The organism is Pedobacter frigidisoli (genome assembly GCF_004331675.1).
Lineage (GTDB): Bacteria > Bacteroidota > Bacteroidia > Sphingobacteriales > Sphingobacteriaceae > Pedobacter > Pedobacter frigidisoli.
Window position 1 is genome coordinate 288,358 of record NZ_SJSN01000002.1, and the last position, 57,671, is coordinate 346,028.

General features: G+C 38.5%; 35 protein-coding genes (2 of these 35 only partly in view). 33 read left to right on the forward strand and 2 right to left on the reverse strand.

The features are described 5' to 3' along the window. The 17 genes from EZ449_RS04010 to EZ449_RS04090 form a co-directional block, all read left to right on the forward strand. Positions 1–762, forward strand: partial view of a polysaccharide lyase domain-containing protein gene (locus tag EZ449_RS04010; RefSeq protein WP_131556664.1) — the 3' portion only. 870 nt of this gene lie to the left of the window's left edge; the window shows 762 of its 1,632 coding nt (coding positions 871–1,632); its start codon lies off the left edge, out of view; its stop codon occupies positions 760–762. A 66-nt stretch (positions 763–828) separates the two neighbouring features. After that, positions 829–1,131, forward strand: a complete 303-nt coding sequence (locus EZ449_RS04015; RefSeq protein WP_131556665.1) for a GIY-YIG nuclease family protein — start codon at positions 829–831, stop codon at positions 1,129–1,131. Between the two features lie 200 nt (positions 1,132–1,331). Next, on the forward strand, positions 1,332–4,439 hold the full coding sequence (locus EZ449_RS04020) for a DUF6298 domain-containing protein (RefSeq protein WP_225872221.1): 3,108 nt from the start codon (positions 1,332–1,334) through the stop codon (positions 4,437–4,439). A 3-nt stretch (positions 4,440–4,442) separates the two neighbouring features. Next, positions 4,443–5,843, forward strand: a complete 1,401-nt coding sequence (locus tag EZ449_RS04025) for a glycoside hydrolase family 140 protein (protein WP_131556667.1) — start codon at positions 4,443–4,445, stop codon at positions 5,841–5,843. Between the two features lie 397 nt (positions 5,844–6,240). Continuing rightward, entirely contained in the window at positions 6,241–7,167 is a 927-nt protein-coding gene (locus EZ449_RS04030) for a glycoside hydrolase family 43 protein (protein ID WP_131556668.1), read from the forward strand. A 104-nt stretch (positions 7,168–7,271) separates the two neighbouring features. Next, positions 7,272–9,104: a sialidase family protein gene (locus EZ449_RS04035; protein ID WP_131556669.1), complete on the forward strand. Its 1,833-nt coding sequence runs from the start codon at positions 7,272–7,274 to the stop codon at positions 9,102–9,104. 1 nt (position 9,105) lies between these two features. Next, a complete protein-coding gene (locus tag EZ449_RS04040) occupies positions 9,106–10,542 on the forward strand; it encodes a sialate O-acetylesterase (RefSeq protein ID WP_225872222.1) in 1,437 nt (478 codons plus the stop codon). Then, a complete protein-coding gene (locus EZ449_RS04045; RefSeq protein ID WP_225872223.1) occupies positions 10,542–13,436 on the forward strand; it encodes a glycoside hydrolase family 2 protein in 2,895 nt (964 codons plus the stop codon). Before EZ449_RS04040 ends, EZ449_RS04045 begins: the two co-directional genes overlap by 1 nt. A gap of 274 nt (positions 13,437–13,710) precedes the next feature. Then, entirely contained in the window at positions 13,711–16,446 is a 2,736-nt protein-coding gene (locus EZ449_RS04050) for an alpha-L-rhamnosidase (RefSeq protein WP_165499690.1), read from the forward strand. Between the two features lie 222 nt (positions 16,447–16,668). Further along, positions 16,669–17,334 carry a DUF3826 domain-containing protein gene (locus EZ449_RS04055; RefSeq protein ID WP_131556670.1) on the forward strand — a complete coding sequence of 222 codons (666 nt, stop codon included), beginning with the start codon at positions 16,669–16,671 and terminating at the stop codon, positions 17,332–17,334. A 166-nt stretch (positions 17,335–17,500) separates the two neighbouring features. After that, positions 17,501–18,628, forward strand: coding sequence for a sialidase family protein (locus EZ449_RS04060; RefSeq protein ID WP_131556671.1), 1,128 nt, complete (start codon positions 17,501–17,503; stop codon positions 18,626–18,628). Positions 18,629–18,750: 122 nt separating this feature from the next. Beyond that, on the forward strand, positions 18,751–20,136 hold the full coding sequence (locus EZ449_RS04065; RefSeq protein ID WP_165499691.1) for an acetylxylan esterase: 1,386 nt from the start codon (positions 18,751–18,753) through the stop codon (positions 20,134–20,136). Positions 20,137–20,139: 3 nt separating this feature from the next. After that, on the forward strand, positions 20,140–21,033 hold the full coding sequence (locus EZ449_RS04070) for a sugar phosphate isomerase/epimerase family protein (RefSeq protein WP_131556673.1): 894 nt from the start codon (positions 20,140–20,142) through the stop codon (positions 21,031–21,033). 1 nt (position 21,034) lies between these two features. Beyond that, positions 21,035–23,668 (forward strand): right-handed parallel beta-helix repeat-containing protein, encoded by a 2,634-nt coding sequence (locus tag EZ449_RS04075; protein WP_225872224.1) that lies wholly within the window; start codon positions 21,035–21,037, stop codon positions 23,666–23,668. A 190-nt stretch (positions 23,669–23,858) separates the two neighbouring features. Beyond that, on the forward strand, positions 23,859–24,944 hold the full coding sequence (locus EZ449_RS04080) for a Gfo/Idh/MocA family protein (RefSeq protein WP_131556674.1): 1,086 nt from the start codon (positions 23,859–23,861) through the stop codon (positions 24,942–24,944). A gap of 256 nt (positions 24,945–25,200) precedes the next feature. Then, positions 25,201–26,790: a sodium:solute symporter family transporter gene (locus EZ449_RS04085; RefSeq protein WP_131556675.1), complete on the forward strand. Its 1,590-nt coding sequence runs from the start codon at positions 25,201–25,203 to the stop codon at positions 26,788–26,790. 72 nt (positions 26,791–26,862) lie between these two features. Continuing rightward, entirely contained in the window at positions 26,863–29,028 is a 2,166-nt protein-coding gene (locus EZ449_RS04090; RefSeq protein WP_131556676.1) for an alpha-L-rhamnosidase-related protein, read from the forward strand. A gap of 369 nt (positions 29,029–29,397) precedes the next feature. On the opposite strand, the gene EZ449_RS04095 is transcribed toward EZ449_RS04090, so the two are convergent. Then, on the reverse strand, positions 29,398–30,171 hold the full coding sequence (locus EZ449_RS04095) for an IclR family transcriptional regulator (RefSeq protein WP_131556677.1): 774 nt from the start codon (positions 30,169–30,171) through the stop codon (positions 29,398–29,400). A gap of 274 nt (positions 30,172–30,445) precedes the next feature. Here EZ449_RS04095 and EZ449_RS04100 point away from each other — a divergent pair, with 274 nt between their 5' ends. The 16 genes from EZ449_RS04100 (at position 30,446) to EZ449_RS04175 (ending at position 57,028) form a co-directional block, all read left to right on the forward strand. Further along, positions 30,446–33,205: an alpha-L-rhamnosidase gene (locus tag EZ449_RS04100; protein WP_131556678.1), complete on the forward strand. Its 2,760-nt coding sequence runs from the start codon at positions 30,446–30,448 to the stop codon at positions 33,203–33,205. Further along, positions 33,202–34,308, forward strand: a complete 1,107-nt coding sequence (locus EZ449_RS04105; RefSeq protein ID WP_131556679.1) for a glycoside hydrolase family protein — start codon at positions 33,202–33,204, stop codon at positions 34,306–34,308. Before EZ449_RS04100 ends, EZ449_RS04105 begins: the two co-directional genes overlap by 4 nt. Before the next feature lie 7 nt (positions 34,309–34,315). Further along, positions 34,316–36,907 (forward strand): glycoside hydrolase family 2 TIM barrel-domain containing protein, encoded by a 2,592-nt coding sequence (locus EZ449_RS04110; RefSeq protein ID WP_225872225.1) that lies wholly within the window; start codon positions 34,316–34,318, stop codon positions 36,905–36,907. Between the two features lie 234 nt (positions 36,908–37,141). Next, complete coding sequence (locus tag EZ449_RS04115) at positions 37,142–38,302, forward strand: ABC transporter substrate-binding protein (RefSeq protein ID WP_131556680.1); 1,161 nt, start codon at positions 37,142–37,144, stop codon at positions 38,300–38,302. Beyond that, positions 38,299–39,459, forward strand: a complete 1,161-nt coding sequence (locus tag EZ449_RS04120) for a CaiB/BaiF CoA transferase family protein (RefSeq protein WP_131556681.1) — start codon at positions 38,299–38,301, stop codon at positions 39,457–39,459. The genes EZ449_RS04115 and EZ449_RS04120 overlap by 4 nt, the downstream gene beginning before the upstream one ends. A 166-nt stretch (positions 39,460–39,625) precedes the next feature. Next, entirely contained in the window at positions 39,626–40,789 is a 1,164-nt protein-coding gene (locus EZ449_RS04125; protein ID WP_131556682.1) for a CaiB/BaiF CoA transferase family protein, read from the forward strand. After that, positions 40,782–42,020 (forward strand): extracellular solute-binding protein, encoded by a 1,239-nt coding sequence (locus EZ449_RS04130; RefSeq protein ID WP_131556683.1) that lies wholly within the window; start codon positions 40,782–40,784, stop codon positions 42,018–42,020. Before EZ449_RS04125 ends, EZ449_RS04130 begins: the two co-directional genes overlap by 8 nt. After that, the gene (locus EZ449_RS04135; RefSeq protein ID WP_131556684.1) at positions 42,017–43,108 is read left to right on the forward strand and encodes a Gfo/Idh/MocA family protein; all 1,092 of its coding nucleotides are present in this window, start codon (positions 42,017–42,019) and stop codon (positions 43,106–43,108) included. The genes EZ449_RS04130 and EZ449_RS04135 overlap by 4 nt, the downstream gene beginning before the upstream one ends. Before the next feature lie 177 nt (positions 43,109–43,285). Further along, positions 43,286–43,726: a MaoC/PaaZ C-terminal domain-containing protein gene (locus EZ449_RS04140; protein ID WP_131556685.1), complete on the forward strand. Its 441-nt coding sequence runs from the start codon at positions 43,286–43,288 to the stop codon at positions 43,724–43,726. Between the two features lie 80 nt (positions 43,727–43,806). Continuing rightward, positions 43,807–45,105 carry an L-fucose:H+ symporter permease gene (gene fucP, locus EZ449_RS04145; RefSeq protein WP_131556686.1) on the forward strand — a complete coding sequence of 433 codons (1,299 nt, stop codon included), beginning with the start codon at positions 43,807–43,809 and terminating at the stop codon, positions 45,103–45,105. Positions 45,106–45,197: 92 nt separating this feature from the next. Continuing rightward, positions 45,198–48,617 (forward strand): glycosyl hydrolase, encoded by a 3,420-nt coding sequence (locus EZ449_RS04150; RefSeq protein WP_131556687.1) that lies wholly within the window; start codon positions 45,198–45,200, stop codon positions 48,615–48,617. Further along, complete coding sequence (locus EZ449_RS04155; RefSeq protein ID WP_225872226.1) at positions 48,614–50,803, forward strand: aceric acid hydrolase; 2,190 nt, start codon at positions 48,614–48,616, stop codon at positions 50,801–50,803. Before EZ449_RS04150 ends, EZ449_RS04155 begins: the two co-directional genes overlap by 4 nt. A gap of 84 nt (positions 50,804–50,887) precedes the next feature. Next, positions 50,888–52,315, forward strand: a complete 1,428-nt coding sequence (locus EZ449_RS04160) for a sialate O-acetylesterase (RefSeq protein WP_131556688.1) — start codon at positions 50,888–50,890, stop codon at positions 52,313–52,315. 271 nt (positions 52,316–52,586) lie between these two features. Then, a complete protein-coding gene (locus EZ449_RS04165) occupies positions 52,587–54,905 on the forward strand; it encodes a DUF5703 domain-containing protein (RefSeq protein WP_131556689.1) in 2,319 nt (772 codons plus the stop codon). A 183-nt stretch (positions 54,906–55,088) separates the two neighbouring features. Then, the gene (locus EZ449_RS04170) at positions 55,089–55,877 is read left to right on the forward strand and encodes an L-fucose dehydrogenase (protein WP_131556690.1); all 789 of its coding nucleotides are present in this window, start codon (positions 55,089–55,091) and stop codon (positions 55,875–55,877) included. Between the two features lie 134 nt (positions 55,878–56,011). Then, positions 56,012–57,028 (forward strand): zinc-binding alcohol dehydrogenase family protein, encoded by a 1,017-nt coding sequence (locus EZ449_RS04175; protein WP_131556691.1) that lies wholly within the window; start codon positions 56,012–56,014, stop codon positions 57,026–57,028. 473 nt (positions 57,029–57,501) lie between these two features. On the opposite strand, the gene araA is transcribed toward EZ449_RS04175, so the two are convergent. Then, positions 57,502–57,671: the final stretch of an L-arabinose isomerase gene (gene araA, locus EZ449_RS04180; protein ID WP_131556692.1), read on the reverse strand. The gene runs 1,321 nt beyond the window's last position; 170 of the gene's 1,491 nt are visible here — the last part of the coding sequence; the start codon falls outside the window, past its right edge — the gene reads right to left on this strand; the stop codon is at positions 57,502–57,504.

Genomic DNA, 57,671 nt, shown 5'->3' on the forward strand with positions numbered 1-57,671 from the left:
GGCGATTTTGGTTTTGCCAATAACGTCATTTTTAACTGGTGGAACAGAAGTGCTGATGGTGGCGACAATGCATCGTTTTACAGCTTCGTAAATAACTATTACAAACCCGGTCCAATTACACCTGCAGGAGAACCGATTTCTTATCGTATTCTGAAACCAGAATCGGGTAGAGATAAAAAGTTCACCAACGAATTTGGAAGAGCTTATGTTAACGGAAATATTGTTGAGGGGAATGAAAAAGTAACCAAAAACAATTGGGACGGCGGCGTACAACCTGAAAGTAAACGCGACAAACAGAAATTATTAGATTCGATTCGTACTGATAAACCTTTGCCTATGGCGAAAATTTCCATCATCGATACAAAAAAAGCTTACGATTATGTGTTGGCAAATGCAGGTGCAAGTTTACCTATTCGTGATGCAGTTGATAAACGGATTGTTGAGCAAGTGGCAACAGGAAAAATTCAACATGTTGAAGATGGGAAATTGCCAGCCTTTCAAAGTTACGTTAAGCGCCGCTTGGCAGCTGATTCGTATAAAAAAGGTATTATTTCGGATATTGCACAAGTTGGTGGTTACCCTGAATATAAAGGAAAACCTTATTTGGATTCGGATAATGATGGTATTCCTGATGCCTGGGAAACCAAAAATGGTTTAAACCCAAAAGATGCAAAAGATGCAGGAAAAATTTCGAAATCGGGTTATTCTAATATCGAAGTTTATTTGAATAGCTTAGTAGATGTGAGTAAAGTGAGGCCATAGGTTTCCAACTGTCATTCTGAGGCACGAAGAATCTGCAAGCGATGAAAGCAAAACTTTAATAAAGCAATGAACCATAATTATTTTGTTTACATTCTAACTAATAAAAACAAAACTGTTTTATATACAGGTGTAACAAATGATTTAGAAATTAGGCTCAGCCAACATATTGAGAATAAAGAAAAGAAATTTGCTTTCACTTACAAATATAATTGCCACTATTTGGTTTTTCATGAAAGACATCAGTTTATTGAACATGCAATTGAACGAGAAAAAGAAATTAAAGGCTGGACAAGGAAAAAGAAAAATGAACTCATTGAAATTGAAAATCCTAATTGGAGATTTTTGAATGATGAAGTAGTTGAAAGATAAAAACCTCATCAATTAGCTTTGTTATTCTGAGGTACGAAGAATCTCTAAGCGATGAAAATGAAATCATTAACACTACCAACAGAGTAAGAGCTTAAGCAAAGACAGTAATAAAATGTTGCAGATGCTTCGTGCCTCAGCATGACAAAAAGTATAAAATGCCAAAAACTAACCACATATATAAAACTAAAGTACTGCCTCTTATGGCTTTACTTTTTCTGGTTACAAACTTTTCTTTTGCTCAAAAAACAAAACCAGTTGAACCACCTAAACCTATCTTTAAAGGCAAAGATGGTAAATTGGCTTATACATCAGATGAGCAAGGAAATCGGATTCCTGATTTTTCTTATGCGGGTTACATGGCAGGCGAAAAAGCTATTCCAAATGCTACAATTAAGGTAATTGTTCCTGTTTCAAAAGGAGATGCGACTTTAAGAATTCAATCGGCCATCAATTACGTCTCAAAATTACCTGTTGGTAAAGATGGTTTACGTGGCGCTGTATTACTTGAAAAAGGATTATATGAAGTTGCTGGAACTTTAAAATTATCAGCTTCTGGAGTTGTACTTCGTGGTAGTGGAATGGGCGAAAACGGAACTACAATTTTCGCTACAGGTTTAGATAGAATAGGTGTTATCAGGATTTTAGGTAAAAAGAATAAAGTTGAAGAAACTCCAGTTGCCATCAGCGATGCTTATGTTCCGGTAAATTCAAATAAATTAACCTTATCAAATATCAATGGTTTTAAAGTTGGCGATAAAATCATCATCAATCGTCCATCAACCAAAGAGTGGATTGAAACCTTAAAAACAGTCGAGTTTGGTGGTGGCGAAAGTGCTTTAGGTTGGAAACCGGGAACAAGAGATATCCATTGGGATAGAAAAATAACTGCAATAAATGGTTCGACCATCACTTTTGATGCACCGATTACAACTGCTTTAGATTCAAAATACGGAGGTGCAACAGTTTCTAAATACCAATGGGATGGGAGAATTGGACAATCTGGTGTAGAAAATTTAAAAATTGAATCCGATTATAACAAAGAAAATATTAAAGATGAATACCATCGTTGGACGGCCATTTGTTTGGAAAACATTGAAGATGCATGGGTTCGTCAGGTGGTTTTTGAGCATTTCGCTGGCTCTGCTGTTAATGTTTTAGAAACGGCAAAAAGAATTACAGTGGAAGATTGTAAATCGTTGGCTCCAATTTCCGAAATCGGTGGCGAACGTCGTTATACATTTTTAACTACCGGTCAGCAAACGCTTTTCCAAAGATTGTATTCAGAATATGGTTACCACGATTTTGCAGTTGGTTTCTGTGCGCCAGGACCAAATGTTTTTGTTCAATGCCAGTCTTATTTGCCTTTCAGTTTTAGTGGCGCCATTGATAGCTGGTCATCTGGCGTTTTGTTTGATATCGTAAATATTGACGGACAAGCATTAAGTTATTTAAATCGCGGTCAGGATGGACAAGGTGCAGGTTGGAGTGCTGCAAACAGTGTTTTTTGGCAATGCAGTGCTGCTCGTGTTGATAATTTCCAACCGCCAACCGCTCAAAACTGGGCTTTTGGAACTTGGGCGCAATTTTCGGGAAATGGTTATTGGGATATGTCGAACGAGCAAATTCAACCTCGAAGTTTATATTACGCTCAGCTAAAAGACAGGATAGGAAACGATGCTGATGCAAGAACTTTTGTACTGCCTGTAGAAACCGAGGCATCAAGTTCACCACCTGTTGATGTTGCCCAAAAACTTACCAAATTAGCTTACAAACCTGCATTAACGGTTTCAGAATATATTGATTCTGCGACGGAAAGAAATAAAATTTCAACAGATGCAAATCAAGCTAAAAGCATCGATAAAATTGGTTTGGATAAAATTGTTCAACCAATTCTTGCTGATGCAATGACCATCAAAAATGGTTGGTTGGTGCGTGGCAATGAAATCGTTGTCGGCAACCGTCAGGATGTACCCTGGTGGAACGGAAGTGCTCGTCCGTATGGCTTAAAAAACACCAAATTTCATGTAACCCGTTTTGTTCCCGGTCGTGCAGGAAATGGCTTAACAGATGATTTGGACGAAATTACAGATTCTATGAAAAATGGCTCTGTAAAAGTGTTAGACCACAATTACGGCCTTTGGTACGATAGAAGAAGAGATGACCATGAACGGATTCGCCGTATGGATGGCGAAGTTTGGGCGCCTTTTTATGAATTGCCTTATGCCCGTAGCGGACAAGATAAAGCTTGGGATGGTTTAAGTAAGTACGACATCACAAAATATAATCTTTGGTATTGGGACAGGTTGAAGCAATTCGCAAACCTAGCCGACCAAAAAGGTTTGGTTTTAATCCACGAAAATTACTTTCAGCACAATATTATTGAGGCTGGTGCACATTATGCCGATTTCCCTTGGCGTACGGCAAACAATATAAACAATACTGGCTTCCCTGAACCGGTTCCTTACGCTGGCGATAAGCGAATTTTTATGGCGGAGCAATATTACGATGTCACTAATGAACATCGAAAAGCGATACATAAAGCTTACATCAGAAAATGCTTAGAAAATTTTGATGGAAATTCCGGTGTAATCCAGTTAATAGGTGCTGAATTTACTGGTCCACTGCATTTTGTTCAATTCTGGATTGACACGATTAAAGAATGGGAAAAGGAAACTGGTAAACACCCGATAATCGGTTTAAGTGTTACCAAAGATGTTCAGGATGCCATTTTAGCCGACCCGAATCGTGCCAATGTTGTCGATTTAATCGATATTAGATATTGGCATTATCAGGCCGATGGAACGGCTTATGCCTCACAAGGCGGTTTAAGTTTAGCGCCTCGTCAACACGCTCGTTTACTAAAACCAAAGAAAACATCTTTTGAAGAAGTTTATCATGCTGTGTCAGAATACAAAATTAAGTTTCCAGAAAAAGCAGTGATTTATTCAGGAGATAGCTTTGATAGTTTCGGTTGGGCTATTTTAATGGCTGGTGGTTCATTATCAAATGTTGATGAGCTTGATGCATCAGTTTTAAATCTCGCCTCAACTATGAAGCCGTTTCTTCCGGCAGGAAAATCGGCAAAACAATATGGCTTGGAAAATCCTGGCAAGGCTTACATCTTATACAATTCATCTAACGACGCCATCAATCTCGATTTAAGTAAATCAACGGGAAAATTTAATATAAAAGTATTGAATGCAAAAACAGGAAAGGCCATAAAAGAAGAAAAAATAAGTACTGGAGCCGTAGCAAAACTGAGTAAAGTTGCATCAGGAGACGAAGTTATCATCATCAATAAAATTTAAAGTATGAATTTTAAATCTAAAATATTTCTACTTGCTATAGTTTCTTTTCTTGCCTTTGGATGTAAGAAAAAACCTCATTTTGGGGATAAAAGTCTTCTGATTTCTGAGAATGCTAGATATTTTACAACTGGAGACGGCAAACCTTTCTTTTGGTTGGGCGATACAGCTTGGCTTTTGTTCGGAAGATTGAATAGAGAAGAGGCCAATACTTATCTCGAAGACCGTAAACAAAAGGGTTTCAATGTAATACAAGTGATGTTGTTACATGATGTTCCGTCAAGAAACATCTATTTGGATTCTTCAGTAGTTCATGCTGATGTTTCAAAACCAATGGTTACACCTGGTAATAATCCTAAAGATTCTTTGGCTTATGATTATTGGGACCACGTAGATTATATAGTTGATAAAGCAGCGGAAAAAGGCCTTTATATGGCTTTAGTTCCAGTTTGGGGAACAAATGTTAAACAAAAAAAGGTTAATAAGACACAAGCAAAAGCTTATGCAGAATTTTTAGCAAAACGTTATAAGGATAAATGGAATATCATTTGGTTAAATGGCGGCGATATTAAAGGCAGCGATGGGATGGATGTTTGGAAAACAATTGGCGAAACCTTAAGAGCGAACGACCCAAACCACTTAATTACTTTCCATCCGAGGGGAAGAACAGCCTCTTCGCAATGGTTCCAAAATGCGAGTTGGTGCGATTTTGATATGGTGCAATCGGGCCACCGTCGTTACGACCAGGATACTTCTAAAAATGAAAAACTTCATTATGGTGAGGATAACTGGAAATACATCGAAGCCGATTACAAGTTAAAACCTACTAAGCCAACGATTGACGGAGAACCATCTTATGAGGATATTCCGCAAGGTTTACACGATACTACGCAGCCCCGCTGGACCGATGCTGATGTAAGGAGATATGGTTATTGGTCGGTTTTTGCAGGTGCTTTCGGTTATACTTACGGGCACAACTCAGTGATGCAGATGTATAAAAAGACAGATTTAAATCCTGCTTACGGTCCGAAAGACCAATGGATAACGGCGATAAATGCGCCGGGAGCTAAACAGATGCAATACTTGAAAAATTTGTTGTTGGCGCATTCGTATTTTGACCGTGTACCTGACCAAACTTTGGTTGCAGGCAAGAACGGCGAAAAATATGAACGAGTTATTGCGACAAGAGGAGAAGAATTTGCACTCCTTTATACTTATACCGGAAAAAATTTCAGCGTACAATTAGGTAAAACGGATGGCGATGATGTAAAAGCATTATGGTTCGACCCGAGAACTGGAAAAGTTAAGACAATTGGTGATTTTGAAAATAAAGGTGTAAGAGAATTTAATCCGCCGGGAGAACCCGTAAATGGTAACGATTGGGTGTTGGTATTGGAGAAGATTTAAATGAACCAGTCGTTATTGCGAGGGACGAAGCAATCTCACAAGCCAGCAACCCTTAAAGTTGCTGTCATTCTGAGGTACGAAGAATCCGCAACCGATTAGCACTGCTGAAACCTAACCCACCATTTTGGTTCCGTGGTCTATTCGGCGGTAGTTTTCTGTGGCACGAGATTCTTCACTGTGTTCAGAATGACAAAGTTGGTGATTAGGTGGGCGTTCTATATAAACGGTCGTCACCCTGAACTTGTTTCAGGGTCTTAATAGCATGGGGGTTTTGCATGATAGATGCTGAAATAAATTCAGCATGACTAATCGGCTAAGCATGATTAATAACAAGTATATTTCTTTTGAAATATTAAGTTAATATAGAATACAATTTGAAGAAAAAAGAAATAATAAAATGTTAAAAGCAAAGTTCATATCGTCATTTCGCTTAGCCATCATTGGCCTGGCTTTCTGCGGATTAACATCTTGCTCAAAACAAGCTTATTTATTTACTTCTTTCCACGAACCGGCAACAGAGGGTTTGAGATTTTTGTACAGTTACGACGCCTACCATTGGATAGATTTGGTCAAAACATTTTTGAAACCAACTGTGGGTACACAGAAAGTCTTACGCGACCCATCGATTGTTCAAGGACCTGATGGGATATTTCATCTCGTTTGGACCTGCAGCTGGAAAGGCGATAAAGGTTTCGGTTACGCAAGTTCAAAAGATTTAATCACGTGGAGTGAGCAAAAATTTCTTCCTGTAATGGAAAGCGAACCTAAAACGGTAAACGTTTGGGCACCTGAAATTTTTTATGATGATGAGAAACAAGAATTTATAATCATATGGGCATCTACCATACCTTTTCGTTTTGCAAAAGGAATTGAAGATGAAGATAACAACCATCGCATGTACAGCATTACGACAAAGGACTTTGTGAGTTTTTCAAAACCTAATCTGTTTATGGACCCTGGTTTTAGCGTTATCGATGCGGTTATTGTAAAACGAGCAACGAAAGATTATGTGTTGGTTTTAAAAGATAATACCCGTCCGAATAGAAATCTAAAAGTGGCTTTTGGAAAGGATGCTTTAGGCCCGTATGAGAATGTTTCGGAAACTTTTAGTCCGAAATTAACAGAGGGGCCAACCGTTGTAAAAGTTGGAGAATATTGGTTGATTTATTTTGATGCTTACGGACAGAAGATTTATTCGGCTTATAAAACTTCAGATTTTAAAAGTTTTAAAGACGTAACATCCGAGGTTTCAATACCAGAGGGGCATAAACACGGAACGATAATAAAAGTGAGAAGGAAAGTGATTGAGCGGTTGAGGAAATAATAGTAACCGTCATTGCGAGGCACGAAGCAATCTTAATGCGAACGAAAATCTAACCATAGTTGTAAGATTGCTTCGTGCCTCGCAACGACGAAATTCATAATAAAATGAAAATATTTAAAATACTTTGTTTAGCATTACCATTTGCACTTGCGATTCAAACCTCGCAAGCGCAAGATACGGTGAGTTACACGGGGAAAACTTTGGTTAATGCAGATTACCATCACGGGCAGCTTTCGCCAGTAATGGGTGTGCATAATATCCAAACATTCAGAGCAAACAGAGAACATCCTGAATTGGCCGAAAACTTTGGCTGGACGTATAATCACGCCCCAATGTTGGCTTATTGGAACAATAAATTTTATATTGAATATTTAAGCGATAAGGTTGGAGAAAGCATTCCGCCGGGACAAACATTGGTTCAATCATCAGTAGATGGTTACACTTGGACAAAACCCGAAGTTGTTTTCCCGATTTATAGAATTCCCGATGGAACTACAAAAGAGGGTAGAACTGATGTGGCAAAAGATTTAGACGCCGTAATGCATCAACGTATGGGTTTCTATGTTTCTACCAAAAATCTATTTCTAGTTTTAGGTTTCTACGCCATCAGTTTCGATGCTAAAGACGACCCGAACGATGGTCATGGAATTGGCAGAGCCGTTCGTGAAATTCAGGCGGATGGAAAGTACGGACCGATTTATTTCATTCACTACAATCATGGTTATTCGGAGAAAAACACAAAATATCCTTTATATACAAAAAGCAAAAACAAAGCTTTTGTCCAAGCTTGTAAAGAATTGTTGGCGAATAAGTTAATGACGCAACAATGGAACGAGGAGGCTGATAGAAAAGATCCTTTAATCACATTACAGAAACAATATAAAGCGTTCAGTTACTATCATTTGCCCGATGGAAGAGTAGTTGGTTTGTGGAAAAATGCATTAACGGCAATCAGTAAGGACAATGGTAAAAGCTGGCCTGCAAGTGCCTTTCGTGCACCTGGTTTTGTTAACAGCAACGCTAAAATCTGGGGACAAAAAACTTCGGATGGAAATTATGCAACGGTTTACAATCCATCAGAATACAGATGGCCCTTAGCGATTTCAACTAGTAAAAATGGCTTGGAGTATACAAATTTATTATTGGTTAATGGTGAAATTACACCTATGCGTTATGGTGGTAATTACAAATCTTATGGTCCGCAGTATGTTCGAGGCATTATCGAAGGAAATGGTAAACCTGCAGATGGAAAGCTGTGGGTAGCCTATAGCATGAACAAAGAAGATATATGGGTTTCTTCGGTTCCTCTTCCTGTAAATGATAAAGCCACTCAACATGTAAACGATGATTTTGAGAAATTACCAAAAAGCAAAGAACTCGAGATGTGGAATATTTACAGTCCGCTTTGGGCGCCTGTAAAAGTTGAAAACGGTGCTTTGGTTTTAAGGGATAAAGACCCATTTGATTATGCAAAAGCAGAAAGATTATTTCCTGCATCAAAGAAGATAATCGCCTCATTTTCAGTTACACCAAAACAAAATGATTTCGGTTTGTTGGAAATCGAATTGCAGGATGCTAAAGGAATGGCAAGTGTTCGTTTGACTTTTGATACCGCCGGAAATTTAAGCGGAAAAGCCGGCGCCCGCTACAAAAACTTCATGAAATACGAATCCGGGAAAAGCTATGATATTAAACTTAAATTAGACGCTCACACGAGGTTTTATTCGCTCACAATTAACGGAAAAGAACTTTCGCTAAGTTTAGCTTTTCAGCCTGTGGCCGATGTTTCCAGAATTGTTTTCCGCACTGGAGATGTTCGTCGTTTCCCTAATGTGGATACGCCTGCAGACCAAACTTACGATTTGAAAAATGCAGGTGAGTTAGAGAAAAAAGAAGCTGTTTATTCGATTAAATATTTAAAAACGGAGGGATTTTAAGATGATTAGAAACATTAAGTTCCAACTTGTTATATTGTTATTGTCGATTGGCTTTTCAGCCAATGCAAAAATCCTTTTGCCTCAAATTTTATCGAGCAATATGGTTTTGCAGAGAGAAAAGCCCATCAACATTTGGGGTTTTGCCTCGCCTGATGAAAAAATTGAAGTCACTTTTGCCGGACAGAAAAAACAAGTTGTTACCGATAAAAACGGGAACTGGTTGGTGGTTTTAGCACCATTAAAAACTTCAGCGAAGCCACAAACTATGGCAATTTCCGGCTCTAACAAAATCGAACTAACCAATATTTTAGTTGGCGAAGTTTGGGTATGCTCCGGTCAATCGAACATGGAATACCAAATGCGCAAGCTGGCCAAAATTCCTAAACCTAAAAACGAAAAGTTAGGTTTTCCTGCTGATGAAGTTGAAAAAGCGAAAAATACACAAATCAGGATTTTCCTGGTTAACCGTAAACAATTATCGAAACCCGATTCAATTCATAAAAGTTGGGCGGTTGCGCAAGATTCGGCCTTACGTGCTTTTTCGGCGGTAGGCTATTTCTTCGCTAAAGAAATTCAGGAAAAACTTGGTATACCTGTCGGGATGATTTCTTCTTCTGTATCAGGTAGCGCAATAGAGCCTTGGGTTTCTCCTGATGCTTTTGCTCAAGAAGCCTATTTCAAAAACCAAAAAGTAAGCAACGACCCAGGCAAGTTTTATACGCCAATGATTGAGCCATTAACCAAATTTAAAATCCGCGGTTTTTTGTGGTATCAGGGAGAAACAAATTGCTTTTTGAATGAGACGATTAGCTATTCTTATAAACTGAAATCGCTGATTAATTTATGGAGAAAAGCTTGGGGAGAGCAAAATTTGCCTTTCTACTATGTTCAAATTGCACCTTTCGACTATAGTAAACAAAAGAGCGACAAAGTTGTACTTAAGCCCGATACTGAACCTAATTTTTGGGAAGCCCAACAACAGGTTTTGCGCATGCCAAATACAGGGATGATTTCAACTTCCGATTTAAACGATAACGGAGGAGATTTGCACCCAACTTATAAATGGGAAGTGGGCAGAAGATTGGCACTTTTGGCTTTGGGGAAAACCTACAACCAAAAAATAGATTTTTCAGGGCCGATTTTTAAATCTGTTTCTTTCAAAAAAAATGAAGCTATCCTTGATTTTGATTATTTGAAATCAATTAATTCAACTTCAATAACAGGATTTACGGTTGCCGGAAAAGACGGCAAGTTTGTAAATGCTGATGCTTTCTCAAAAGATGGCAAAATCATTGTTTCTTCTAAAGAAATTGCAGAGCCAACTTCCGTACGTTATAACTGGACGGAGAATCCGATTGGAAATTTTTACAGCAACGGCTTGCCTGCATTGCCTTTCCGTACCGATAATCCTCTAACTAATCAATTTAAAACCAATTAATGAAAATCAGATTTAGAAGTGGTTTAAAAATGAATTGTTGGTGTAACAGTTTAGTTGTACGTGAGGACACGTACCACGGCCTTATGCCTTGGTTCGTGTCTCCACGAACCAAACAATTTAGCCTTAAACAGCTAATACTCTTATTGTGTTTAACATCGATGTTTTTTGCTACAAAGGCACAAGAAACAGAACGATTAATGTTATCGGGAACCGGAAATGATAATACCGTAAATTGGGATTTCTTTTGTACAGACGGTGCAAATTCGGGTAAGTGGAGCACTATTCCAGTTCCATCAAACTGGGAATTACAAGGTTTCGGAAAATACAATTACGGTTTTAATAAGGAAGAAAATAAGGGAAAAGAGCAAGGACTTTACAAATACAAATTTGCAATTCCGGCAGATTGGAAAAACCGAAAAATCAATATTGTTTTTGAGGGTTCGATGACAGATACAGAAGTTAAAATCAACGGAAAATCAGCCGGAGAAATCCATCAAGGTTCATTTTATGTTTTTAGTTACGATATTTCAAAACTGATAAAGTTGGGTGGCGATAACTTATTGGAAGTAAAAGTTTCTAAGCATTCGGCCAATCAATCGGTTAATGAGGCGGAACGTAAAGCCGATTTTTGGATTTTTGGTGGCATTTTCAGACCGGTTTTTTTAGAGGCTTTACCACAAACGCATATTGATAGAATTCAGATTGATGCAAAAGCTGATGGTAATTTCAATGCTCAATTGGCTTACACAGGCGATGCTGATAAAGTAGAAGTGGAGCTTTTTGGTAAAGACGGAAAACGATTTGGCGATAGATTTACAAGTTCGATTAAAAAAGGAACTCAAAAATTGATGTTGAATCATCAGTTTTCTAAACCCGAATTATGGTCTTCGGAGTTTCCAAATCTTTACAAGGCTACTTTCACTTTAATCAAAAACGGAAAGGAAATTCATCAGGTTTCTAAGAAGATTGGCTTTAGAACTATTGAAGTAAAAGAGCGTGATGGTGTTTATGTAAATGGCGTAAAAATAAAATTCAAAGGTGTAAATCGTCATTCTTTTTATCCGTCGTCGGGCAGAACAACGAGCAAAAAAATCAGCGCAGCTGATGTATTGTTGATGAAAGAAATGAATATGAATGCGGTTCGCATGTCGCATTATCCACCTGATGGGCACTTTTTGGATGTTTGCGATTCGCTGGGGTTATTTGTGATGGATGAACTCGCCGGCTGGCATGGAACTTACGACACGCCGACTGGAACAAAGTTGATGAAAGAAATGATGCTGAATGATGAAAATCATCCGTCGATTATATTTTGGGCAAATGGAAATGAGGGTGGGCATAATCGCGAACTCGACCATCTTTTCCCTGAAGAAGATATTCAGAAACGTTCTGTAATTCATCCGTGGGAAGTTTTTGGCGGATTTGAAACCACACATTACCGCGAGTTTAATTATGGAATCGGCAATTACGACCATGGACACAACATTTTAATGCCGACTGAATTTCTGCATGGTATGTGGGATGGCGGTCATGGCGCAGGGATTGAAGATTACTGGAATGCGATGTGGAATAATACGCAATCCGCTGGTGGCTTTCTTTGGGATTTTGCGGACCAGGCTGTAGTCCGTACCGATAAAAATGGTGAATTGGATACCGACGGAAATCATGGTCCTGATGGGATTGTTGGTCCTTATCACGAAAAAGAGGGCAGTTTCTTTACCATTAAAGAAGTTTGGAGTCCTGTTTTTGTTGAGAAAAGAGAAATGACCGCTGGCTTCGATGGTTCGTTTTTATTGGAAAATCGTTATGCTTTTACCAACCTTAATCAATGCACTTTTGAATGGAAATTGAAGAAACTAAAATCAGGTGATGATTCTGATTTTAAAGCAGGAAAAGCAGATGCACCAAACATCAAACCTTTCGAAAAAGGGAAATTAAAAATCAATCTTCCGTCAGATTGGAGAAGTTTTGATGCACTTTATCTAACGATTAAGGATGTTTACGACAAAGAATTATTTACCTGGAGTTTCCCAATTGCTTTGCCTAAAGACGATGTGGAGAAAATTGTGGTAAAAACAGCTTCATCAAAAGTGATTTTAAAGGAAGATGCAAAGATGTATCAGGTAACTGCTAACGGCATCGATTTAACATTCGATAAAATAACCGGATTGTTGCAGCAGATTAAAAATGCTAAAGGCATAATTCCATTTTCGAATGGACCAATTTTACAAGAGGGCGTTAATAATTTTAAAAATTTTACAACGAAAATTGATGGCGAAAACTTAATTATTTCCTCCAAATTCGATAAAAAAGAAAGCTGGAATACTTTACAATGGACAATTTATCCATCGGGTTGGTTAAAAATGGAAGTGAAATATTTTCCATCGGCCTACTTTACCACTTTCGTGGGATTGAATTTTACTTATCCGGAAACTGAAATTAAAGCGGTAGAATATAAAGGAAACGGTCCTTACCGGGTTTGGAAAAACAGGATGAAAGGACAGCAGTTTGGCATCTGGAAAAAAGATTACAATAATTCTGCAACCGGTGAGCCGGCTTGGCAATATCCTGAATTTAAAGGTTATTATTCAAACATGTACTGGTGCGAATTTATCGGTAAGCAACAATCGTTTAAGGTCTTAACCGATAGAGAAGACGTTTTTTTAAGATTATTTACACCGAAAAAATCGAAAGATACGGAATACGATAACATGAGCCCGACTTTCCCGAACGGAGATATTTCGTTTATGAATGGAATTTCGGCCATCGGTACGAAAACCCAAAAACCTGAAACAACTGGGCCAATGGGAATGAAAAATATTTATTATGATTTTGATAAAGACCCAAGTAGGGCATTGGAAATGACATTGTATTTTGATTTTTCAGGGAAATAGGTTTAACCGCAAAGAACACTAAGTTTTCGCAAAGTAAAGAAGATAGAGTTTTCTCGCTTTGAGGGGTTTGTCATTCTGAACATAGTGAAGAATCTCTAAAGGATGGAAAACTAAGCGTTAATAAATTACTGCCAAAACTAATAATTAGGCAGGTAAGGGCAGTGAATAAAAACTATCAGATGCTTCGTGCCTCAGCATGACTGCAAATGGGAAAAATAAAAAATAAAAGTAATCAGTGTAATCACTTAATCGGTGTAATCAACCGCGAAGCGTAATGAACATTAAAATCTACATAGCGATAATCAGTATTTGGCTACTACCATTTTCAAAAGTGGTTGCCCAAGTTTCGTTGCAAAATACCACCTGCGAGATGCTTGAAAACCCTTTAGGAATTGATGTTCAAAAACCTCGCTTGGCATGGCATATTATTTCGAAAGAAAGGAACGTGATGCAAACCGCTTATCAGGTTTTGGTTGCTTCTTCTTTAGAGAAATTAAATGCCAATAATGGCGATTTCTGGGATTCAGGAAAAGTGAATTCTGCTGAATCTATTCACCTAGCTTATGACGGAAAAGCATTGACAAGTCGTGTGAAAGCTTATTGGAAAGTTAAAGTTTGGACAACTGCTGGTCAGAGCGAGTGGTCGGGCAATAATTACTTTTCTATGGGTTTATTGTATTACAAAGATTGGCCAAAAGGTTGGATAGGTTTCGATAGGGCTTTTCCATGGGATAATATTAAAACCGATTCCAGACTATCAGCAAGATATTTTAGAAAGGAATTTCAGAGTTCAAAAACCGTAATGTCTGCCACGGCAACTATTATCGGTTTGGGTTTATATGAGCTTTTTATTAATGGAAAAAAAGTTGGGGAGGATGTCTTGTCTCCATCGCCAACGGATTACACCAAGAATGTAAAATACAATACTTATGACGTAACCGACTACATCCAAAATGGTAAAAATGCGGTAGGTGCGATTTTGGGTAACGGACGGTTCTTCGCCATGCGCCAAAATGAAAAGCCCTATAAAATTAAAACATTTGGTTTTCCGAAAATGCTGATGAATATCAACATCGTTTATACAGATGGAACAACAGCAAATATAGATACCGATAACAGTTGGAAAGGCACTGCTGATGGGCCAATCAGAACCAATAACGAATACGATGGTGAAGAATACGACGCGACCAAAGAAGTTTTAGGCTGGAATAAAGTTGGTTTCGATGATAGTAAATGGGCTAAAGCAGAATTTGTTCAGGAGCCGACTGGCGTTATCGAGGCGCAAATGAATGAAAATATGCGTGTGATGAATACGCTTAAACCATTGTCGATTACCAAACTTTCAGGTGGAAGATTTATCTTGGATATGGGGCAAAACATGGTGGGTTGGTTGCAAATCAAAGTAAAAGGCTTAAAAGGAAAACAAATAAAAATGCGTTTTGCAGAATCTTTACAAGATAATGGAGAGCTTTTTACAGCCAATCTTCGAAACGCAAAATGTACTGATTTATACACTTTGAAAGGCGGAGAACAGGAAACTTGGGAACCTACTTTTGCCTATCGGGGATTTAGATATGTAGAACTTTCAGGTTACACGTATCAACCATCAGTTAATGATTTCTTAGGTAAAATGATTTACGACAATATTAAAACAGTTGGAACTTTCGAAACTTCGGATGCGCTAACCAATCAGATTTTTAAAAATGCCTGGTGGGGAATTGCGGGGAATTATAAAGGTATTCCGATTGATTGTCCGCAGAGAAATGAGCGTATGCCTTGGCTTGGCGATAGAGGCGCCGTAGCTTATGGCGAAAGTTTCGTTTTTGATAATGGCAGGTTTTATACAAAATGGTTGCAGGACATCAGAAATTCCCAAAAAGAAGATGGCGCTATACCTGATGTTGCCCCTGCTTTCTGGAGGTATTACAGCGATAACATGACCTGGCCTGGCGCAATGCTTTTGGTTACGGAAATGGTTTACAAACAAACCGGCGATGTTTCTGCAGTGCGTGATAATTATCCGGCGATGAAAAAATGGCTCGCTTACATGCAATACCGCTACATGAAAGATTACATTTTAACCAAAGATAGTTATGGTGATTGGTGCATGCCACCGATTACGATTGAGTTTGGAAGAGGAAAAAGTGCAGATAAAAAATATCCGTCAGAACTGATTTCAACAGCTTATTACTATCATTTCACGCAGTTGATGATTCAATTCGCACAAGCAATTGGTAATGAAGAGGATGTGAAAAATTATCAGGCTTTGGGAGATAAAATTAAGAACGCTTTCAACCAAAAATATTATAATGAGAAAGGTTGTTATGCCTCAAATGCCTTAACTGATAACATCATTCCGCTATATTTTGGCATAGTTCCGAAAGATAAGGTTGAGGGAGTTTTTAAAAATATTACTTACACCGTTGAGGTAACCAATAAAGGTCATTTAAGCAACGGTTTGGTGGGTATTCAGTGGTTGATGCGCTGCTTGAATGAGTATGGCAGACCGGATTTGGCTTACACCGTTGCAACTCAAAAAACATATCCGAGTTGGGGTTACATGGTGGATAACGGTGCAACAACGATTTGGGAACTTTGGAATGGCAACACCGCCGACCCGAAAATGAATTCGCAAAACCATGTAATGATGCTTGGTGATTTGTTAATCTGGTATTACGAAAATCTGGCAGGCATTAAATCAGAAAGTGCAGCTTTTAAGAAGATTATCATGAAACCTGAAATGATAAACAGATTGAATTCTGTAAATGCAAGCTACAATTCTGTTTACGGTTTGATAAAAAGCAGTTACACTAAAACTGTAAAAACATTCAACTGGAATGTAACCATTCCACCAAACACAACGGCTTTGGTTTACATACCTGCAAATAATAAAAATGAGGTTTCAGAGAAATTGAAATCAATAAAAAATTTAAAATTTATAAAAATGGAGAATAATAGAGTGATTTATGAAGTTGGTTCGGGTGATTATTCGTTTGTGGTGGAGAAATAAATGGTACGTGAGGACACGAACCACGGCGGGCTCTGGGTTTGTCATTCTGAACGCAGTGAAGAATCTCCAGGCGATGGAAAACCACTGTAAATATACCGCCGAATTAGAATTGGCAGATTAATTTTAGGACGTGCTAATCGGTTGCAGATTCTTCGTTGCTCTCAGAATGACAGCATTTTACCGACAGATTAAAAATGTTAAACCAATAATTAAAATACAATTATGAGAAAGATTTTAAAGCCATTTGTACTAATCACTTTACTGCTAACCACAGTAAATGTGTTCAGTCAAACAAAAGATGTTGTTGTAACTGAAGAAATTTTAACCAAAGCGAAAGAATTCGTTTCTGCATTAAATTTAACCGATGCCACGAGAAAAACTGTGGTCGAAAATGTCATTGCAGTTCATTTAACAACCGTTAGAGATTGGCATAACAACCATCCGGCATCAACAGTTCCTGATGGTATTAATCCGGTTACTGGAAATAAACTAAGCGATTTGGATAAACAAATCATCGCAGATTCGGCTATGCCTGCTACTGTTCATCAATCTTTAATGGATGGTTTGAGGAAAAATTTATCTCCTGAACAAGTAGAAACCATTTTAGATAAATACACTATTGGTAAAGTGGATTTTACAATGAAAGGTTATAAAGCCATTGTTCCAGATTTAACCGCTGATGAAGAGGCAAAGATTTTAGGATTTTTGAAACAAGCAAGAGAGCAGGCCGTAGATTATAAAAACATGAAACAAATTTCTGCCATTTTTGAGATTTACAAAACAAAATCAGAGCAAATGCTAAATAACAACGGTCGCAGTTGGAGAGCGCTTTATAGTGCCTACACTAAAAAGATAAAAGAAGAAAAGGCTAATAAAGGAAAAAATTAACTTCGCAATTTCCTCCCCCTGCCCCCTCCAAAGGGGGATAGCAAGGAGCAGGAAAATGCCTAATGTAAATTCGCTCTGTTGGGCACCTTGCTTTGTCCCCCTTTGGAGGGGGGAGCATAGAGATGTGTGTTGGGAGGGGGAGGATTAATAATAAAATTTAATAATTATGTTCAAAAATATTTTAACCATATCAATTGTCCTATTCGCTTTGAAAGCCAATGCACAAGTTGAAAAATGGCAAACGGGAGTCGTTAAGCAAGAATTTCTTTATGATAAGGCACCATTTCCATCGTGTCATTCTGCAACAATCGCCGAAACACCAACAGGTTTGGTGGCTTCGTATTTTGGTGGAACGAAAGAGCGTAATCCTGATGTAGAAATTTATATCAGTCGCTTTGTAGATGGAAAATGGTTGGCGCCAGTTTCTGTGGCAAATGGAATCCAATCCGATGGCAAAAGATTGCCAACCTGGAATCCTGTCTTATATCAGGTTCCAAGTGGAGATTTACTGTTATTTTACAAAATCGGGCCAAAACCATCTGAATGGTGGGGTTTGATGAAAACTTCGAAAGATGGCGGAATTACATGGTCTGACGCTACGAAACTGCCTGATGGTTACATTGGTCCCGTTAAAAACAAACCTGTTTTATTAAGCAATGGAAATCTTTTTGCTCCATCAAGCAAAGAGGGCGATGGTTGGAAAATTCATTTCGAGGTAACAAAAGATAACGGCAAAACTTGGAGAACGGTTGGACCTTTACCTGAAAATGGAATCAAAGCCATTCAACCCAGCATTTTACAACATGGAAACGGGAAACTTCAAATTTTAGCCAGAACTGCAAACAGAGCAATCGTAGAATCCTGGTCTGAAGATAATGGCGAAACGTGGTCAGCTTTAACGAAAACTTCTTTACCAAATAATAACTCCGGAACGGATGCAGTAACCATGAAAGACGGTCGCCAGGTTTTGGTTTACAATCATGTTTTACCTCCCGGCGATTTAGCAAAAGGACCAAGAACGCCTTTAAATGTTTCAGTTTCCAAAGATGGCAAAAATTGGTCTGCGGCAGTAATTTTAGAAGATTCGCCAATTAGCCAATACTCTTATCCTGCAGTGATACAAACTTCTGATGGTATGTTGCACTTCATTTACACCTGGAGAAGAGAAAAAATTAAACACGTAGTTGTCGACCCGTCTAAGTTGAAATTGAAGAAAATAAAAAATGGTGTTTGGCCAAAGTTAAAAGGTTATGCAGCTCCGATTGTTAAAGAAACTAAGAGCGAAGAGCCATGAGATTAATCAAGAATTTTTTCTGTTCCTCGTCATTGCGAGGTACGAAGCAATCTCATTCTGCAAATTCAGGGGGCTTCAGCTCGCTTAAGCCCGACTTCGCAGCGATGACTAAGTATTTTTCAATGCTATTTTTCGTTTACTTATCCTTAATTACCAACCTCTCCGCCCAAACCCAAAACACCGATAATCTCTACAAAAAGCCATTAACTGATGTTCTAAAAGAAATTCAAACCCGGTTTAAAGTCCAAATTAAATACTCTGAGCCGCAGGTGAAAGACAAGTGGGTAAACTGCGCAGATTGGCGTTTCAGAACTGATGTTGATGAAACACTTGCGAATGTACTCACACCTTTGGATATGAAAGTGAATAAAGAAAAGCCAGGAGTTTACAAGCTGAAAGAATACGAATATTATCGTTGGGAAGTTCAGGATGGCTGGGCTTACTTGGATACTTTGGCCACAAAATACCATGATAAAGCAAGTTGGGAAAAGCGCAAAGCAGAAATAAAACCCGAATTATATCAGGCTTTAATGTTATCGCCCTTGCCCGCAAAGCCAAACTCAAAACCAATTATTACAGCGAAAAGAGTTTTCGATGGCTATTCAGTTGAAAACATCGCCTTGGAAATTCTCCCGGGTGTTTGGATTAACGGCTCATTGTATAAACCGTTAAATGTAAAAGGTAAAATCCCAGTGGTTTTAAGTCCTGATGGACATTGGGAAAAGCAACGCTACAGGCCTGATTGCCAGCTTCGTTGCGCCACTATCGCCCGCATGGGTGCTATGGCTTTCAGTTACGATTTATTTGCCTGGGGCGAATCAATGCTTCAATTTAAATATGAAGACCATCGCCGCAGTTTAGCGCAAACTGTTCAAACATTAGGTGGAATTAGAATTTTGGATTATTTCTCCTCATTAAAAGAAACCGATACAAGTAGAATAGGCATCAGTGGTGGTTCAGGCGCAGGAAGTCATTCTATCTTAATGACCGCAATGGATGATAGAATCAAGCTAAGCGCACCGGTAGTTGCGATGTCCTCATACTTTTATGGAGGTTGCCCATGTGAAAGCGGAATGCCTATTCATCAATGCGGAGGTGGAACAGATAACGTAGAATTGGCGGCAATGGCTGCACCACGACCACAATTATTAGTTTCAGATGGAAGTGATTGGACAGCTCATACGCCGGAACATGATTTTACTTATCTGCAAAAAATGTACGGTTATTATGGAGTGCAAAATAAAGTCGAAAATGTTCATCTTCCTGAAGAAAAGCATGATTTTGGTATCAACAAACGCATTGCGCTTTACGATTTTTTGATTAAGAATTTCAAACTCAATAGCGCTGCCGTAAAGGATAAGTATGGTAAATACGATGAAAGTAAAGTAACCATCGAGAAAGAAAATGCCCTATATGTTTTCGGAGATAAAGGTGAAAAACTCCCGAAAAATGCAGTTATGGGATTTGAAAATCTGGAGAAATTATTTCCGATAAACGCAACAAAATAGATTATGGAGCTAAACAGGAGGACTTTTATTACCAATACTGCTTTACTTGCAGGTGCTTTACTCATTCCTAATCAACTGCTTTTTGCCTCTGAAAAAAAGAATCGATACAAAATTGCAGTAATTGATTTGATGATTTTGAAACGTCAGAAAATTAGCGCCTTACCACTTGCAAAAGAAATTGGTGCTGATGGATTGGAAATCGATATGGGTGGCTTGGGTGATAGAGAAACTTTTGATAACAAACTTGCAGACCCAAAAATCCGTCAGGAGTATTTAGACAAAGCAAAGGAATTAAATATAGAAATCTGCTCTTTAGCGATGACGGGTTTTTATGCGCAATCTTTCGCCAAGCGGCCGACTTATCAAAAGATGATTCAGGATTGTTTGGATACTGCAAAAGCAATGCATGTAAAAGTCGTTTTTCTTCCATTAGGTGTTCAAGGCGATTTGATTAAAAATCCAGAATTACGTGAGCCAATTGTAGAAAGATTAAAAGTAGCTGGCGAAATGGCTTCGAAAACAGGTGTTATCATTGGCATTGAGACTGCGCTTGATGCCACAGGAGAACTTGAATTGCTAAAAGACATTAGTTGCAAGCATGTAAAAAGCTATTTCAATTTCTCTAATGCCATAAAAAACGGAAGAGATTTACACCAGGAGTTAAGAATTTTAGGACGAAAAAATATCATTCAAATTCATGCAACCAATGAAGATGGCGTTTGGTTACAAAATGACCGGAAAATAGATTTGAATAAAGTGAAACAAACACTTCACGATATGGGTTGGAAAGGTTGGTTAGTGGTAGAAAGAAGTAGAGATGCAAACCAGCCTACAAACGTAAAATATAATTTCAGTGCCAATACCAGCTATCTCAAGTCAGTTTTTCAAGCTAAATAATATGAATAGACTAAAAAACTGTGTAAGCATGATGAGTTGGAGTTGCAAACTAGTGGTATGTGAGGAGACGTACCACGGTTTGGTGGTATTGCCGTGGTTCGTGTCCTCACGAACAAATCCATCCAAACAAAAGTACTTTTCAGTTATTATCTTTTTGCTGATATTTAGTTTATTATCCTTTAAAGCAAGTGCGGTAGATATCTATGTCGCAAAAAACGGTTCGGATGCTAACTTAGGTACCAAAGAAAAACCTCTGGCAACATTGCATTTAGCGATTAGAAAAGCCCGAGAGTTAAGGCGTTTGAACGATTCCTCAATTAAAGGTGGAATCAGAATTATCATTGGTAAAGGAGTTTATCAACTTCATGAGCCTGTTATTCTTCGTCCTGAAGATTCGGGTACAAAAGATAGTCCGACGGAAATTATGGCCACCGAAAAAGTCATTTTAAGTGGTGGTGTAAAAATTAACGGCTGGAAAAAACTTTCAGGCACAATTCCGGGATTGCCAAAGGAATCTGTCGGGAAAGTTTGGGTTGCCGATGTACCTAATTTTGATGGGAATGGCTTGCTATTCCGACAGCTTTGGGTTAATGGAAATAAAGCCGTTCGTGCAAAAAACTACAACAGTGATGCCATGGGCAGAATTTTATCTTGGGATGCTAAGACCCAAACCTGTAAAATTCCGCTACAAAAGGAGATTAATTTATCCAATATTAAAGGCATGGAAATGCTCATCCATCAATGGTGGGCAATCGCAAATCTTCGAGTTAAATCGGTAAAGGTTATAGGAAATGCAGTTGAGCTTTCATTCATGCAGCCTGAAAGTAGAATTCAATCAGAACACCCTTGGCCTGCACCCTGGATTTCTGAAAAGACAGGAAATTCAGCTTTCTATATTACAAATGCAATACAGTTTTTAAACGAGCCCGGCGAGTGGTACGAAGATTTGCAAAATCACAAAGTTTATTATTGGCCAAAAGCTTCGGAGAATATGCTTAAGGCCGAAGTGATTGCGCCGGCTTTAGAGAATCTCCTGAAAATAGAGGGGACAATTGATAATCCTGTTGCCTTTGTAAATTTTAAAGGTATTTCTTTTGAGCACGCTACCTGGTTAAGGCCATCAAAACAAGGTCATGTTCCGCATCAGGCGGGTATGTATATGCTCGATGCTTACAAACTGAAAAAAGCAGGTACGCCCGATAAACCAACTTTGGAAAATCAGGCTTGGGTTGGCCGACCTGCATCAGCTGTCGAAGTAACTTATGCCAGCAATACTTCATTTGAAAATTGTCATTTCGAGCATCTCGCATCAACGGGATTGGATTACAAGAAAGGAACTTCTGATAATGAAATTAAAGGCAATTTATTTAAGGATATTGGCGGTTCGGGAATTTTAATTGGTACTTTTTCTGATGAGACAACCGAAGTTCATCTGCCATATAATCCATCTGATAAAAGGGAAATTTCGACCAATGATAAAATCGAAAACAACTTAATTATCGATGTAACTAACGAGGATTGGGGCGCTGTTGGCATTGGTGCAGGCTATGTTCGTGGCATTAAAATATTGCATAATGAAATCAGCGATGTTTCTTATTCTGGTATCAGCATGGGTTGGGGTTGGACAAAAACTCAAAATGCGATGAAGAATAATACCATCAGCGCAAATAAAATTCATCACTACGGAAAACACATGTACGATGTGGCAGGAATTTATACTTTATCGGCACAGCCAGAATCTTTCATCACAGATAACGTTGTCGATAGTATTTACAAGGCACCTTTTGCGCATCTTCCAGAACATTGGTTTTATCTTTATACTGATGAGGGTTCATCGTATTTTACCATAAAAAACAACTGGACGCCAACTGAAAAATATCTTCAAAATGCCAACGGACCTGATAATTTATGGGAAAGCAACGGACCAAAAGTTGCTGAAAACATTAAAGAAAACGCAGGTTTAGAGAAGTCTTTTAAGTATCTGTTAAGGGAAAAAGCAATCTATTCTACCAAAGGAATCAATCAGGCGGAAGACAAATCGGTGGTTTTTGAGTTGATTTTTAAAGATGATAACCTGCCATCAAATAAAGCTTTGGAACATTTTGCAAAGGAAAATAACTTGGTTTCAAGCTCAATTTACAAATGGAGTAATCGATTGGTTATTTATACTTCGAGCTTAAAGGTAGAAAGTCTGCAACAAACTTTGAAGCGTTTAGATGCATCAGAAATTAAGCTTTATGATAATCTATTTTACGATTTCAATAGAGAAAAAAACTGTGGTGATAAACCTGTAGCAGAATGGGATAATATCATTTTATCAGCCAATTTAGTTAAAGATGAAAAGATGCAACAGGAGTATTTGGATTACCATAAAACACAGTTTGAGAAATGGCCCGAGATATCAAAAGGGTTCTGCAATGGAGAGTTTCAACGGTTGGCCATCTTCAAAAAGGACAGACAATTAATGTTGATTATCAGTATTCCGAAAGGGAAGAATTTGGATGATTTGAATCCGAAAACGACTTTGAATAATCCAAAAGTAGATGAATGGAATGCGATAATGAAGAAATACCAAGAGGGCATTGAGGGCACAAAACCCGATGAGGTTTGGGTGTTTTTTAAACCGATAGAATAAATAGATGTCGCGGTTTGTCATTCTGACGCAGGAAGAATCTCCAAGCTATGGAAGACTACCGCAAATACACTACCGAACCAAAATTGGTAGGTTAGTTTTGAGCAGTGCAATTAAGTTAGAGATTCTTCGCTGTGCTCAGAATGACAACGGTAATTTTAGAAAAAAAAATAACGCTTAGAAAAATAATAACATGTTAAGATTAGGAATTTTAGGTTTAGGAGAGGGCAGAAGTACGATGTCTGCATCATTGGCGAGCACAAAGTTTAAGCTCATTCAAATTTGCGATGCCAATAAAAAGCTTTGCGAAGAACGTGCTTTAGAATTCGATTTCGAAAATTGGACGACCAATTACGAAGATATGTTAACCAGTGATAAAATCGATATGATTGCGATTTACACGCCCGACCATTTGCATTTTGAACACATTAAATTGGCACTTCAACACGGCAAACATGTGGTTTGTACCAAACCTTTCATTGATGATTTAACGCAAGCAAATGAACTTTTGGAGCTGGCAAAAAAATCAAGAAGAAAGATTTTCGTCGGACAAAGCTCCCGCTTTTTTGAACCTGCAATGCGTCAGAAAAAAGATTTCGATAAAGGTTTGATTGGCGAATTAATTACTATCGAAAGTTATTATCATGCCGACCATCGTTGGTTTTTAGAAAAAGGTTGGTCGCTGAAACAATCATTTAAGTGGTTGTACGGTGGTTTAAGTCATCCTGTTGATTTTATCCGTTGGTATATGCCCGATATTGAAGAAGTAATGGGTTACGGAATGTTGAGCAGTAATGGCTTAAAAGCCGGAATAAAAAACGTGGATACCATGCACTTTATTTTTAAAGCCAAAGATGGCAGAATTGCAAGAGTGAGCGGCGCTTACACAGGGCCAACACAACCGGCAAGTCGCGATAGCGGAATGAGCTGCATTCTCCGCGGAACAGAGGGTGCAAGTCAGGCAGATTACCATGAACTGCGTTATTCGGTTACGACAAAAACGGGCGAAGAAAAAATTATTACCTGGGGTGATTCAACCTTGAAGCACTATTTCCGTTTCGAGGGGCAAAGCCACCATGCAGGTGAATATCAAAATTACCTTGATTATTTTGCAGACAGCATCAACAATAAATTTACGGCTTACCCCGATTTAAAAGAGGGAATTGGAACTGTTGCACTTTTGCAAGCCATGGATAAATCAATGAAAATCGGTTTGCCAGTTAAAATTGATGATATTTTAAAAGAGAATAATATAACAAGGGAATCGATAGGATTGTAAAATTTCTGTACGTGAGGACACGTACCGAGGCGAGGGATTATAAATCATGGGTTTGTCATTCTGAACTCATTGAAGAATCCCGTACCATGTAAAACTGCCACCAAACACACCACCGAACTAAAATTGGTGGGTTAGGTTTGAGCAGTGCTCATCGGTTGCAGATTCTTCGTTACGCTCAGAATGACAGTAAAATTAAAGTTTGTCATTCCCCGATGAATTGATTAAAAAAACCATTACCAAACTAACCAAATAACCGATGGGAAACATTGTAGAACGATTAACCAGCTTAGATTACTTCATCGTAATTGCATACCTCATTATTCTGATTATTATCGGATACAGAGCCAGCTTCTCCAAGAAAAAAAGCGATGATGAAAATTTGTTCTTGGCGAATAAATCACTGAACTGGAGTAGCATTGGCTTTAACATGTGGGGTACTAATGTTGGTCCGTCTATGTTATTGGCCTTTGCCAGCATTGGTTACAGCACAGGCATTGTTGCCGTAAATTTCGATTGGTATGCATTTATCTTTTTATTCTTGCTGGCCATTGTTTTTGCTCCTAAATATTTAGCAGCCAAAGTGAGTACTATGCCTGAGTTTATGGGTAATCGTTATGGCGATTCTACTCAAAATATCCTGGCCTGGTATGCATTAGTGAAGATTTTAATCTCTTGGTTATCCCTTGGATTATTCGCCGGAGGCTTTTTGGTTCGGCAGATTTTAGGCATCCCGATGTGGCAATCGGTAACGGTTTTAGTAGCTTTTGCAGGTTTATTTACATTTTTTGGCGGATTAAAAGCGATTGCAAAAGTAAATGTTTTCCAAATGATTTTGCTGATTGCCGTGTCGCTTTCATTAATGCTTTTAGGCTTGCATAAGGTAGGAGGAATATCTGCTCTTTACCATAAAACACCTGCTCATTTCTGGAACTTAATTCAACCAGCCAGCGACCCGAAATATCCTTGGTATGCTATTTTATTGGGTTATCCGGTTGCTGCAGTGGCTTTTTTCTGTACCGACCAATCCATGGTTCAATCGGTTTTAGGTGCTAGAAATTTAAAGCAAGGTCAGTTGGGTGTGAGCTTTATTGGTTGGCTAAAAATACTTTCATTGCCCTTGTTTATAGGAACAGGAATTATCTGTTATGTACTTTTTCCAAATTTAAAAGACCCGAACGAAGCCTACATGACGATGGTTACCAGCTTATTTCCACCGGGAATGAACGGTTTGGTTATTGTGGTGTTAATCGCCGTTTTGGTGGGTACCATTGGTTCATCACTAAATTCGTTAAGTACCGTTTTTACCATGGATATTTATGTGAAGAAAATCAATCCCGAGGCAAGTAACAAACAAATAATCCGCATGGGCAGATGGACGGTTGTTGCAGGTTGTGTATTCGCTGTTGTGGTAGTTTTGGCCATCGACAGCATAAAAGGACTGAATTTATTTGATGTTTTTCAGTCGGTTTTAGGATTTATTGCGCCACCACTTTCTGTTGTGTTTTTGCTAACGGTTTTTTGGAAAAGAACCACCAGAAAAGCGGTTAACTTTACACTTTCCATCGGCTCTATTTTGAGTTTAGGAACCGGAGTGACATATCTTTGGATTCTGCCACCAAGCGAATATCCTTTCTGGCCACACTATTTAATGCTCTCGTTTTTCATTTTTGCAGGATTACTAATCATCGCAATATTGATTTCTTTATTTGATAGAACGCCAAGTATTTACACAATAAATGAGGAACACGAATCAAATATAGAAAAACCTGATAGAGCCGTTTGGATTTCGTGGATTGCCCTTGCTATTGTAATGGTTGCACTTTATATATTTTTCAACGGACATTAAAATAAAAGTCCTCAGTCGGGAGTCCGAAGTCGGAGGATTAGAACATATAGCAATATGCTTAAAATAGATATTATGAAAAATCTAAAACAAACACTTTTACCCTTGCTTTTAATCTGTTTAACATTTCCAACTTTTGCCCAAAAAGCTTCATGGATTTGGTATCCGGGCGATTTCGATATTTACATGAGCAACGTGATGCAAAACCGTAGAACAGAAAGAGGTTCGTTTTTTCCAGTCTTTTGGAAAATGGATAGCCATTATGTTTTGGTCGATTTTCATAAGGAATTTAATTTATCTCAACCTGAAGATGTAAAACTTTTTGTAGAGGGAACTTACAATGTTAAAATCGATGGTCAGGCGATTTCCGGTTTTCCGAAAACCATTCAAATTCCCGCAGGAAAGCACAAGTTGAGCTTAAAAGTTTACAATCAGGCACATGTTCCGGCAGTTTTTGTTCAGGGGAAAACAGTTGTTTCTGATGAAACATGGCTAACAACTTTTGAAGATAAGGAATGGATTGATGCAAGCGGAAAAACTTCTGATAAATCTGGGACAACCTTTGTTTCGGCAGGTTCGTGGGATTTAAGCGACGCGACAAAACTGCCTTCGGCTTTTAAATTGCCAACAGTGGCGCACTCATCAATAAAAACAGAGAAAGCAAGCAATGGTTACGTTGCCGATTTTGGTAAGGAAACTTTTGGTTTTATAAAAGTTCATGGACTAAAAGGAAAAGGGAGGTTAAGCCTCTATTATGGAGAATCGAAAGAAGAGGCTTTGTCGACCGATAAATGCGAAACTTTAGATTATTTGGATATAGATCTAACGCAGAAAAAAGATTCGATTATGCCGCTTTCTAAAGCATTTCGCTATGTGAATTTTCAACCTGAAAGTGGCGTTTCGGCCGATTCGATTTCGATGCTTTATGAATATGCGCCTGTTACGGAACGCGGAAGCTTTAAATCATCAGATGCTGAACTCAACAAAATTTACGATGTAGCAAAATATACGTTCCATTTGAATACCCGAGAGTTTTTTATCGATGGTATAAAACGCGACCGTTGGGTTTGGAGTGGTGATGCTTATCAAAGTTATTTGATGAATTATTATTCGTTTTTTGATGCACCAACCGTTAAAAGAACTTTATTAGCGCAACGAGGAAAAGACCCTGTAACGGCTCACATCAATACCATTATGGATTATTCTTTCTATTGGTTTTTGGGAATTTACGACTACTACAAATTTACCGGCGACCAAAAATTTGTGCAGGATATTTACCCGAGAATGCAGTCGCTAATGACTTATATCGATGGCAGAAAAAATAAAAATGGCTTGTTGGAATGGATGCCGGGCGATTGGATTTTTATCGATTGGGCAGATAAATTAAGCAAAGATGGTGAAGTGAGCTTCGAGCAGTTATTATATGCAAGAAGTTTAGAAACAATGGCCTTATGTGCCAAACTTGCAAATGATTCAGAAAGCGCCACCAAATATGATAAGCAAGCCAAAAAGCTGAAAGCCAAAATTTTTGAATTATACTGGAACCAAAACAAAAGTGCTTTGGTGCACAGCAGAATCGATGATAAGCAAACAGATAATGTAACCCGTTACGCCAATATGTTCGGGATTTTCTTTGATTATTTCACGCCTGAACAAAAGTTAGCAGTAAAAAAGAATGTGCTTTTAAACAATGAAGTAGCAAAAATTACAACACCTTACATGCGTTTCTATGAGCTGGAAGCATTGTGTGCCATGGGAGAGCAGCCATATGTTCTAAAGGAAATGAAAAATTATTGGGGCGGAATGTTAAAACTTGGCGCAACTTCTTTTTGGGAAGAATACAATCCCGATAAAAAAGGAACAGAACATTTGGCGATGTATGGTCGCCCATTTGGAAAAAGCCTTTGCCATGCCTGGGGCGCAAGTCCGATTTACCTTTTGGGCAAATATTACTTAGGCGTTCAGCCGACAACGCCTGGCTACGAAACTTATACTATTGAGCCGAATTTAGGTGGTTTAGAGTGGATAGAGGGTAAAGTGCCAACTGCCAACGGCGATATCTCCGTTTATTGCAGCAAAAAAGAAATTAGAGTTTCTTCAGCAATTGGTACGGGAAAATTGAAAATAAAAAGTAGAACCAAACCTGGAGTTAAAGGCGCAGAAGTTAAGGAAGTTTCTAAAGGTATTTATGAGGTAACAATTGAAAAGGGTAAGGATTACAACGTTAAGTATTCGGGATAGCCATCATGCTCGTCATTAAGAGGTATAGTTTATCCCGACCTTTCGGGATAGCAATTTTATTACTTTGCGTTTTGTCTTTGATAGAACCAAGGCCTGAGCCACCTAAACCCGATTGAAGTGGAAATACTTTTAAGATAGCAGCAACCCTGAATATGCTGTCATGCTGAGGCACGAAGCATCTGCAACCTATGAAACGGATTCTTCGTTCCTCAGAATGACAGAAGTTTTTAAAAGATTGGAACGAAAAGCGGGACCGCTATAACCTAAAAGCCACAATAATTGCTTTTCAAATGAATAGAAACAGATTGCTTTCCCGAAAAATCGGGACAAGCTTGCATGCTTCCTCGCCATGAAGACTTTTAGAACAGTTTAAACCCCAATCCTTTGCTCAATTTTTTTAACGCATTTATTAGCCTCTGCAAGAATTACATCATTCTCAATAGCATTATCAACGTTCAAGGCATTTAACATCGAAATAGTTAAACATGCTATGATGCCGTTATTGCCTCCAATTCCGATAGGAACTGAAATATCGGTTACACCAGAAACGGAATCACTGTTTTTAAAGTACGAACCCGTTTTGTGAATATCTTCTAAAGAACTGATAAAATCTTCCTGTTGTGGTTTAGGATATTTCTTGAAAATAGCGTTGTTTTTTAGTGCCAAATTACGCTCAGCTTCGGGCATATAAGCCAACAAAACCTTGCCTGATGCTGTTAAAGGCAAAGGGAAAAGGTTTCCCTCTTCAATAGAAAGGGCAATTGGTCCCGGACTTTTTGCATGAATAATGACCATAACCTGAGTCATGTACAAGATACTTAAATGGCAGGATTGACGGATGGTATTTGCTAATTCTTCCAAAGGAAATTGTGCTGCTTTGCGCAATTCGTCCATTGGAGAGTGTCTGTGCGACAAGTAAAAAAGCTTTAACGAAAGTCTGTATTTTCCCGAAACTTCATCACGCAGAATATAGCCACGACTCTCCAAACTCATCAACATTCGATAAATTTCGTTTGGTGTTTTCTCAATTCCGATGGCAATTTCCGTTTGAGATAGAGGGATGGATTGTGCTGATAAATACTCCAATATATCAAGTCCTTTATCTAAGGCGGGTGCTTGATATTTTGATTCCTTTTCGTTCATACAGGCTTAAATTTGGTCGTAGCGTTTTTTTTACAATTTCAAACATACAAAATGCTTTCCGATTTATCATTTGGAAAGATTGTATATCAATCTAAAGTATTAAATGTTTTCATATTTAAAAAAAATATTTATATTTGAATTAGTAGCGAAGATTAATATCGGGCTTAAATTTAAGCTTAATGGCAAAGGAAAAGAATTGATTCTTTTAATTGTTTTTGTCGCTGATAACCAATTATAAATCTAAATAAAATACCTTAAAGGTGTAAATTATTTAATGGGCAAACTTTTAATCTTTTTCTGGCTTTTCTTATTCAGTCTTCCGCTTTTTGCGCAGGATATTAAGGTTGCTCGTTTAAGTTGCGCTTATCGAAATAATCCGATTGGGATAGATTTTGTTTCGCCAAGTTTGAGTTGGAAATTACAATCAGTAAAACACAATGTGATGCAAACTGCTTATCAGGTATTGATTTCGGGCAGTTTGGCTAACTTGAATAAAAATATAGGCGATGTTTGGGATACTAAAAAAGTGAATTCCGGTCAATCCATTCAGATAAAATATAAAGGCACTAAACTTTTATCAACCAAAACTTACTATTGGAAAGTTTGCGTTTGGGATAATTTCGGAAACAAATCTGCCTGGAGCAATACTGCATTTTGGCAAATGGGTTTACTGGGTACCGAAGATTGGAAAGGCGCAAAATGGATTGCTTTTGAAAGACTTGCCGATTCGAATGTGAACGTACTTCCTACGGATGGAAAAAAAGATAAATACAACGCTAACGACATTTTGCCAATGTTTCGCAAAGATTTTTCTGTTACCAAAACCATTAAAAAAGCAACGGCTTTTATTTCAGGTTTAGGGCATTTCGAAATGACTTTAAACGGCGAAAAAGTTGGCGATGATTTTTTAGCACCCGGGTGGACTAAATATGATAAAGAGGCTTTGTATGTAACTTATAATATTACCAAGCAGCTTAAAAAAGGAAATAATGCGATTGGCGTAATGCTTGGTAATGGTTTTTATTATGTTCCACCGGTTAAAGAAAGGTACAGAAAATTAAAGGTAGCTTATGGTTATCCTAAAATGATTTGCCGTGTTCTGGTTGAGTACAGTGATGGTACTTCAGCGAACATCATCAGCAACGAAAGCTGGAAAACCGCACCATCGCCAATTACTTTTTCGAGCATTTATGGTGGAGAAGACTATAACGCAAATTTGGAACAAAAGGGCTGGAATTCAAGCGGTTTTGATGATAAAAACTGGAAATCGGCTTTGCTTGTTAATGGCCCAAAATTAAATGCGCAAAAAGAAGAGCCTGTAAAAGTTTTTGAATATACCTCTGCTCTAAAAACTAATCCTGTTCCTAATGGTGAATGGGTTTATGATATGAGGCAAAATTCATCAGCCATTATAGAATTGAAAGTTCGAGGTAAAAAAGGCGATACGATTCGCATAACACCAGCTGAGTTAATAAAAGAAGATGGCTCGGTAACGCAGAAAAATATCGGCGGACCTTCTTACTTTACTTACATTTTAAAAGGTGATGGTATAGAAACCTGGCGGCCTCAGTTTTTTTATACCGGATTTAGATATTTGCAGGTAAAGGGAGCTAATCCTTATTGGACGGAACATGATATTAATAAAACTATTGTTTTAAGTCTAAGAGCATATCATGTTCGAAATGCAGCAGAACAAGTTGGTGAATTTTCCACATCAAATGATTTATTCAACAAAACTTTTAAGCTGATTGATTGGTCGATTAAAAGCAATATGGTTAGTGTTTTTACCGATTGTCCGCACCGCGAAAAACTGGGTTGGTTAGAAGAATTGCATCTAATGGGCAGTTCTGTTCGCTACAATTATGATGTTGCTCCGCTATTCAAAAAAGCTTTGCAGGATATGAAAAACTCGCAATTGCCAAACGGCTTAATTCCGGAAATTGCACCTGAATATGTGAAGTTTGAGTGGGGCGGCGATATGTTTCGCGATTCGCCTGAATGGGGAAGTAGCGGCATTTTGTTGCCCTGGTATTTGTATCAGTGGTATGGCGATAAACAGGCGATGGTAGATTATTATCCGATGATGCAGCGTTACATTAACTATTTAGCTACGAAAGCAGACAACCACATTTTATCTCAAGGTTTAGGCGATTGGTATGATTTAGGTCCGAAGCCGCCGGGCGTTTCTCAATTAACACCAATGGGTGTAACCGGAACCGCAATTTATTACTATGATTTACAAGTTTTAGAAAAAATGGCTACGTTTTTGGGTAAAAAAGCAGATGCCATAGCTTACCAAAAACTCGCTATTGAAGTTAAAAAATCATTCAATAATAAGTTTTTTGATAGTAAAACAAAACAATACGCAACTGGTTCTCAAGCTGCAAATGCCATGGCGGTTTACATGGGTTTGGTTGAGGATAAAGACAAAAGCGCTGTTATTGATAATTTGGTTAAGGATATCAGAGATAGAAAAAACAGTTTAACTGCCGGCGATATCGGCTATCGTTATGTTTTACGTGTTTTGGAAGATGCAGGAAAATCAGATGTGATTTTCGATATGAACAGTCGCTCGGATGTGCCCGGTTACGGGATGCAAATTGCAAAAGGCGCTACAGCTTTAACCGAAAGTTGGGCAGCTTTGCCAACGGTTTCAAATAATCATTTTATGCTTGGGCACTTAATGGAATGGTTGTATAGTGGCGTTGGAGGCATCCGTCAGGCCGAAAATTCCATCGCTTTCAACCACATTAAAATCGAGCCTGAAGTAGTTGGCGATTTAACCTCAGCCAATGTAAGCTACGATTCTCCTTACGGTAAGATTTCATCTGCCTGGAAAAAAACAGATAAGGAGTTTACGCTTGAAGTAAATGTTCCGGTAAATACAAAAACAACGGTTTACTTTCCGGCTTTGCCTGAAACAGTTATTGCTGAAGAATATAATTCAACATTTACCAATGCTGGTATTGAAAACGGAAAAACCAAAATTTCTATAGGTTCGGGGCATTATAAATTTAATTTAAAGTACAAATGAGAAAGATAAGCTTAATTCTTTTCCTTTTTGTTTGGGCTTTGAAATCGAATGCTCAAAATCCAAACCCGGTTTCTGCTGATGAAATGGAGAAAATTTATCAGGAAGTAAAAACGTCATACAAATATGGCTTGGTTATGGTTCCTGAAGATAAAGAACACAAAATGGATTGTCCTACTATATTTAGAAAAGGCAAATTTTGGTACATGACTTACTTGATTTTCAGTGGTCGTGGTTACGAAACCTGGTTATCAAGAAGCAAGGATTTATTGCATTGGGAAAATCAAGGTAAACTGATGCCGTTCAGCGATGCAGGCTCCTGGGATGATAATCAAAAGGCAGGTTACAATGCTTTGTTGGATATGAAATGGGGTGGAAGTTACCATGCTAAAACATTCGATGGCAAATATTGGATGTCGTATTTCGGTGGAAAAGAAAAGGGTTACGAGGTGGAACCTTTATCCATCGGGATGGCTTATACCACCAAACATCCATCGCTGGTTCAGGAGTGGAGCCGCTTAGATAAACCTGTTTTGAGTGCTTTAGACAAAGATGTGCGTTGGTGGGAAAATCGCAACAAACTTTTTAAAAGTACGGTAATTGAAGATAAGAAAAAATTAACAGGTCACCAGTTTGTGATGTATTACAATGCTGTTGGCGATTCTTTAGCCAATAATAAAAAAACACGTTGGTACGAGCGGATTGGAATGGCGGTTTCTGATGATATGGTTCGTTGGCAGCGTTTCAATAAGAACCCTGTCGTTCATCATCCTGTTGGCATTACCGGCGATGCGGTAATTCAGCAAATCGGCGATAATTATGTAATGTTTTACTTCGGTGCCTTTTGGCAAGATAGAAAAGGTTCATTTAATCGATTTGCAGTTTCGAAAGATTTAATGAACTGGACCGATTGGACAGGAGATAACCTGATTGAATCATCAGAAAAATATGATGATTTTTATGCCCACAAATCTTTTGTGCTGAAATACAAAGGCGTGGTTTACCATTTTTATTGTGCGGTAAACAAGCAAGACCAACGCGGAATAGCATTGGCTACATCAAAAGATTTAGGTAAAAGTAAAGTGAATTTTGTAAGTGGAAATTAGAATGAAGATGTTGAGCAATTTTAGGGTTTTAGTTTTTTTGATGGCGGCGTTGTCGGTATCTCGTCATTGCGAGGCGAAATCCGCCAACACCGTCATTACGAGGCACAGCCTGTCCCGACCTTTCGGGAAAGCAATCTCATTTGCAGAATCAGACTGCTTCGGCTCGCTCAATCCCATCCTCGCAATAACGACCGCTTTACCAAAACCGATTTCGGAACCCCGCACCAGAACCAATTTCAACAAAAACTGGAAATTCTTCCTCGGCGATGAATCTGGAGCGAAATCTAATGCATACCTGGATTCCAAATGGAGACTATTAACCTTACCACACGATTGGAGCATTGAGGGGAAATTCGATGAAAAAAATCCTGCCAAACCCGAGGGTGGAGGTTTGCCAACCGGAATTGGCTGGTACAGAAAAGAGTTTACAGCACCTCCAAATTATCAAAACCGATTAATAACCATTGAGTTTGATGGCGTTTATAAAAATAGCGAAGTTTGGATTAACGGAAAATACTTAGGTAAACGTCCTTACGGTTATTCTTCATTTTCTTACGAGATAAGCAAATTTCTAAAAACAGGAAAAAATATTATCGCTGTTAAAGTTGATAATTCTGCCCAACCAGATTCCCGTTGGTATTCTGGTTCAGGTATTTACAGGAACGTTTGGTTAACATCAACAGCAAAAGTGGCGGTTTCGAATTGGGGAACATTTGTAACTGCTGATTATGTTAAAGCAAATTCCTTTCATCCAAATGTACATCATCAACTTCCCTTTGATATTGCAGTTGTTAAGATTAAAACAAACTTGATTAATAAAACGGGTAAAATTCAGTCAGCAATTGTTGTTCAGAATATTTATGACCCGAAAGGGAAATTAGTTAAGAAAGATGCTTTCACAATTAAGAAACTAGGTGCCGTAGAAGATTTAACGAATGAATTTTACGACATAAATAACCCAATGCTTTGGTCTATAGAAAATCCGTTTCAATACAAATTAGTTACTCAAATTCTTCAAAATGGGAAAGTAATTGATAGTTATGAAACCAAATTCGGCGTTCGTTCTTTCGATTTTGATGCTGAAAAAGGATTTTCACTAAATGGTAAGTCGATGAAAATTTTAGGCGTTTGCCTGCATCACGATTTAGGTGCTTTAGGTGCTGCCGTCAATGTTCGAGCAATGGAGCGCCAACTCGAAATCATGAAAGCTATGGGGGTAAATGCCATCCGAACTTCACACAATCCACCTGCGCCCGAGTTTTTAGACTTATGCGATAAAATGGGTTTCCTGGTAATGGACGAAGCTTTCGACATGTGGGCGAAGAAGAAAACTAAAAACGATTACCATTTGAACTACCCTGAATGGCACAAACGTGATTTGGAAGACATGATTAAACGTGACCGCAATCATCCATCAATTATTCTGTGGAGTATTGGTAACGAAATACGCGAACAGTTCGACAGTACTGGTATTGCGATTACTAAGGAATTGGTAGGTATTGTTAAAAATCTGGATAAAACCCGTCCTGTTATTTCAGCTTTAACAGAAACTAAAGCAGAGAAAAACTTCATTTATCAGGCAAATGCCTTAGATATTTATGGCTTAAACTACAATCACAAATTGTATAAAGATTTCCCTAAAAACTATCCGGGTGTTAAGTTTTTGGCCACAGAAACCACTTCAGCATTAGAGACAAGAGGTTTTTACGATACTGCAGATAGCATTCGCCGTTGGCCAAAAGATGGAAAAACTAAGTTTACCGAGGGGAATAAAGAATGGTCGGCATCTGCTTACGATAATGTTTCGGCTTACTGGGGTTCTACTCACGAAGAAACTTGGAAAGAAGCAAAAAAATACGACCACGTCTCGGGCTTATTCGTTTGGACAGGTTTCGATTACCTCGGCGAACCTTTGCCTTATCCTTGGCCAGCGAGAAGTTCATACTTCGGTATTGTCGATTTAGCGGGTTTCCCAAAAGATACATATTACATGTATCAAAGCGAATGGACAAGCAAGCCTGTGCTACATATTTTACCACACTGGAATTGGGAAGCTGGAAAATCAGTAGATGTTTGGGCTTATTACAACAATGCCGATGAAGTGGAATTGTATCTCAACGGAAATTCTCTGGGCAAAAAATCTAAACAGAACGATGATTTGCATGTGCTTTGGGATGTAAATTTCGAACCCGGAACTTTAAAAGCTGTATCTCGTAAAAATGGTAAAGAAGTTTTGGTTCGTGAAGTGAAAACTGCAGGAGCTCCTGCTAAAATTGAGTTAATCGCTGATAGAAAAAATATTAAAGCTGATGGAAAGGATTTATCTTTTGTAACCGTTCGAATTTTGGATGCAGCGGGAAATGTTGTTCCGAATGCTGACAACTTAGTTAATTTTAAAGTTGAGGGTAATGGTTTTATCGCAGGCGTTGATAACGGCTTCCAAGCAAGTTTGGAGCCTTTCAAAGCAAACTATCGCAAAGCATTTCATGGTTTATGCTTGGCCATTCTTCAATCAACAGAGAAATCCGGAACAATTAAATTAACGGCAATAGCTGTCGGTTTAACAACAAATTCAATTATAATTAAAACAGGAAAATGATGGATTGGTCTTAGTTATCGGTTAGTGCCGAACTAACCAAAATAGATATTAGACTTGGTCGGTGAGGATACCAACCATTAAAGAAATTAAACTAATTGTCATGGTGAGTTACGAAGCATATGCAAACGATAAATCGCAGATCTTAAAAAGGAGAGATGCCAGCTTTGGGTTTGGAACACATAGGTTAGAGATTCTTCGCTATGCTCAGAATGACAAGAAATAAGAGGAAAATAAGTGGAGAAGACAATTAACTTAAAAGGAATAACCTGGAACCACAGTCGCGGGCTTTTGCCAATGGTGGCAACGGCACAACGATTTTCAGAATTGTATCCGAATGTTCAAATCACCTGGGAGAAAAGAAGTTTGCAACAATTTGCCGATTTTTCTATTCAGGAGTTGGCAGAGCGATTTGATTTACTGGTTATTGACCATCCCTGGGCTGGCTTTGCTGCAAAAACAAAATCTATTGTGCCTTTGGATTTTTACCTTTCAAAAGATTACCTGGCAGACCAAGAACGCAATTCCGTTGGTCAGTCTTATGAAAGTTATTTCTACGATGAACATTTATGGGCGCTGCCGATTGATGCAGCAACGCCTGTAGCAGCATCACGACCTGATTTGCTTGCTGAAAAAGGATTGGAATTACCCAAATCATTTGAAGAGTTATTAGCACTTGCCGATAGAGGATTAGTTGCTTTCGCAGGCATACCAATTGATGTTTTAATGAATTTTTATACACTCTGCTGTTCACTGGGTGAAGACCCTTGCCAAAATGATAGCGAAGTTGTTTCAGCGGAAACAGGTGTTAAAGCTTTGCAACTGTACCGAGAAATGGCATCGAAAATGGATAAGGCAAACTTCAATAGAAACCCAATACAGGTTTACGAGGCCATGACTTTAACCGATGAAATCGCCTATTGTCCTTTCGCTTATGGCTACTCAAACTACTCCAGAAACGGTTATGCCCGCAAAGCATTACATTTTCACGATATGATTTCCTTAGATGGAAAAACGAATTTAAGAAGTACATTAGGTGGAACAGGCTTAGCCATTTCCTCAAATTGCGAAGAACTCGATGTGGCTGCCAAATATGTAGAGTTTGTGGGTTCTCCTGCTTGCCAATCTACTTTGTTTTTCGAAAGTGGCGGTCAGCCCGGACATTTAGCTGCGTGGAAAAATGACGAGGTAAATCGCCAGAGCCAAAATTATTTTCTAAATACTTTGCCTGCTTTGCAAAGAGCGTTTCTTCGTCCGCGGTACCATGGTTCCATGTATTTTCAAGACCATGCAGGCGACGTGGTTCGCAATTATTTAATGAATGGTAGCGATGAAATTCAGGTTTTATCGACCATGAACGAGTTATATCAGAAATCTAAAAGTTTAGTGTTATCATGAACAGACCATTAGAGGGAATTCTGGTTTTAGAGTTTTGCCAGTTTTTGGCAGGACCATCAGCCGGTTTAAAATTGGCTGATTTAGGCGCTCGTATAATCAAAGTCGAGCGACCAAAAACGGGCGATGCTTGTCGCCAATTATCTATCAAAAACCTTTTTGTTGATGAGGATAGTTTACTTTTTCATACCATCAACCGCAATAAGGAAAGTTATGCAGCAGATTTAAAAAATCCTGAGGATTTAGAGCGGTTGAAAAAACTAATCAGCAAGGCTGATGTAATGACACATAATTTCCGTCCGGGTGTGATGGAAAAAATTGGCTTGGATTATGAAAGCGTTCAAAATATCAATCCAAAAATTGTTTATGGTGTGGTTACGGGTTACGGAAATGAAGGGCCTTGGCGAAATAAACCAGGTCAGGATTTACTCATTCAGGCAGTTTCAGGTCTGACTTTTTTATCAGGCGTTGATGTAGATGGACCTGTTCCTTTTGGTCTTTCCGTTTCTGATATTATGTGCGGAAACCATTTGGCGCAAGGCATTCTGGCGGCGCTAATTAAAAGAGCGAAAACCAATAAAAGTGTTCTGGTTGAAGTGAGTTTGTTAGAATCGATTCTGGATGTACAGTTTGAAGTGCTAACCACTTATTTAAACGATGGCGGAAAATTACCTGATAGAAGCGGGGCAAAAGGTAGTGCACATGCATATTTAAGTGCGCCTTATGGTATGTACGAAACGAAAGATGGCTATATCGCCATGGCAATGGGAAATCTGCCGAACATCTGCGCCATCATAAAATGTGATATTGCTGATTTATATGTGGAAGCAGGTTCAGCATTCGAAAATCGTGATAAACTGATTATTCGTTTGTCCGAAACATTCAAAAAAGACAATACTAAAAATTGGGTAAGCTTATTAGAGGAACATGGAATCTGGTGTGCCGAAGTGTTAAATTATCAAACCGCTACTGCTTTGAGTACTTATAAAGACTTACAAATTGAGCAGCATTTAGATTTGGGAGAGAGCGTAAAAATCAAGACTACTGTTAGTCCGATTAGGTTGGATAATGAAAAGTTATTCGCGGCGAAAGCCGCTCCAAAACTGGGTTTTGATACGGAAGAGATTAATGAGGAGTTTGAATTAGAAAAACATATATAAACGGTTGTCATTCTGAACATAGTGAAGAATCTGCAGGCGATGAAAAAGTGCCATAAATAACCCACAAAATAACAGTAGTTGTGGGTTAATTAAGGTAATGCTATTAGGTTAGAGATTCTTCGTTGCTCTCAGAATGACAGCAAGATTATAGTAATAATTAAAAATTATGAGACCGCTTGAAGATTATTTAGTTATCGATTTCAGCCAGTTTCTTTCGGGGCCATCGGCAAGTTTGCGCTTGGCCGATATGGGCGCTCGTGTAATCAAAATTGAGCGTTTAGGTGTAGGCGATATTTGCCGTACACTTTACACCTCCAATTTGATTATGAATGGAGAATCGTCGGTTTTTCATGCCATCAATAGAAATAAAGAAAGTTTTGAAGTCGATTTAAAGAATGAAGAAGATTGTGAAATGGTTCGCGAGCTGCTTAAAAAAGCCGATGTCATGATTCATAATTTTCGTCCAGGGGTGATGGAGCGTTTGGGTTTCGATTACCAATCGGTGTTGGCTTTAAATCCGACAATTGTTTATGGCGAAATTTCTGGCTACGGAACGGAAACGGAATGGAAAAATAAACCTGGTCAGGATTTGCTGTTACAATCGGTAACGGGACTAACTTCTTTAACAGGAAATGCCGATAGCGGCCCCGTTGCGATGGGTTTATCCATTGTTGATATGCTGGCAGGTGCACATTTAGCACAAGGACTTTTAGCCTGTTTATATCGCAAAGTGATTAAAAACGAGGGTGGCTTTGTGCAGGTAAGCATGATGGAATCGGCTTATGATTTCCAGTTTGAAACCATCACAACATTTATGAATGATGGCGGCGCATTGCCCGAACGTTCTAAAAAGAATAATGCCAACGCATATTTAGGTGCGCCGTACGGTATTTATCAAACAGAAAACGGATATTTAGCATTGGCAATGGGTTCAATTCCTCAACTCGGTAATTTATTGGGCTGTGAGAAATTAGAAGATTACAATGAAATTAGTGAAGCATTTGATAAGCGGGATGAAATAAAGGCGATTTTAGCTGAACACCTCTTGTCGGATACAACTGAAAAGTGGCTGTCCATTTTAGAACCTGCTGATATTTGGTGCGCAGATGTTTTGAACTGGAATGCGCTGATGGCCCATGATGGTTTTAAGGTGTTGAACATGATACAGGAGGTGGAAATGGTTGATGGTTACAAATATGAAACAACCCGATGCCCGATTCGCATTGATGGCGAGTTGCTTACCTCAGCAGTTGGTTCCCCGAAATTGGGACAGGATAATGAAAAAATCATCAAAGAATTTATAACACAGAATACAATTGCAAATGCATAACCAAATAGAAACTTTCAAAATTGCCGTTCGCAAATTTGCCCCTTTTGAATCTGCCATGCAGAAATTTTGGGATAAATATTGCGAATTTTCGGGCTGTACTTTGAAGTTGGAAATGGTTGTGATGGATTTGCATGAACTTTACGACCGCACAATTACTCAAAAAGGTTTGGCAAACGGCGATTTCGATATTGCCCACATCAGCACCGATTGGGTTTTGGAGGGCTATTTAAATCAGGATTTCGAGCTTTTAAATCCTTACATCAATAAAAATAAACCTGAAGATTTCCCGAGAGGATGGAGCAAATCACTACTGGGTTTGCAGCGTTTCGGCTGGGAAGTTGTGGGTTTGCCATTTCACGACGGGCCTGAATGTTTCATTTATAGGAAAGATTTATTTGAAAGTGAAATGGAACAAGCAAACTATTCCGCACAATTTGGTAAAGCTTTAGCAGTTCCAAAAACCTGGGAAGATTTCCATCAGGTGGCGCAGTTTTTCAATCGGCCTGCCGATAATTTATATGGAAGTATTTTTGCCTGCTATCCTGATGGCCACAACACGGTTTTCGATTTTTGTCTTCAGTTATGGACAAGGGGCGGGACATTGGTCGACAAAAATGGTTTCATTCAAATCGACACCCAAGCCGCAATCGATGGCTTAAATTTCTACAGAAAAATTGTAAACGATAAAACTGCGGTTCATCCAAAATCAGCCGAATTTGAATCTGTTGCAGCTGGAATTGCCTTTTCGCAAGGAGAGGCAGCCATGATGATAAATTGGTTTGGCTTTGCAGCGATGTGTGAAGTAGATGAAAATTCAAAAGTTAAAGGCAAAATTGATGTCGAATTACTACCATCGGCTCCTGATAAAAATTCTGCATCCTTAAATGTTTATTGGCTTTACACCATCGCCAAAGGCAGCAAAAATAAAGCGCTAGCTTACGATTTTCTTCGCTTTGCTTTAGCCGAAGAACAAGATAAGCAACTCACTTTGGAGGGTGGAATTGGTTGCCGAATTTCGACATGGAAAAATGCGGAAATCAACAAAATTATTCCTTACTACCATAAGTTAGAACAACTACATGAGGTGGCAAATATGCTTCCTCAAAAAGAAAACTGGGCTACAATTGCGGCAATAATTGATAAAATGGTTTTGCAGGCGATAAATACAAATTCGCCATCCGAAGAACTTATTCAGCTTGCACAAAGCCAAATTAATGAAATTGATAAATGAGTATTGATATAAAATATAAACCCGAACTGCCGCAAACGAAACAACCAATCATCATCATCGGTGCAGGTGGAATAGTGGCCGATGCACATCTTCCTGCCTATAAAATTGCAGGTTTTGAAGTTCATGGCATTGTAAATAGAACCAAAGAAAGGGCGCAGAAATTAGCGGATGCTTTTGGTATTTCGAACGTTTATGATTCAGTTGCTGAAGCCGTAAAACTTGCTCCTGAAAATGCTGTGTATGATTTAACCATCATGCCAGAGCAATATATTGAAACTTTAAAGCAGCTACCAGATGGAAGTACCGTTTTAATTCAGAAGCCAATGGGCGATGATTTTAAGCAGGCTAATGAAATTCTGGAACTTTGCAGAACCAAGAATTTAAAGGCAGCAATAAACTTTCAACTCCGTTTTGCACCCTTTGTAAGTGCTGCAAAATATTTGATTGACAAAGGCTTAATCGGCGAATTATACGATATGGAAGTTCGTGTGACGATTAAAACACCTTGGGAGATTTTCCCTCATGTAATTATTCATCCACGATTGGAAATTCAATACCACAGCATTCATTATGTTGATTTAATTCGTTCGTTTTTGGGTAATCCTCAAAGTGTTTTAGCGAAAACGCTGAAACATCCTGCGAAGAATTTATCGTCATCGCGTTCTACAATTTTATTCGATTACGGCGATACGATGCATGCGGTAATTAACACCAATCACGACCATGATTTCGGTCCGACCCACCAGGAAAGCTACATTAAATGGGAGGGAACAAAAGGTGCAATCGTAGCAAAAATTGGTTTACTGATGGATTATCCTAACGGTGTTCCTGATGTTTTTGAATATTGTATTTTAGAAGAGAATAAATTGCCTGAATGGCAAACGGTTAAATTAGATGGCTCCTGGTTTCCTGAAGCATTTATAGGAACAATGGCGAATTTAATGCGGTACAACGAGGGCTCAACCGATGTTTTGCATACGAGTGTTGAGGATGTGATTCAAACAATGGCTGTTGTGGAAAGTGCTTATAAATCGAGTGATATTGGAGGGGTAACGCCTCACCCTTTGAACGGTAGTAGTATTTTATAGTTAGGTGCATCCCTCTCCTGAAGAGAGGGAAACAAAAGTTAGAAGTAAGAATATAGTATAAAATAGCATGCCAATTAGGTGTGCAGTGGGTTAAAAGTAAAAACTTTGTATTCCTCTCTTCTGGAGAGGAAGTGCAGAAAAGAACAACTATCCCAAAACATTAATTAGAAGATGCTTATGTATTTCAAATCAACATTTTTTGAAGATTATCAATTACAAGATAAACGTGTAACCTTGGGTCGTACGATAACGGAAACCGATTTTGTGGTTCATGCTGGCCATACCGGCGATTTCTTCCCGCATCATATGGATGCAGAGTGGTGTGCAACGCAACCATTTAAGCAACGCATTGCCCACGGAACGATGATTTTCAGTATTGGAATTGGATTAACCGCATCTGAAATTAATCCTGAGGCAATGTCAAAAGGTTATGATAAATTGCGCTTTGTAAAACCTGTTTTCATTGGCGATACCATCCACTCGGAAATCACGATTTCTGAAAAAGGTGATAGCAAAAGACCAGAATATGGAACTGTAACCGAACACGTTGAAATTATTAATCAACACGGAGAAGTCGTTTTAGTCTGCGACCATCTTTTAGTAGTCAAAAAGAAATAAAATCGTCATTGCGAGGAGGTACGACACGGCAATCTCATTCGATGATTTAAACCTTGATAAACACTTATAAAACCAAATATATGAACCACAATACACAGCCAGAAATTATAGCCGAGGGCGAACCATCATCAGGAAAAAAATATTTATTGCCATTTATTTTAGTGGTAAGTCTATTCTTTTTATGGGGAATGGCGCACAACTTGGATTCCATTTTAATTCCACACCTTAAAAAAGCGTGTAATCTAAGTAATAGTCAATCGACATTGATTGATACTTCAGTTTTTCTCGCATACTTTTTAATGGCCATTCCTGCGGGAGTGCTTTTAAAACGATTTGGATATAAATCTACTATGATTACCGGTTTACTGGCATTTGCATTTGGTGCATTTCTGTTTGTTCCGGCAGCAAATAATCTATCGTATATTACTTTTTTAATTGCTCTTTTTATCATTGGCTGTGGCTTAACCTTGCTCGAAACATCATCAAACCCTTATGCAGCAATTTTAGGAAGTCCTGATAAAGCCGCATGGCGATTAAATCTTGCAGCAACCTTTAATGGGTTAGCGGCGCCTTTGGCAACAATCGTAGGACGATTTATTCTATCAGGAAAATCGCACACCAAAGAAGAATTGGCAGCAATGACGGAAACGGTGAGGGATAATTACTTCCTCACAGAAGCATCTACAGTTAAAACACCATACATTATTTTAGGAACCGTTTTGGTTTTGGTTGCCTTGCTATTCTATTTTATGAAATTGCCTGAAGTAAAAACGGCAAGTAAGGATGGAGTTTCGGAGGGCAGTTTTATGGGCGCCCTTAAGCATAAACATTTAAGATGGGCTGTGATTGCACAGTTTTTTTATGTTGGTGCGCAGGTTTGTGTAACCAGTTTTTTCATCAGAGCGGCACAGCAAGCAGGCGGATTTGACGAATACACAGCTTTGTATTATTTAGGTTTATATGGTACATTATTTTTAGCAGGGCGCTTTGTTGGAACCGCTTTACTTCGTTATATCGCCTCAAACAAATTACTATCAATTTATGCAGTAATTTCAGTTTTATTAAGCCTTGTGGCTATTTTCGGAGATGGAGTAATTGTTGTTTATGCCCTCGGCGGATTAGGTTTCTTCATGTCTATCATGTTTCCAACCATTTTTGCGTTAGGAATTGACGGCATCGGAGATGATACAAAACCAGGTTCCTCGTGGCTAATTATGTCGATTGTTGGTGGTGCAATTTTGCCTTATTCAATGGGAACTTTGATTGATATATATGGAGATAATATTCAAATTGGTTACAGCATTCCACTCGTTTGCTATTTAATTATTCTATTCTTCGGATTGCGAGGCTATAAAATCGCCCATAACAATTTAAAATAACCATAGAAACACAAAGCACACTAAAATAATCAAATAGCATTATACTACACCCAACTTAGTGTCCTTTGTGACTTGGTGGTAAATAGTTAAAAATGAAATCAAGATTTAGCAAAATTCTCATCTTTACATTGTTGTCAAGCTTTTACTTTGCAAAAATTGCTGCTGCGCAACAAAATGAAAATGCTAAACCTTGGGTATTTTGGTATTGGGTAAAGGGTGCAGTTTCCAGACCCGGCATCACAGCCGATTTGGAAGCAATGAAAGCTAATGGCATTGCTGGCGCTTATTTAATGAGCATTCAAGGTCCTGATAAAACGCCTGTTTATTCGCCGCCTGCTGTTCAACTTACGCCGGAATGGTGGAAGCTGGTGGAGTTTGCGATGAACGAGGCAAAACGCTTGGATTTAAAACTCGGAATGCACGTTAGTGACGGTTTTGCACTTGCGGGCGGACCATGGATTACGCCCGAACTTTCTATGCAAAAAGTCGTTTGGTCTAAGTCTTTGGTTAATAATTCAACTACCAAAATCATACTGCCTAAGCCTGAATCTAAAGAAAACTATTATAAAGATATTGCGGTTTACGCTTATCCATCACCGATTGGCGAAAACATTTCAACAAGGACAGTTATCCCTAAAATCACAGCAAGTAATGGTGCTGATGCCTCAGGTTTAATTCAACCCGGAAATAAGAAAAACTTCGGTTCTAATGAACTTTGTTACATTCAATACGAGTTCGAAAAGCCTTTTACTTGCAGAACAGTTACCATTAAAATCAGTGGGAATAACTATCAGGCGCAACGTTTAGCGATAGAAGTAAGTGATGATGGTAAAGTTTTCCGTTCCATAGGAAGATTAGAACCACCTCGCCATGGTTGGCAAGATACCGACGAAGATGTAACGCATTCTATCAAACCAACCACAGCAAAGTTTTTCAGGTTTATTTATGATAAAAAAGGTTCTGAACCAGGCGCCGAAGATTTGGATGCTGCTAAATGGAAACCATCTTTAAAACTGGTTAATCTCGAGTTAAGTGCTGAGGCACAAATTAATCAATTCGAGGGTAAAAACGGTTCGGTTTGGCGTGTGAGCAAAAGAAGTACGGATGAACAAATCGCTAAAAATTTATGTGTTCCGCTTAATAAAATTATAAACCTATCGGATAAATTAAATCCTGATGGGTCTTTATTCTGGAAAGCTCCTAAAGGCAATTGGACAATTTTACGAATTGGGCATACTTCCACAGGACACACCAATGCAACAGGTGGTGGTGGAATGGGCTTAGAGTGCGATAAATTCAACCCTGAAGCCGTTAAATTGCAATTCGATAGCTGGTATGGCCAAGCTTTAAAACATGGCGGACCTGAAATAGCAAAAAAAGTCTTGAGCGTTTTCCATGTTGATAGTTGGGAATGTGGTAGCCAGAACTGGTCGCCGTTATTTAAGGCTGAATTTTTAAAACGCAGAGGATACGATTTAACCCAGTATTTACCAATTATGACCGGCTTGCCTGTGGAAAGCACTTCGGTTTCCGAGAACTTTTTATACGATGTAAGGAAAACAATTTCCGAATTGGTGGTTGACCAATTTTATAAAACTTTGGCAAAGTTAGCAAAGGAGCAAGGCGTAACTTTTACTGCCGAAAGCATAGCGCCAACGATGATGAGCGATGGTTTAATGCATTACAAAACTGTTGATGTACCAATGGGCGAATTTTGGTTAAACAGCCCAACGCATGATAAACCAAACGATATGTTGGATGCCATTTCGGGCGCACATATTTACGGCAAAAACATTATTCAGGCCGAGGCTTTTACAACCGTTCGGATGGATTGGAATGAAAGTCCGGCGAATATGAAAACCTTGCAGGATAGAAATTATGCACTTGGTATTAACAAATTGGTGTACCATGTTTTTACTCACAATCCATGGATGGGCAGAAAGCCCGGAATGACATTGGATGGTGTCGGGCTATATTTTCAACGCGACCAAACCTGGTGGAAAGCGGGGAAAGCTTGGATAGATTACGCAGAACGAACACAAAATCTTTTACAACAAGGAAAACCCGTTGTAGATATTGCCGTATTTACGGGCGAAGAATTGCCTCGTCGCTCGGTTCTACCAGATAGGTTGGTGAAAACATTGCCGGGGATTTTTGGTACTGATGTAGTTGAATCAGAAAAGAAACGTTTGGCAAATATTGGCGAGCCACTAAGGCAAATTCCTGCTGGTGTAACGCATTCGGCAGATATGGCCGATCCCGAAAATTGGGTTAATCCTTTACGTGGCTATGCTTACGATAGTTTCAATCCGGATGTGTTAAATACCGCTACGGTTAAAAATGGTGAGGTGGTTTTTGAAAGTGGCGCAGCTTACAAAATTTTGGTTTTTCCGGGAGCTATGAAAATGAATCCGAATTATCAATACATGGGTTATGATGTCGTAAAAAAGCTTTCGGACTTGATTAAAGCGGGTGCTAAGGTTATTGTTGCTGATAAACCACTGTATCAAAATGGTTTGAAGCAAGTAAGCAAAGCTGAATTTGATAGGGTTGTTGAGGAGATTTGGGGAGGAATCTTTAGTGAAATTCAGAGAGATGAACAACTAATTTTTGTTAAGCGTTTAGGGCTGGGGAATATTATAAAAGCTCCTTTTTATGGGGAAAATTTAATAAGTCTTAAAATATTGCCTGATTTTTTACCTTATAATCAAGCGGATTCACTTGAGGGTTATTATGCAAAAAATATAACTTTTGCACATCGAAAATCGCTCGACAAGGAAATTTATTTCATCTCCAACCAAGAAAATAGAGAACGAGAACTGATACTTAATTTTAGGGTTATGGGCAAAATTCCAAAATTATTTGATGCTGTGAGCAATCAATGGTCAATGATAAAAGAATTTGGAAGTTTAGACGGGCAAACTGCATTACAGATGAAATTTGCTCCAAATCAATCTTTATTTATCATTTTTGAAAAGCAAGCTAAAAATATCCAATCAATGAATGGAAAAAACTTGTCAAATTTTAAAACCATCCAAGATATTTCTAAATCTTGGCAGGCAAAATTCGATACGGCTTATGCAGGACCATCTAAACCTGTCATTTTTAATGAGCTAAGCGACTGGACCAAAAATCCTGATAGCCTGGTTAAATATTATTCGGGTACAGCCGTTTATACTAAGAATTTCACTTTCAACGGAAATCCGAATGATAAAATTTGGATTGATTTAGGCCAGTTCTCCAGCATTGCTGAAGTAAAAATCAATAGTATAAGTTGCGGAACATTGTGGACTGCTCCGCATCGTTTGGAAATTAGCAAAACCATCAAAAAAGGCGATAATAAAATAGAAATTGAAGTGACAAATACATGGGCAAATCGTTTAATTGGCGATAGTAAATTGTCTGAAAATAAAAGAATTACCAAAACGACTGCACCTTTCCGTTTGGAGGGTAAACCTTTAAATCCTGCCGGATTATTGGGTCCGGTAGTTATTCAAATCGAAGAAAAATGATGAGAGATTTATTAGTGATTAAAAAGGATAGAGTTCCACAACTTCAGTCGTTAAACAGAAAATTTACTATCATCATTTCGAGCGAAGTCGAGAAATCTTTGAACTTTTCGATAAGTATAGTTCAAAGATTTCTCCACTTCACTGCGTTTCAGTCGAAAAGACGATTCCGTTTCCGGATTTTTGGAATATTAATTCTACTCTTCTGTTTATTAAATACAAATGCGCAAGACAGGGCTTTGGTTTACAACTCAAACTCGCCTTATGCAAAATTGCATAGCATCAACATGACCGATGTTACCTGGACAAAAGGCTTTTGGGCAGATAGGTTTAAGGTTGCCACTGAAACTATGGTGCCGAATATGTGGGCAATTTACAACGACCCAAAAATCAGTCACGCTTTTAAAAATTTTGAAATTGCTGCTGGATTGGATACGGGTTCACACTCCGGACCATCTTTCCATGATGGTGATTATTACAAAACGCTTGAGGCTGTCGCCAGTTTATATGCATCAACTAAAAATCCGAAGCTGAACGAAATGATGGATAAAGCCATTGTGGTGATTGGAAAATCTCAACGCGAAGATGGTTATATCTATACAAAAGCGATGATTGAGCAACGCAAAACGGGTTCTAATAATCAGTTTCAGGATAGGCTAAGCTTTGAATCTTATAATATTGGTCACTTAATGACGGCAGGTTGCATTCATTACCGAGCAACTGGAAAAACCACTTTGTTGAACATCGCTAAAAAAGCAACAGATTATTTATACAATTTTTATAAGTCTGCATCACCAACCCTGGCACGGAATGCAATTTGTCCGTCGCATTATATGGGCGTTGTGGAAATGTATCGTACTACGAAAGACCCTCGATATTTAGAATTGGCGAACCATTTAATCGCCATTAAAGGAAAGATTGATGATGGAACGGATGATAATCAGGATAGAATCCCGTTTTTACAGCAAACCAAAGCAATGGGGCATGCCGTTAGGGCGAATTATTTGTATGCTGGCGTGGCCGATTTATATGCCGAAACGGGAAAAGATTCTCTATTAAATACTTTAAATTTAATGTGGGATGATGTAAATCAGCATAAAATGTACATCACAGGTGGTTGCGGGTCACTTTATGACGGTACTTCTCCCGATGGTACTTCATACAATCCTGCTGATGTTCAAAAAATTCATCAGGCTTTTGGTCGCGATTACCAGTTACCGAATTTTACGGCACATAACGAAACCTGCGCAAACATTGGTAATGTACTTTGGAACTGGCGAATGCTACAGATTACAGGTGATGCAAAATATGCGGATGTGATGGAACTGGCATTACACAACAGTGTTTTATCGGGAATTAGCTTGGATGGAAAGAACTTTTTATATACGAATCCCTTGGCTCAGTCTGATGATTTACCTTTCAAACAGCGTTGGTCTAAAGATAGAGTGCCATACATTGGTTTATCTAATTGCTGTCCGCCGAACGTGGTTAGAACCATTGCCGAAGTGAGCGATTATGTTTATAGTGTTTCTGATAAAGGCTTGTGGTTCAATTTATATGGTGGTAATAACTTAACTACCAAGTTAGCTGATGGAACGGGGGTTTCGATTGCCGAAGAAACAAATTATCCTTGGGATGGCAGAATTAAAATCAGCGTTAAGGAAACAGGGAGCAAGGCATACTCTTTATTTTTAAGAATCCCATCGTGGACACATGATGCACAAATTAGCATCAACGGAAAAATTGAAAATGTTAAAGCCATTTCAGGAACTTACGCTGAAGTAAATCGCGTTTGGAAAGAAGGCGATATAGTAGAGCTAAATCTCCCGATGGATGCAACTTTAATCGAGGCTAATCCTCTGGTTGAAGAAAACAGAAACCAAATTGCTGTAAAACGCGGTCCGATTGTTTACTGTTTGGAATCTACCGATTTACCTGGTAAAAGCATCTTCAATACTTTTGTGCCAACATCAACCAAGTTTACTGCCAAACTAATAAATATTGATGGTGCTGAAATGATGAGTTTGGTTGGTAATGCAAAAATCGTTGAGACAAATAATTGGAAAAATGTGCTTTACCGCCCGATTGATAATAAAAATACAGAAACGGAAATAAAATTGGTACCATACTTTGCTTGGGGAAATCGCGGCCATTCAGAAATGTCGGTGTGGTTGCCGGTTAGCAGGTAAAATTAAATCGTCATTGCGAGGTACGAAGCAATCTAATTAGGGGAGATTGCTTCGTACCTCGCAATGACGACAAAACGAGAAAAAATGAAACTAAAACTCATCATACTTTTAAACCTTGCTTATTGCGTTATTGCATCGGCAACGGTTAAACCTGCATCGATTTTTACCGACCACATGGTTTTGCAGCAACAAAGAAATGTGGCCATTTGGGGTTGGGCAAAACCATTAACCAAAGTAAAAATCAACACCTCATGGAATAAAGAAAACTATTCGGTTACATCAGATAAAGATGGAAAGTGGAAAATAAAAGTCACCACACCGGTTGCAGGCGGTCCTTTTGATATCGAATTAAGCGACGGCGAAAAATTGGTTTTATCGGATATATTAATCGGTGAAGTTTGGTTTTGCGGTGGTCAATCGAATATGGAAATGCCAATGAAAGGCTTCAAAAGTCAGCCTATTATTGGTTCTAATGAAGTTAGTTTAAAATCTTCAAATAAAAATATCAGGCTTTACACCGTTCCGCGTTCTTCGATTATCGAGCGTCAGGAAAACAGCAAACCCTCTCCGTGGAAATTGGCGGCACCTGAAACCGTTTCCAATTTTAGTGCAACGGCATATTATTTTGGTTCTTTATTGAGCGAAATGTTAAATGTTCCTATAGGCATTATAAATGACAGTTACGGAGGCTCTTCAATTGAGGCCTGGATGTCGCCTGAAGATTTAAAAACATTTCCTGAAGTTAAAATTCCATCAAAAGGCGACACCATAAAAGAAGTAAGCAGAACACCAACAACGCTTTACAATGGCATGCTTTATCCTGTTATTGGGTATGGTATAAAGGGTGCAATTTGGTATCAGGGGGAATCGAATTATGAACGTCCAGATAGGTATGAAGAGTTATTTCCTGCGATGGTAGCTTCATGGCGCAAAAATTGGGATAACGGCGAATTCCCGTTTTATTATGCACAGATTGCGCCTTACGACTACGCACAATTGCCTCCTTATCATGTGGGTGGTAAATATAATTCTGCATTTTTAAGAGATGCGCAACGCAAATCATTAGCTAAAATCCCAAATTCAGGTATGGCCGTTTTAATGGATATTGGAGAAGAGAAATCAATCCACCCAGCCAATAAAAAGCAAGGCGGAATGCGATTAGCTTACCTGGCATTGGCTCAAACTTACGGCATAAAAGGTTTCGGTGCATTAAGTCCGACTTATGAATCCTTAAACATCGATAAAAATAAAGCGGTAATTAAGTTTCAAAATGTGCCAAATGGTTTAACTTCATTCGGAAAAGAATTGATTTTATTTGAAGTTGCAGGAGCAGACAAGAAATTTTATTCGGCGAAAGCCTTAATAACTGGAAGTAGTATAACTGTCTCGGCAGAAGAAGTGAAAACACCTATTGCGGTTCGTTACGCATTTAAGGATTTTGTAATTGGCGATTTATTCGGAAACGATGGCTTGCCGGTTTCTTCTTTCCGTACTTATGATTGGGATAATTAGCGATACGTCATTGCGAGAGGTTAGCATATTTAAAAAACACATAAATATGGCGATGACAACCTTTAATTTTGCTGTCATTCTGAGAGTAACGAAGAATCCGCAACCGAATAGCACTGCTCAAACCTAATCTACCAATTTGGTTTGGTGACGTATTATGGGTAGTTTTCCATGGCACGGGATTCTTCACTGCGTTCAGAATGACAAACCCAGAGCCATGTTATTGGTAGTGCCTCGCAATGACGAGAATATTAAATAAATACAAAGAAAAATAATGCTGAAATACACGGTCTTCAAATATCTCAATTGCACAAAGAAAACAAATCCTTTCTTTGTGTTCTTCGTGTCTTTGTGGCTGTTAACGGTTAGTGCTTTTTCGCAAGAAAAAGAACAACCTAATTTAATTTGGACTTCACAAAGCCATAATTCATCCGAATCGATGCCTGTTGGTGGAGGCGATATTGGTTTAAACCTTTGGGTAGAAAAAGGCGAAGTTTACCTTTATTTATCTCGCAGCGGCACGTTTGATGAAAACAATACGCTACTTAAACTTGGTCGTGTAAAGCTTAAATTTAGTCCTAATCCATTTGAGGGAAAAACTTTCAAACAAGAGCTGATTTTAAAAGACGGATATGCTCAGGTTTCAGGAGAAAATGGCAAAGTTAGTACAAAAATTAAGGTTTGGGTTGATGTCTTTAATCCAGTCATTCATTTAGATATTAAATCAAATCAGAATATTACCACAGAATCAAGTTATGAAAGCTGGCGATTCGAAGACCGAATTACGAAAGGCAAGGAGAACAACCAAAATTCTTACAAATGGGCACCGCAAGGCATTGTGAAAACTTTCAAAGATGAAATTGCTTTTAAAAACAATTCGATACAATTCTATCATCAAAATAAATCCGAAACCGTTTTCGATGTTGCGGTAAAACAACAAGGTTTAGAAGATAGAAAAACTGAACTTTTTAATCCATTAAAGAACTTGATTTTTGGCGGTTCAATACAAGGTGATAATATGATTCTAGCAGGGAATTACAACGGTATCTATTTAAATATGCTATTTAAAGCCTGGGTTTTGAGAACTAAAAAACCATCTAAATCGGCTAATCTTACCATCACTTTAAATACATCAAAAGCTGAAACCATTCAAGAATGGGAAAAAGGTTTAAATGCTAAAAAAGACAATCAAAAAGCTAGCATCAAATGGTGGAACGATTTCTGGAAAAAGAGTTTTATTTACATTAATCCAAAAGATACTTTGGCCAATCAATCGGGGAAAAATTACCAGTTGTTTCGATACATGTTGGGTTGCAATGCCTTTGGTAAATACCCGACAAAGTTTAACGGAGGCCTATTCACATTCGACCCGCAATTTACCGATACCACTTTAAAATACTCGCCCGATTTTAGAAATTGGGGAGGAGGAACACACACCGCTCAAAACCAACGATTGGTTTATTGGCCGATGTTAAAGAGTGGCGATTTTGAGCTCATGAAACCTCAATTTGATTTCTATCTCAATTTATTGAAGAATGCAGAAAACAGAACGGAATCTGCCTGGGGACATAAAGGCGCAAGTTTTACAGAACAATTGGAAAACTTCGGCTTACCAAATCCTGCTGAATATGGATGGAAACGTCCTGCGGATTTTAACAAAGGCATGGAATATAATGCCTGGCTGGAATACGAATGGGATACTGTTTTGGAATTTTGTATGATGATTTTGGAGACGGAAAGATATGATGGTGCAAACATTGAAAAATATCTTCCATTAATTGAAAGTTCACTGACTTTTTTCAAAGAACATTATACTTATCTGGCTAAGCAAAGAGGGGCAAAAGCTTTGGATGCTGAGGGTCATTTGGTTCTATATCCGGGTTCCGGAGCTGAAACTTATAAAATGGCTTATAATTCTACCTCAACAATTGCAGCTTTAAAAACGGTTTTAGAAAGATTAATTGCGTATCCCGGATTATCCGAAAAACAAAAATCAGAATGGCTGGAGATGCTTAAAACGATTCCGCCAATAAGTTTTAGAGCATTTGATGGACACACCACAATTGCGCCAGCAAAACTTTGGGAGCGAATTAACAATACCGAAAGTTCGCAGTTGTACCCAGTTTATCCCTGGGGGATTTATGGAATCGGAAAACCTGGCTTAGATACTGCCATAAACACTTATAAATATGATACCGATGTTTTGAAATTTCGTAGCCATGTAGGTTGGAAACAGGATAATATTTTTGCAGCGAGACTTGGTTTAACTGATGACGCTGCAAGATTGACTACAGCGAAATTGAATGATTCCGGGCGACGGTTTCCTGCATTTTGGGGCCCGGGTTTCGATTGGACACCCGACCATAATTGGGGCGGTTCGGGTATGATTGGTTTGCAGGAAATGCTGATGCAAGTTGATGACAAAAAGATCTATTTGTTCCCGGCTTGGCCTAAAGATTGGGATGTTCATTTCAAGCTTTATGCACCATACAAAACCACAGTTGAGGGAACTTTAAAAGATGGAAAATTAATATATTTAAAAGTACTGCCGGAATCGAGAAAGGCAGATGTAATTAATAAAATGATAGAGTGAGAGAATGATTGAATGAGAGAATGTCATTAGCGATTTCCCAGGCAAAATTCACCCATTCAAAATTCACTCATTCACTAATTAAAAAAATGATTGAATTTCGAATGAGGGATTGATTGAATGGCAATTTGCATCACACATTCAGTCATTCAAAACTCACTCATTCACTAATTTTAAAAAAAAGATATGGATTTACAGTTAAAAGAAAAAGTTATCATCGTTACCGGTGCGGCTAAAGGAATCGGACGTAGCATTGCGGAAGTATTTGCAAAGGAAAATGCAATCGCCATAATCGTTGGTAGAAAAGCAGAAGATAATCAAAAAGTAGTCGATGCAATATCAGCAAATGGTGGAAAGGCAGCGCAATTTGTTGCAGAGTTATCTAACCCGAATGATTGCGAAAAAGTGATTGCCGAAATCGTAGCAAAGTTTGGTCGAATTGATGGATTGGTTAACAATGCAGGTGTAAACGACGGTGTTGGTTTGGAAAGCGGGAACTACAAAGATTTCATGGCATCGTTACATAAAAACGTGGTTCATTATTATTTAATGGCACATCATGCTTTGCCCGAATTAATCAAAAGTAAAGGCGCAATCGTAAATATTACTTCTAAAACAGCCGAAACCGGACAAGGAAATACTTCGGCTTATGCTGCTGCAAATGGCGGTCGGAATGCCTTAACCCGCGAATGGGCAGTTGAGCTTTTGAAGTATGGAATCCGTGTTAACGCAGTTGTGGTAGCCGAATGCTGGACACCAGCTTACGAAACCTGGATTGAAACTTTACCTGATGCCCAGGCAAAATTGGATGAAATTACTTCCAAAATTCCATTGGAGAACAGAATGACAACCGCTGAAGAAATCGCAAACATGACGGCTTTTTTAATGTCAAGCAAATCAAGCCACACCACGGGACAAATTATTCATGTTGATGGCGGTTATGTTCATTTGGATAGAGCTTTGGCGAACGCATAAATAAAATAATTAGAGAATGATAGAGTGAGTGAATGATGGAATGATTCGCAAATTGCTTTAAATATTGACTCATTCAAAACTCGCTCTTTCTATCATTCAAAACTCACTCATTCAAAATTCAATCATTACCTAAAATGAAAACCCTTACCTGTACAACGCCTGGAACTTTTGAGTATTCAGATACGGAAAAACCTGAACTTAAAAAAGACCATTCCATTATAAAAATCAAACGAATTGGTATTTGCGGAACTGATTTACATGCCTTTGAGGGTACACAACCTTTCTTTAATTATCCACGGGTTTTAGGTCACGAACTTTCAGGGGAATTATTTGAGGCTGATGGTGCTCGTGGTTTTGAAATAGGAGAAGCCGTTACTTTTATCCCATACTTTAATTGTGGCGAATGTATTGCTTGCCGCATGAACAAACCAAATTGCTGCGTTAAAATGCAGGTTTGCGGCGTCCATGTTGATGGTGGCATGCGAGAATATTTACAAGTGCCATCGCTTACACTTTTGCATGGCGAGGGTTTGACTTTTGATGAACTGGCTTTGGTAGAACCTTTAGCTATTGGTGCCCATGGCGTTCGCCGAGCAGATATCCAACCAGGAGAATTTGTATTGGTTATCGGTGCGGGACCAATCGGTTTAGGCACAATGGAATTTGCCAGAATTGCCGGAGCTAATGTAATTGCTTTAGATATCAATGAAGACCGCCTGGCTTTCTGTAAGGAAAAGCTGAAAGTCGCCCATGTTGTAAATGCACTTTCGCCGGACGTAACTCAACAGCTAAGCGAAATTACCAATGGCGATATGCCAACGGTTGTAATTGATGCAACAGGGAATCAAAAGGCAATTAACAATGCGATAAATTACATGGCTCATGGTGCAAGGTTTGTACTAATCGGCTTGCAAAAAGGGGATTTAATTTTCAACCATCCCGAATTTCATAAAAGAGAATCCACTTTAATGAGCAGCAGAAATGCTACCATTGAAGATTTCGAACACGTTATCAAATCAATGAAAGCAGGTTTGGTAAATCCAACCAATTACATCACCCATCAGGTAAAATTTGAAGAAGTAAAGGATGAATTTGAAAGCTGGTTAGACCCGAAGAATGGCGTTATTAAGGCTATGGTTAGTATTGATTAGGTTTTTTGCTGCAGATCATGTCGGATAGAAATTCATTCTATTTTATTAAGGCGATAGACTAATTCCTTATATTTTCTACAGGTTGGTGTTCTCACCAACCTGTAGAAATTTCATTAGGTTTCAGATTAAGGATAAATCCTAAAGCATTGGAACAACAATTGCATTAAGATCCTGAAATAAATTCAGGATGACGACCGGTCATGTTTGAAGTTTTAATAGTCTAATATTCTCTACTGGTTGGTGTCTTCACCAACCAGAATAAAAGGTTTCAGATTATCGGTAAATCCTGAAGCATTTTGCATGATCTCGCATTAAGACCGTGAAATAGATTCAGGATGATGACCGGTCATATTTGGAGTTTTAATAGTCTAATCTTAAAAGGTTCTCTACTGGTTGGTGTCCTCACCCACCAGAATAAAAAGCCGAAAATTTAAAAAACTATCGGCTTTAAGATTTGAGAGCTTGTATTTTAATTACTTATAAAAAACATCATTCCAATGCAATTCATTTCTAAATTGATTGATTTTGGTATCTGCACCGATGTTCACATATTCTAAACCAGCAATGTTTGCAAAATCCAATAAATGTTCGGTTGTTAAATTCTGACTATAAGCTGTGTGGTGTGCGCCGCCAGCATAAATCC

Excerpts from the sequence above, each read along its gene's own strand:
- EZ449_RS04015 (WP_131556665.1), top strand. The coding sequence starts at position 829 with ATGAACCATAATTATTTTGTTTACATTCTAACTAATAAAAACAAAACT.
- EZ449_RS04020 (WP_225872221.1), top strand. The coding sequence starts at position 1,332 with ATGGCTTTACTTTTTCTGGTTACAAACTTTTCTTTTGCTCAAAAAACA.
- EZ449_RS04025 (WP_131556667.1), top strand. The coding sequence starts at position 4,443 with ATGAATTTTAAATCTAAAATATTTCTACTTGCTATAGTTTCTTTTCTT.
- EZ449_RS04030 (WP_131556668.1), top strand. The coding sequence starts at position 6,241 with ATGTTAAAAGCAAAGTTCATATCGTCATTTCGCTTAGCCATCATTGGC.
- EZ449_RS04035 (WP_131556669.1), top strand. The coding sequence starts at position 7,272 with ATGAAAATATTTAAAATACTTTGTTTAGCATTACCATTTGCACTTGCG.
- EZ449_RS04040 (WP_225872222.1), top strand. The coding sequence starts at position 9,106 with ATGATTAGAAACATTAAGTTCCAACTTGTTATATTGTTATTGTCGATT.
- EZ449_RS04045 (WP_225872223.1), top strand. The coding sequence starts at position 10,542 with ATGAAAATCAGATTTAGAAGTGGTTTAAAAATGAATTGTTGGTGTAAC.
- EZ449_RS04050 (WP_165499690.1), top strand. The coding sequence starts at position 13,711 with ATGAACATTAAAATCTACATAGCGATAATCAGTATTTGGCTACTACCA.
- EZ449_RS04055 (WP_131556670.1), top strand. The coding sequence starts at position 16,669 with ATGAGAAAGATTTTAAAGCCATTTGTACTAATCACTTTACTGCTAACC.
- EZ449_RS04060 (WP_131556671.1), top strand. The coding sequence starts at position 17,501 with ATGTTCAAAAATATTTTAACCATATCAATTGTCCTATTCGCTTTGAAA.
- EZ449_RS04065 (WP_165499691.1), top strand. The coding sequence starts at position 18,751 with ATGCTATTTTTCGTTTACTTATCCTTAATTACCAACCTCTCCGCCCAA.
- EZ449_RS04070 (WP_131556673.1), top strand. The coding sequence starts at position 20,140 with ATGGAGCTAAACAGGAGGACTTTTATTACCAATACTGCTTTACTTGCA.
- EZ449_RS04075 (WP_225872224.1), top strand. The coding sequence starts at position 21,035 with ATGAATAGACTAAAAAACTGTGTAAGCATGATGAGTTGGAGTTGCAAA.
- EZ449_RS04080 (WP_131556674.1), top strand. The coding sequence starts at position 23,859 with ATGTTAAGATTAGGAATTTTAGGTTTAGGAGAGGGCAGAAGTACGATG.
- EZ449_RS04085 (WP_131556675.1), top strand. The coding sequence starts at position 25,201 with ATGGGAAACATTGTAGAACGATTAACCAGCTTAGATTACTTCATCGTA.
- EZ449_RS04090 (WP_131556676.1), top strand. The coding sequence starts at position 26,863 with ATGAAAAATCTAAAACAAACACTTTTACCCTTGCTTTTAATCTGTTTA.
- EZ449_RS04095 (WP_131556677.1), bottom strand. The coding sequence starts at position 30,171 with ATGAACGAAAAGGAATCAAAATATCAAGCACCCGCCTTAGATAAAGGA.
- EZ449_RS04100 (WP_131556678.1), top strand. The coding sequence starts at position 30,446 with ATGGGCAAACTTTTAATCTTTTTCTGGCTTTTCTTATTCAGTCTTCCG.
- EZ449_RS04105 (WP_131556679.1), top strand. The coding sequence starts at position 33,202 with ATGAGAAAGATAAGCTTAATTCTTTTCCTTTTTGTTTGGGCTTTGAAA.
- EZ449_RS04110 (WP_225872225.1), top strand. The coding sequence starts at position 34,316 with ATGTTGAGCAATTTTAGGGTTTTAGTTTTTTTGATGGCGGCGTTGTCG.
- EZ449_RS04120 (WP_131556681.1), top strand. The coding sequence starts at position 38,299 with ATGAACAGACCATTAGAGGGAATTCTGGTTTTAGAGTTTTGCCAGTTT.
- EZ449_RS04125 (WP_131556682.1), top strand. The coding sequence starts at position 39,626 with ATGAGACCGCTTGAAGATTATTTAGTTATCGATTTCAGCCAGTTTCTT.
- EZ449_RS04130 (WP_131556683.1), top strand. The coding sequence starts at position 40,782 with ATGCATAACCAAATAGAAACTTTCAAAATTGCCGTTCGCAAATTTGCC.
- EZ449_RS04135 (WP_131556684.1), top strand. The coding sequence starts at position 42,017 with ATGAGTATTGATATAAAATATAAACCCGAACTGCCGCAAACGAAACAA.
- EZ449_RS04140 (WP_131556685.1), top strand. The coding sequence starts at position 43,286 with ATGTATTTCAAATCAACATTTTTTGAAGATTATCAATTACAAGATAAA.
- fucP (WP_131556686.1), top strand. The coding sequence starts at position 43,807 with ATGAACCACAATACACAGCCAGAAATTATAGCCGAGGGCGAACCATCA.
- EZ449_RS04150 (WP_131556687.1), top strand. The coding sequence starts at position 45,198 with ATGAAATCAAGATTTAGCAAAATTCTCATCTTTACATTGTTGTCAAGC.
- EZ449_RS04155 (WP_225872226.1), top strand. The coding sequence starts at position 48,614 with ATGATGAGAGATTTATTAGTGATTAAAAAGGATAGAGTTCCACAACTT.
- EZ449_RS04160 (WP_131556688.1), top strand. The coding sequence starts at position 50,888 with ATGAAACTAAAACTCATCATACTTTTAAACCTTGCTTATTGCGTTATT.
- EZ449_RS04165 (WP_131556689.1), top strand. The coding sequence starts at position 52,587 with ATGCTGAAATACACGGTCTTCAAATATCTCAATTGCACAAAGAAAACA.
- EZ449_RS04170 (WP_131556690.1), top strand. The coding sequence starts at position 55,089 with ATGGATTTACAGTTAAAAGAAAAAGTTATCATCGTTACCGGTGCGGCT.
- EZ449_RS04175 (WP_131556691.1), top strand. The coding sequence starts at position 56,012 with ATGAAAACCCTTACCTGTACAACGCCTGGAACTTTTGAGTATTCAGAT.